The sequence below is a fragment of the Pseudodesulfovibrio piezophilus C1TLV30 genome (assembly GCF_000341895.1).
In the GTDB taxonomy this organism is placed as follows: Bacteria; Desulfobacterota; Desulfovibrionia; order Desulfovibrionales; family Desulfovibrionaceae; genus Pseudodesulfovibrio; species Pseudodesulfovibrio piezophilus.
This window is the reverse complement of sequence record NC_020409.1, coordinates 1,955,316-2,012,986: the sequence shown is the minus strand read 5'-3', so window position 1 is coordinate 2,012,986 and position 57,671 is coordinate 1,955,316. Positions and strand designations below refer to the sequence as shown.

Below are 57,671 nucleotides of genomic sequence, written 5' to 3'. Positions count from 1 at the left end.
CGATGGGATTGTGTCAAAGTAGCTCGGACGGACAAGGAGATTTTCATGTCAGAGAGATTGTCCTCATTTTGGGCTGGAAGCCGCGATACCTGCCCCTTAATGATCGGTATCCTACCTTTCGGGTTGATTTGCGGTGCGGTTTGTTCCTCGGTCGGTATCCCGGAGTGGGGTGGTGGAGTCATGTCGATCTTCATTTTCGCCGGGGCATCGCAACTGGTCGCGACCCAGCTCATGAGCGAACATGCGTCGAGCATTGTCATCATTTTTACAGGATTGGTGATTAATGCCCGCTTTGTCATGTATTCGGCTTCTATTGCCGAGCATTTCAGGGGCGTGCATCCACTTAAGAAAATGGGACTTGCCTATGTGCTTACGGATCAGGCGTACGCTATGTCGATCAATCGGTTTAAGGGACCGGAAGCTGATCACACTCACAAAGTTGCCTATTTTCTCGGCGCCGCCCTGCTCATGGGAATCGCGTTTATCTCCACATCTTTTCTCGGCTCGTATATCGGTGCACTCATTCCGCCTGAGTGGGAGCTTGATTTTGCTGTTCCGTTGACCTTTACGGCCCTGATTATCCCGGCCGTACAGGATCGGCCCACCCTGCTTGCGGCTGTGGTGGCCGGTGGATTGTCCGCCGTGACGGATTCCCTGCCCTATAATCTTGGACTGCTCACCGCTGCCTTGTGTGGCATCATAGCCGGAACCCTGGCAGAAAGGAGACAAACCCGTGGTTGATATGCATCAGTATTGGATTGTGGTCCTTGGCATCGGACTTGGGACATTTCTCATCCGGTTTTCCTTCATCCTGATTATCGACAAGATCACGCTGCCTGAAACCGTGCAGCGCATGCTTCGCTTCATTCCGGCCTCGGTCATGCCTGCCTTGGTTGTCCCTGCCGTGCTGCTGCATAAGAACGGCGTGGCGACCTTTGCCGGGTGGGACAGGATTCTCGCGGCTCTCATAGCTGTTCTGGTGGCGTGGAAAACCCGGAGTATCCTGGCGACAATTGGGAGTGGCATGGTCAGCCTGTGGATATTGAAGACGATGATATAACGTCTAAGCCGTTTATGCGCGGCCCTTTTCCTGCTGCTGATTCACCCTTCTTTAGCCATGAAGCCAGATGCAAGATGAGCAATTTTGTACAAGTTTTTTTTGAATCAAGGCTGTAGAGAGTGGATGAAACAGGGAAAAGTTCCGGGAAATGACCGTAATGCACGAAAACTCCTTCATATTCAGACACAGTAGCCACCTTGCAGGGGTGACCGCTTTGAATGCTGTGATGAGTGATTTTTCCTATGAAAAACACGCTCATCAGGAGTTGGCGATCGGGGTGACTTTATCTGGGAGGCAGGACTTTTTTTGCAGGGGGTGCTGGTTTCAAAGTCCGCCGGGAACGATTCTGCTGTTTAATCCCGAGGATGCTCATGATGGGAATCCCGGGAACCATGACGCGCTCAAGTATACGATGCTCTATCTTCATCAAGATGAAATAGTTCCGCTTTTCCACGCAATAGGCAAAGAGGAAAACGCTTCCCTTCGCCTCCCGGAGACCCTTTTCCGGGACCGAATACTCCGGTCTCATATTCTGTCCCTCTCTCATTTGATCTCCCTGCAATCCGGGGCTCGGATGGAGCAGGAGTCACTTTTGTATGAAATAGTAAAACGACTGACACAGAGGCTCGGGCATTATCAGCCGGACCAGTGGTCGGAGAGGAAGGATACGCTTCTCCTCAGGGTGAAGGAGTATATTCTGGAGAATCTGGAGCAGGATCTTTCCATTGATGAGCTGTGCGGTGTGGCCACTATGTCCAAGTATCATTTTATCCGCCTGTTTCGCCGTCAATTCGGGATTACACCTCATCAATACGTGCTTAGTGCCCGTATTAACCGGGCAAGACGCGCTCTCGAGGACGGTGGTGCGCCGAGTACCGTGGCGCATATGTCCGGGTTTACCGATGTCAGCCATCTTAATCGACGTTTCAAGCGGATTCATGGAATCACGCCGCGTCAATATCAAATCCAATTCCGGGGATAACGGGGAACTATGCTGAACATACTCATCTTTTCCATCGGTATCATGTATACGCCGGGGCCGGTCAATATTTTGAGTTTTAACAATGGGTTGCAAAAGAATATGGCGACCCAGTTCATGTTTTCCATGGGCGTCGGGTGCGCTTTGCTGTTTTATCTGTTGTTGGTGGGATATGCGGGGAGTAGTGTCATTGACGAGTCCATGCTGCCGTATATCGGCCTTCTCGGCGGGGCTTTCATTCTCTTCCTTGCGGGTAAAGTCATCTTGTCGGAAGTGAATATGCACGGGGCCGAAAAGTGCTCACTCAATCTGACTTTCAAAGATGGACTGCTGATGCAGTTATTGAACCCGAAGTCTTTTCTCGTGGTTCTGCCCGTTGCAACTGTCCAGTTTCCAGCTGCCGGAATCGAGGGCGTGGATATTGCCGTTTGGTCGTTGTTGCTTGCTCTGTTCGGCTTTGGTGCCCCGACGCTCTACGCGATGGTGGGGGCGATGGTCGGCCACCGCCTCAACCGAAGTGGGTATTTCAAATGTTTCAACATGCTGATGGGGCTTATGCTCATTTTTGTCGCATGTGACATCGTGTACCATCAAACCTATCTGCCTTTGATCAAATAATCGGCGGATTGGCTTGTTCCCGTTCTTTGCCGGAATGGCGGAAACCGCTCCCCCTCTTTTTATCAAGTACGACAGTACGGGCCTTTACAGGCTTTCCGCACAGGCACTGCCTGAAGAAAACGCCCATTGCAGATTGTAGCCTCCGAGGTGCCCGGTCACATCAAGAGCCTCACCAATGACATGCAGGCCGGGGATATCCTTTGCTTCAAAGGTTTTGGATGAAAAGCAATCCGTATCAATGCCGCCCACAGTCACTTCGGCTTTGCCGTATCCCTCGGTGGAAGCGGGAGTGATTCGAAATCGGTGAATCCGGTTTTCGGCCATTGCAATCTGCTGTTTGCTCAATTGGCTGACTGACGTTTCGGCGAGGTCACCTGATACGAGGTATGGAACAAGGCGTTTGGGGAGTTCCCGTGCCAGAAGATTGCGGAATCGACTGTTGTTGGTTCTGTGCGTTTCCACAAGGTCGGCCACTGATTTCTGGGGAAGAAAATCAATGAGAAGCGATTGTCCTTCACTCCAGTAGGAAGAAATTTGAAGGACGGCAGGGCCGGATATCCCTTTGTGGGTGAAAAGCAGTGGGTCTGAAAAAGACATGTCGCCGGTCGTCATGGTAACGGGCAGGGCATTGCCAGCCAGCTCTTCACACATGGTGCGTTGAGCTCGGGAGAAGACAAGGGGCACCAGTGCTGGTCTGGGACGAATGATCGGCAGGTTGAATTGGTGTGCTAGCCGGAAGCCGAGGTCCGAAGCTCCGACCTGCGGCCAGGATGGGCCTCCCAGAGCGATGACGATTTTTTTCGCTTCCAGTGTCTCTTCAGGGGTTTCCACGATGAAGGGGGAACATGCTGCCACGGATTCGATCGTGCGGCCAAGGAGCATCTGCACACCGAGCTTCTTGCATTGGTCAACAAGAATCCCGGCGAGTCGGCCTGCGCCTTCCAGGGTGAAAAGCTGACCATGCTCCCGTTCTTCGTAAGAAATGCCGTGCTCGGCGAAAAAAGAGATGACATCCCACTGGGAGTGTCTGGCCAGTGCCGATTTTACAAAATGGGGGTTGCTACAGATATAATTGTGCGGTTCCACGGTCATGTTCGTGAAGTTGCACTTGCCGCCTCCTGCCACCCGAACCTTGCGCGCGGGTTTGTCGCTGTGGTCGAGTATGGCCACAGAATGGCCGTGTCGCGCTGCATGCATGGCGCAATACAGGCCGGAAGCTCCTCCGCCGAGAATGAGTACATCAAATCGTGTCATGAGCCGGTCTTACGGCAGAGCAGGGCAGAAGGGCAACAGGGAATTCACCTGAATGGTGTTGACAATTTTGAGGGACAAGACCACATTCAACGCTCAAACTCACACATGGAGGATTGTATGGCAGTCAAGAAAATCTTAATGTTGGTCGGTGATTTCGTTGAAGATTATGAGGCAATGGTGCCGTTTCAGATGCTACTGATGGTCGGGCACAAGGTGCATACCGTCTGTCCGGGAAAAAAAGCGGGCGAGAGCGTCTCGACAGCGGTTCATGATTTTGAAGGGCATCAGACCTACTCCGAAAAACCGGGCCATAATTTTGGCATCACGACCACTTTTGAAGAGATCAAGGCCGAAGACTATGACGCTCTGGTCGTTCCTGGTGGGCGTTCCCCGGAATACCTGCGTCTGAATCCGGCTGTCATCGAGTGCGTCCGTCATTTTGCAAAGGAAAACAAGCCTATTGCAGCTGTCTGCCATGGTCAGCAACTCCTGGCTGCGGCCGATGTCATTAAAGGTAAAACCTGCACCGGGTATCCCGCTGTCCAGCCTGAAGTAGAGGCTGCCGGTGCCACGTGGTGCGAAGTCAATGAAACGGCATCCAATGCCTGCACTGACGGCAATATCGTGACTGCTCCGGCATGGCCCGCCCACCCTGCCTGGATACGCGAATTCCTGAAGGTTCTCGGGTCCACGATCGAGCCATAGCCCTGGCAGGCCGTGTTGCACTGAGGCAAAAGCGGCGCGGGCAGAGAGCGTAAAACATGAATGGGACGCCCCGTCCTGGGCTGCTTCCCAGTCGCGGACAGGGCGTCTTTGTCTGATGTCTTTTCTTCCGTGAAACTTTCTGCTACATCTCTCGGACCAATCGAGATTTAATGGAGGTTGCGATCATGATGGGGTATTTTTGGTTTTTTCTAGGTCTGTCGCTGACGATATCCGCTCTGGTGATGGTCAAAGTCAGCTCCCCGAACGAGGACTAGCTTTCCGCCGGTCACACGGCACGTTCAAGGGAACCGGAGATATGCCGGTTCCCTTTTTTCATGGAGATGCAGATGATTATTTATTCGTGGAATGTCAATGGCTACCGCGCCGTGATCAAAAAGGATTTTCGGGATTGGCTCGACTCCTGCGGCGGGGATGTGGTCATGCTGCAAGAGACCAAGGCACATCCTGACCAGATAGACGAGGAAGAGCGCGCCCCGGATTCCTATTCCAATAACTATTGGAACTGGTCCAAGAAGAAAAAAGGTTACTCCGGCGTGGCCTGCTTCACCAATCCGGAACCTCTTGAGGTGCTCACGGGATTGCCGGATGACCGATTCAATGGCGAAGGCCGGGTGTTGCATCTCGAATACCCGGATTTCCATCTCTTCAATATCTATTTCCCCAATGGACAGATGTCCGAAGAACGACTTGCATTCAAAATGGGCTTCTACGAGTGTTTTCTGGAACATGCCGAAACATTACGGAAGGACAAGCCCATTGTGGTCGGCGGCGATTTCAATACTGCACATACCGAGATTGATCTCAAGAATCCCAAGTCCAATGCTGAGCGCTCCGGTTTCCTGCCCGAGGAGCGTGCATGGGTCGATAAATTCATCGCCCATGGGTATGTGGACACCTTCCGTTTGTTCGAGGATGGCCCGCATCATTATTCCTGGTGGTCCTATCGATTCAATGCCAGGAAAAACAACGCGGGATGGCGCATTGATTATTTCTTTGTCTCGGAAGAGTTGAAGGACAAGGTTGTCAGAGCCTGGATCGAGCCGGAAGTCATGGGGTCGGATCACTGTCCCATCGGCGTGGAAATCGATTTTTGATTGCAGTTGCAGTGGAAAAAAATGAAAAGATCGGTGCGGTTTTCCGCTCCGATCTTTTTTTTGAGGGTATCAGATATTTGAGGTGGTGATCGCTTTTTCGCTAAATCCGGGAAATTGCGATTCATCCGGGGCGCGATTTTATCTCGTGCGGGGTACCTACAATCCGAAGAAACGGCGGGCATTATCTCCTGCGATTTGCCAGATATCATCCACGGAACGCCCTTTTATTTCAGCTATCCGCTTGGCCGTGAAACTGACCAGGGCGGGGTGGTTGCGTTTGCCACGCCAGGGTTCAGGAGCAAGGAATGGGCAATCCGTCTCGATCAGAAGTCTGTCAAAAGGAATTCTGGCAACCGCGGCCTGGAGGTCATCAGTCTTGCGGAAAGTTATCGGGCCTGGGATTGAAATATGCCATCCGTTGTCCACGAGTGGCTGAGCCAGTTCCAACCCTGCGCCAAAGCAGTGCCAGAGAACCGGGTAGCCTCTGAACCCATTTTCTTCCAGAATTGCCACGCAGTCGTCGTTGGCGTCGCGGGAATGGATGATTACGGGCAGGTCCAGTTCACGGGCCAGATCGAGTTGCTTGACGAACGCCTCTTTTTGGACTTCGGCCGAGACCCGGTCCCAGTAGTAGTCAAGCCCGATTTCTCCGACGCCCTTGAGACGGGAGGAGCCTTTGAAATGCGTTCTCATGCGCTCCAGGGCGTCATCTGTCAGAGTGTCGGCTTCATTGGGATGCACACCAAGAATGAAGGAGACCTCGGGGTGGGCGTCGAACAGCGCATGATTTTTTTCATAGGCGTCGGGGCCGAGAAAAACATTCAGTATTTCAGATATCCCGGTGGCCTTTGCTCTGGCGAGGATGGTTTCCCGGTCATCATCGAAATCAACCAGATCAAGATGGGCGTGGGAGTCCACTCCCACGGGTGCCAGTTCGAGGGACTCCGGTTCAGGACGTAATTTCTTTTTTCCCATAACTCACTTGACTCACAATGCATCCCAGAGGGCGAGGACCGATTCCTTTTGCGCTTCGGTGGAATATGCGTTGGCCGTGTCTTGCCCTGCCTTGAGCGTGGCGTCAAGGTACGGGCCTCCTTCGCGCAGCAGGGTTGTCGCTTCGGAAAGGCAGAGGGCGGCATCCAGGACATCTCCGTCCGCACACCAGAATCCGTTGCCGTTCCACTCCACGTCACGCAGGGGCCACCATGGGCTGAAGCGGGGAATCTCCTGTGCCTGACGCATGTAGTCCCATCCGCCGAAGCCGGTGAATCCCACCGGCAGGCAACCGCACGCCATGGCTTCCAAGGGTGGGAGAGGACATCCTTCAGGGAAACCGGACATGAAAAAAAGGTGAGATGATCGTAAGGCGTCGGCCACACCGTGGGCATTCATGCCAGTGATGGGTCGCCAATGAATCTGGCTCTCCATCTCGTTGCCACACATATGCTTGAAGATGGATTTGACCTGCTCCACGGTCCCTTTGTTCTTGCGCGGCATGTATGCCACGGTTAGAGGACCGCTCTCTCTGCTTTCCGGCGGAAAGAAGATGGACCGGTCGATACCGGGACGTACAATCGGGGCGTCCTTGCATGTGGCGGTTTTGATGAAATAGGAAACCGGATCTGATACGGCCAGAAATTCGACCGGGAGCGTGTGCCAGCTCGTTCCTTCGGGCAGGGAACTGAAAAGATACGCCCAGTTCTGAACGTAGCTGATGCAGGTGGACCGGGCTTCAAGGCCGGGCGCAAGAGCGTTGACCCATCCCTCGGGCACCAGCCAGATGTCATCTCGGGTCAGGTGCATGTCGGCCCATTCCAATACCGGAGCTGTATCAGCCAACCCTTCCGGCCGCCAGCCGGAAGACCCCCGTGTCACAAGAAATGCTTCATGCCCTGCCTGATGCAGGATGTCCGCCATTTGTCGTAAAACGGTCACGCCGCCTGTGGGCTTTTTGACCGGAGGAAGAAAGATGTATGTCTTCATATAGAATCAAGAGCATACTCGCCGAATTTTGGCAAGAAAAGGAGCCGTTGGGGTGCGGGGTGGGAGGGAGTTGGGGATTCCCACCCCGCAGGCTACGGAAAGGAGTTCGTATCCGTTTGGATGAATCTACGCGGTCTTGTGAGGATTTGGGTTGCATCCGGGTGACAATTCTGTTGCGATCGGAGGGCAATAAAAAACCACGCATTGAGTGCGTGGAGTGGGTCGACTGGTCTTCGGCCCCGGAGAACAACTCCGAGGCCGAAGCCCTATGAGAGAGAGAGTCCCGATTTGGGTAAGGCAGGCCTACATGCAAAAAAAAAGTGTGTAAAGCGGAAATTCGACGAAATATTTTATATTTTTGTGAAGATTATTTGGATCAAGTACGAAAAAACATTGTATCCAGCCAAATAAAGCCTTGTGAAGTCCTTTTTGGGGAAGGCAACAAAAACGTCGTTTTTTAGTGATTCCCCGTCAGCAGGGTGTGCAATGCGCCCCGTTTTTCGACCAATTCATCATAGGGACCCTGCTCGACAATCCGGCCATCTTTGAGCACGACGATCTTGTCGTAATAGGGGAGCATGTCGAGGCGGTGTATCACGGCCAGAACAGTGGACTTCCCTTTCATGTTGTTGGTGATGATGTTCTGGACGCGGGTTTGGGACTTGTTGTCCAGCGCGGCTGTGGCTTCATCAAGAATCAGGATGGGGGGATTCTTGAGGAATGTTCGGGCCAGGGCGATCTTTTGGCGTTGGCCGCCGGAAAGTCTGTCGCCCATGGAGCCGACTTCGAATTCAAGGCCGATTTCAAGCACGGTCTCCAGGGATTCCTGCATGATCAGGGCCTGATTGATGCGGTGATAGATTTCTTCTTCAATGTCGGGAACATCATCACCGGAACGTACACGACCAAAGAGAATATTATCCTTGATATTCAGGCTCTCAATGTATTTATCCGCTTCAAAGAAACGGAATATGCCGGGAGTGTCCTCTTCCACCCTGGCGATGAAATCCTTGCGTGAATTGACGACTCGGTTGGCGAATCCTCGGTCCAGGCTGACCTGGCGATGGATGCCGGGGGTAAAGCCGAGTGCCAGCTTCAGGATAAGTCCGTTTTCCTCTTCGCTGAGCGGTTCTCCTGAGTCGAGTCGGTTGGCCAGTTTCTGGTATTCGCCATATTCGGTGATCGGAATCGGGCAGTCGGTAAAGGCCTCCATTTCCGGTTCCGGCCCAAGTTCGTCGGTCACCAGGCGGGCCAAGGTTTCGCCAAGGACGATGAGGTGGGCCATAAGGCCATGGTACTCAAGAAATTCGATAAATTTGGGACGCAGGTGGAGATGCTCCTGGTCATAGTCTTCAGCTACGGCCGCACCGAAGGCGATATTCTCCGCCACGGAGAGATAGTGGCAGTAGCTATCCATATCAAAAAATTCAATGTAGTCGGCTATATCGGCAAACATGCCATCTTTGCCTTCCTGGAATTCTTTACGGGCCTGAAGGATCTTCTGACGCAGGCCGAGGTGTGTGCCGCTGTCCAATTTGGTCCGAAGGGCAAAAGCCAGAATATCCGTGAACAGGCCGACCTGCTGGATAAGCTTGACCAGCATGTCCAGACTCGGTTCTTCCCCGGATTCCGTGCAGGAGCCGCCTTGAAGGGCCAGGGCCTCGCAGGAATACAGGAGATTTGCCTTGACCGTGCCGTCGAAAATGAACGGGTGTTGTGCCACCATACCGAGGTTAAAGGACATGTCCGGCTTCGCCAGTTCGCTGACTTCCTTGCCGCCAATCAGGATGGAACCGCCGGTATATCGGTAGAGTTGGGCGATACAGAGTGCCAGTGTGGATTTCCCTGAACCGGAAAATCCTACCAGGGCGATGTGCTCGCCGCCTTTGACTTTGAGGGAGACCCGGTCAAGGAGTTTGATGTTGTTGCCCACAACAAAGGTCAATTCCCTGACTTCCACGTCGTTTGTCAGGGTGTAGGGGGCGCGCCCTTCCACGGTCTGGGCAAACTCCGGGGCATGGTCAAAGGAGCGCATGATCTGCTTGTAGCGGACAGAGCTGTCCTGATACACCTGCCAGAATTCCATCAGTTCTTTCCATGGATCGTAGAGTTTCTGGAAAGCAGACATGAAGGCCACGATAGAGCCGACATCCAGATGACCGTTGATGGCGTAGTAACCGCCGACGAGGAAGAGGACGAATGGTCCGAGGCTCATGAAAAAATTGTTGACGAACTTGATGGCGAACTTGATGCCGTTCTGCATCACCGTCGCTTTGTACATTTCGTTAAGAATCTTGGAAAAACGGGCCTTCTCAAGGGGGATCGAAGCATTGGCATGGACTTCATGCACGCCGGAGACGGCCTCGCCAACCAGCCCCGAGAGCCTTTGGGTATGTTTGATGCGGCGGCGGCTGGCTCGTCGGAAATATTTCTGGATACGGGGCAGGACCAGAATTTCGACCGGGTAGATAAGAATGGCGATAAGGCCGATGGTCAGATTGAGATGCAGCATATAGGCGGCCATGGCCAGGAAGGTCAGGATGTTGACTGTGGGCATGGCAACGGCCTGGCCAATGAAGGTCGCGACCGGGATGAACTCGGTGATGATATATGAAATGACATTGCCCGGCGAGGTGCGTCGATAGAATTGGACCGGCAGGGAAAGCAGATGTTCATAAAGGCGGTTGCGAATAACCAGCAGGGCCCGTTCGCCGATGGAAACCTGCATCAGGTTGATCACGAATTTGAGCACCCCAGCCAGAGTGACTGCGCCGATGTAAATGGCACAGTAGCGCCACAAGGCGGGCAGGTCTCTCAAGCCGATGGCTTCGTTGATGATTCTTTTTTCCATCTCGGGAGCGAGAACCCGGAGGGCCACGGTGATCAGGATGATGCCGACAACCGTCAGTTGTAGGTGAATATTCTTATAGAGAACCCATGAATAGAGGGATGTTTTGGTTATGCGTTTTGTTTCGTTGATATGCGGCATCAAGGCTTTCCTGGCTTTCAGTGGGGTTATGTCTCATAATACTTAGACGGAATGATTTATTTTTCCAAGTCCTATCTGACAAAGCGCTTCCGGCTTATGGACAGAGGTCGGAAGAATGTGCTCAAATCAACGGAAGGCATGACGATGAAAGTATCGATACGGATCAAATTCTTCATCATCCTCCTGGCTTTCAGCCTGGGGCCGTTGCTCCTGTCCCGTTCTATCCTGAGCAGGCAGGCAGGGAGACTGACGGCAACCATTTCCGGCAATGCAAGAGATGAATTGCTGGATATCGTCAGTGCCGAGTTGGAGCACAATGCCATGTCTCTGCTCAAGATTCTGGAACTGAGCGGTGAAACCATGAGCATCGGCGTCAGAATGCTGGCTCTGGAAGTCGAGCACCAGTTCAGTCATGGGCAAAAGGGCGGAACGACCAAGTCCTATCGTGTCGGTGATTTTGAAACAGCATCGGATGCGCCGCCAGATCTGAGCGTGGGAAAGTCCTATCAGACACGAACGGTGTCGGGCAAGACTCGCCCATTTCCTTTCAGTCTCGAATTTCCTGCTTTTAAACTGCCGCCCCCTGAAGAGCATCACGCTTTCGGACCTGATGAGGATGCTCTCAAAAGAGTCGTCCCTACCATGAAGCAGCTTTATGCTGAATTGACTGACAATTCGCAGTGGTTCAACATAGGCTTGGAGTCGGGAGTGTTCATGACATATCCTGGGCACGGGCACTTCCCCATGCAGTATGATCACCGGGAGCAGCAATGGTACAGGCGAACCCGCCATTCCATCGGAGAGGTCTCCTGGACGGCTCCGGGCGTGGATCCCTCAACCCGCCGGGCCATTGCCTCGGTCAGTTATCCTATACGAGATCGGCATGGCGCATTTCTTGGCGCGGCATCCATCGATGTGCCTGTCTCCCATCTCATTACCGACGCCACGCTCAAATCCCGGTGGAGTGACGAGATCATGTCTTTCATGGTCATCAGATATCCCGGAGATACCGTTGCCAATGATGGACTGCTCATTATCGCCCAGCAGTCGTATGACGACGGGGGGCGGAGACACTGGATGTCCGGCATCGAACCGGAATGGATGCAGTCTGACGATCCCGAGGCTTTTGGCCGGTTGCTGGTGGCCATGAATGAATCCGAAAGCGGCGTCATGCAGTTACCCTACAAGGGAAGGCCGTGCATGTGGGCGTTTGCCAGTAATCCGGATTTGAGTTTTCTGCTCATCGCTCCCAAATCGGTCATTGCCGAGTTGCCTGATCAGGTGGCCGGGTCCATGGAATTTCTTTTCGGGAGAATACGTAATATCTCCGCTTTCATCTCAGGCATCATGCTTATCATAACAGGGATTATGGCCTGGCTCGGTTCTCGGGCCGTCACCAAACCCCTGTTGCTGATGGCCGATGCGGTCAAACGTCTGGCCGGTGGGGATTTCTCGGCTCGTGTGACCATGAAGATGGGGGATGAACGGGATGAACTTGTGGATTCCCTCAATGAAATGGGACCCAAGCTTCAGGAGAGGCTGCATCTGCGCCGGGACATGCATCTCGCCAGGGGGGTCCAGAAACTCTTGCTCCCCCAGACAGAACCGGTCATTGCGGGGTATGACATTTCAGGAGGAATCTCCTACTGTGAACAGACTGGCGGGGACTACTATGATTTCATTGAAGTTGCCAGTCCTTCGGGCCGCGCCATGGGGGTCGTTCTGGGTGATGTCTCCGGCCACGGCGTGCCCTCGGCTCTGGTCATGGCGACCGCCAGGGGGCAGTTGCACTCACTCTCCCAGGTGCTGCTTACGCCACGCGAACGGGTGGAGGCCATCAATACTTTTTTGAGCCGGGATCTGGACGGGACAGGACGCTTCCTGACGCTTTTTTATCTCCGTCTCATCGAAGGGTCTCCCAATATCCGGTGGGTCCGGGCAGGGCATGAGCCTGCCATCCGTTATACTCCGTCCTCCGATCATTTCTCCACGCTGGCCGGGGATGGCCTGGCCCTGGGAGTTCTGGAGGGATTTGTGTTTCAGGACTATCAGGCAACCTTGAGCACCGGTGAAGTCCTGGTACTGGCCACGGACGGAGTCTGGGAGGCTCGGGATGCCAAGGGTGAGATGTTTGGCAAACAGAGAATGCTTGCCATCATCCGGCAGAATGCGCATAAGAGTTCCGAAGAGATACGGCTGGCTCTCATGACGGCCGTGGGGACTCATCATGGCAAGAGACAGGAAGATGACATAGCTGTCGTCGTTATCAAGAAGGACTGAACCGTGGCTGACACCGTCATATCGTTTCAGATGACCAACAGGATAAACTGCTTTGAGTGTTTTCAACCCAAAGTGGAGGCCTTTGGCGCGGCGCATGGTCTGTCGGCCAAGGTGGTTTTCCATCTGACTCTCTGCCTCGACGAACTGGTCACCAATATCATCAGTTACGGGTATACCGATTTTGATGATCATCCCATTGATGTCACCGTGTCGTTGGAGGGTGAAGAAATTATCATACGGATCGAAGACGATGCCGAGCCTTTCAATATCCTTGAGGCACCGGAGCCGGAATTGAGTTTGCCGCTGGAAAAGCGCGCCCGGCCTGTCGGTGGCATGGGGATTCATTTGGTCAAGAATCTCATGAATAAAATCAAATATACAAGAGAGAACGGCAAGAATGTGCTTGTTCTCAAGAAAACACTTTGTGAAGGGTGCTGCCCGCATGGGTAGCTGCTCATAGGGAGGGTATCGTGGCAATGATTGAATCAAGCGAAAACGGCATCACCATTCTGTCCATCGAGGGAAATCTCGATGCCGACGGGACACAGGCCATGGAAGAAAAAGTCATCGGCTTGCTGGAAAATGGCGAGACCCGCCTGCTTTTTGATTTTTCCGGATTGGATTACATTAACAGCTCCGGTCTGCGGGTGCTTGTTCTTGCCTACCAGCGGCTCAAAAAGGCCTCGGGCAAGGTGGCCATCTGTGGTATCAAGGACTATATTCAGGAAGTTTTTGAAGTCTCTGGGTACGACAAAATATTCCCCCTGTATCCGAACAAGGTGGATGCTCTCGCCAGCATGTAAGTTGGTGGTTCCGAACCGCTCTTGGCGGGAAAGTGTGCTGACTCTTTTTCGCCAGAGCGTGGCTGGGATGTGGGACCAACCGTCCAGCCTTTGGGGTACTGTTCAGGGAGTCAGTGTCCTTTCATTTTTCAAAAGAGCCTTTTTCCGCTCAATCCCCCAATAATAGCCGGTCAATGCCCCGTTTTTTCCCACGACGCGGTGGCATGGTATGACCACAGCCAGTCGATTCCGGGCGCAGGCTCCGGCAACGGCCCTGGCTGATTTCGGGCAGTCGAGGGCCTCGGCCACATCGCTGTATGTTCGTGTTTCCCCGGCCGGGATGGTCCGCAGCTCCAGCCAGACGCGCTGCTGAAATGCGGTTCCCTGAATATCCAGAGGCAAGGGGAATTCGCCAATTGGCTGTTTGATGAAGTCAGCGAGCGCACCGGCCTGTTCGATCATCGAAGCATCTCCGGCCCGGATTTCCGCTTTGGGAAACCGTGCAGCCAAGCTCAGATTCAGCGCGGACTCGGATTCTCCGAATTCAACGGCACACAATCCATGTTCAGTCGCAGCCATCATGACAAGACCGAGAAAGGATTCGGTTAGGACGGAGTGGATAAGCATCTCTTTTCTCCTTGCGTTATAGGTTGCTGATCGTTGTCCCTGCCGCAGGATGCGCGGATCAAGAGAGTCTTTTCATTTTGCATTAAATTTTCCTTCACAGGAAGGACTTCTCTTCCCCAAACTGGAATTGTCTGTTCCCTTGCTTCGTTTGAAGAGTTTATGGGTATTCTCTGTTTATATCAGGATGCGTGGACTTCAAGCAGCTCTTTCCAGACTGTCGTGTATCGTGGAGACCGGTGGTTTCGGCGCATGTGCCAGCTTCCGTTCAAGCCGGATGCCGCGAATTTGACGGTATCCTGTCCCCACCGGGCATTCATGGCGTCCACAGCCTGCATCAGCGGTTCATGTCGGGAGCCACTCTCGGGCGGCAGGTCCAGAAGATTGAGCCATCGACCGTTGACCGGCTCCAGTCCTGAGAGCATGACACCACATTTCTTGAAGGTATACCCTTTGCGGTAAATTCGTTTCAAACCGGAGTGGGCGGCCTTGATCAAGGTGGGTGTGTGGGAGGTGGCTATGAGCAATGGGACCTGTGCTGCATTGGAGTACTGTGGATGACCACGTTTGAATGTATTGGTTTGCAGAAAGAAGTGAACGTGGGAAGTTACTGCCTGCTGACGGCGAAGCCTTTCGGCAGCGCGGGTGGTGTATTGCGCCGCAGCTTCAAGCAGGTCTTCATACCGAGTGACCGGGTGGCCGAAGGAGCGGGAAGAGACAATGGTTTTCTTGGCCACTGGTCCGGTTGCAAAGTCAAGGCAGGGCATGCCTCGTAGTTCCAGCAGGGTATGCAGGCCGGTGACGGTCATTTTCTTTTTCACCCAGTCCCGTTTCTGGGAGCGGAAAACATGGGCATTGGAGACGCCAAGGGAGCGCAGTCGTTTGGCATGGCGAGGACCGATGCCCCAGACATCACCTATTTCCGTGGATTTGAGCACCAGATCAGGGGCAGGGCTGGCAGTGAGATCAAAGACCCCTTGGCATCGGGGATGTTTTTTGGCGAATCGATTGGCGAGTTTGGCCAGGGTTTTGGTAGCGCCTATACCGATGGAAATGGGGATACCGGTCCATGCCTCCACCGTGGCCTTGAGTCTGCGGGCAAAGGTCATGGTCCCTCCGGGAATTCCTGAGAAGTCGGCGAAAGCCTCATCGATGGAGTAGATTTCCACATTGGAACAGAATCTGGCGAGTATGCGCATGACGCGTGCGGACAGGTCTCCATACAGGGCGTAATTGGAGGAAAAAACAGCGACCCCGTGGTGCTCAAGCAAGGTCTTGCATTTGAAGTACGGCGTGCCCATAACAACGCCTAACGATTTTGCCTCGTTGGACCGGGCAATGACGCAGCCATCATTGTTGGAAAGGACCACAACGGGACGGTGGCGCAATTCCGGGCGGAAGGCACGCTCGCAGGAGGCGTAGAAATTGTTGCAGTCGATCAGGGCAAAGGCACTCATGGGGGAACCTGCTTTGGTGGGTTGAAGATCGGGAATGACGAGGACAGCGACTATAATTTGTGAATAACGTGGCGCACGACACCCCAGACCTCGAATTCCATATCTCGAGTCAGTGGAATGGAAGGGTAGTCGGGATTTTCCGGCATCAGTTCCATGCCCTTTTCTGATCGCATGAGTCGCTTGACCGTGAATTCCCCATCCAGATGGGCGATGATAACATTGCCGGGGTGCGGTCTCTGGGATCGGTCCACTACCAGGATATCGTCATGGTGAATGCCTGCGCCGATCATGGAATCTCCGGAGACACGGACAAAGAAGGTTGCTTCAGGGCGTGGGGCGACAAATTCATTGAGATCCAGGGATTTCTCCAGGTATTCTTCGGCAGGAGATGGAAATCCGGCAGGGACGGACTCCCCTAACAGGGGCAGCACATGCTCTGCCCTGGTAGGACGTTTGATTTCCGCGACCCAGTGGGGTTGCGATGAACGGGGCGGCTTTGGCCCAGTGTTTATGGTCATTGGTTCCTCATTGATGTCAATCTTGATAAAACATAAATGGGAGAATATGCGATTTTTGTCAACTGGAATAAAACAAAAAAGCTGTCTCACTCAACATGTCTTTGTGGTGTGCAACTGATCTCAGAAGAGACGAAAACCTACGGTTCGCTTGCTTTTCCAAACTAATTCATGCAGTTTTTCCAAATCGAGAAACCGGCCTTGAGACGGCCGATACACTGTCTATCCTTGGGAGGTAGAGATGAAACGTCGTGATTTTCTGAGCAAGGCCGCTCTTGCCGGACTTGCTGGTGGAACCGCGTTGCTGGCCGGTTGCCAGGACGAAGGGACCTCCACTAATCAGGCCGTCGCCCCCGCGCAGGTCAAAAAAAATATCACCTGGAAGATGGTCACTACGTGGCCGCCCAAGCTTCCCATTCTGCAGACCGGGGCAGAGCTTTATGCCCGGCGTGTTGAGGAAATGACCGACGGTCGTATGAAGATTCAGGTGTATGCTGCCAATGAACTGGTCCCCGGTCTCGGTGTTTTTGATGCCGTTTCTTCCGGTACTGCCGAATGCGGTTCCGGGTCTGCGTATTATTGGGCGGGCAAGGACCCTGCATGTCAGTGGTTCTCTGCTGTTCCCTTCGGCCTGAATGCGCAGGGGTTGAATGCCTGGTTCTATTCCGGCGGCGGGCTTGAATTATGGGATGAAGTCTATGGTCAGTTCAATCTGATTGGTCGTCCCATGGGGAATACCGGTGTGCAGATGGGAGGGTGGTTCAATAAGGAAATCAATACCATCGACGACTTCAAAGGGTTGAAAATGCGTATCCCCGGTTTGGGCGGCAAGGTCATTGCCAAAGCTGGCGGCACCGTGGTCCTGTTGGCCGGTGGCGAAATCTTTACTTCTTTGGAGCGTGGTGTCATCGATGCCACTGAATGGGTGGGACCGCTTCACGATTTGCGTATGGGGTTCTATCAGGCGGCCAAATACTACTATTACCCAGGATGGCACGAGGCCGGAAGTTGCCTGGACGTCATGTTCAACAAGGACAAGTTCATGGCCCTGCCCAAGGATATTCAGATGGTCATGAAGATGGCTGCGGCCGCCATGAATCAGGAAACCCTGTGTCAGTTCGAGGCGCTCAATGGTGCGGCATTGGAAGAACTGGTCACCAAGCACAAGGTCAAGCTCAAACGTTTCCCCCCCGAGGTTCTGGTCAAGCTGCGTGGTATGGCGCGAGAAGTGTTGGCCGAGGAAGCTGCCAAGTCTCCTCTGGCAACCAAGGTCGCCGCCGGTTTCGATGCGTTCCAGAAACAATGGGGAACCTGGGCTGATGTTTCCTCCCGTGCCTACTTTGATACCATTGCCGAGAGGTATGTGGATGCTGGCTAGGCTTTTCAAATAATTTCGAATGAATGATGAGGCGTGCAGAGGGGATTCCCTGTGCGCCTCATCATGTCTTGAAGCCCTCGATTACGATGTGGGCGTGGGAAAAGGGATCAGGTGGTCACGGACACGGAACGTGAGGCTCATGGTCCCTTTTCCCACGCCCAGGCTCCATGTTGCCGTGAAAATCAATAAAGCGGGAACTGCCTTTGTTGTGTGGGCATTCAAACCTCTTCTTTCACTTGAGGCTGTCGAGAGCCTCTTTTTTTTGCTCCTGTTTACGAAAAAGAGTGAACAGTGTATGGGCAAAAGAGCATCCCATTGTCGGCTGCATGAAATACGGGGAGGACATATGAAACGGATTTCAAGTGTTTTTCTGGCTTCGTTGTGCATGGTCCTGGTTGTCGGAAGCGCGGCTGTTGCTGCGGAGACTCCGGCTTCGACCGGGGGGTATGCGGAAGGCGTGATCAGGGTTCTGGGCAATCTTCTTGTTTTGTCAGTTGTTTTTGAGGTCGCCTATAATGTCCTGTTCGATTGGCGCTGGTTCCTTGCCCGCTATGACGGTAAGGGGGTCAAGCGTCCTTTGGTGCTGATCGGTGCCCTTTGTTTCACCTTCGGGGTGGATATTGATTTCATGCAGAAGCTCTTGGCAGTTATGGACTATTTGCCGGAAACATATGGCACGACCATTCCGGGTAAGGTGATCACGGCGATGCTGCTAACCGGGGGGAGTAGTGGTGTCCTGGAAATATTTTCCAAACTCGGTATCCGCAATCAGGAGGAGGCCAAGAAGAAGGCAGAGCGTGCCCGGCGAGAATTGACGGAAAGTCAACAGGCTCAAGTGTAAAACTCCGGGTATCGTGAAAAGGAATTCATACATATTGACCCCATGCCGTAAAATGATGATAAGACGGGAGAATAGTAGCTCTATAGAAGGGGACACAATGAAACGTATTTTTCTCGCGGTGACCATTGTCATGAATCTGGTTTTGGCTGGATCGACAGCCTTCGCACAAGTGCCTGAATTGCGGGGGACATGGCGTGGCTCCACCCGGATTCAGACTCTGGAAACAGTTGTGGAGAGCACCTGTGCCCTTGTCATCAATGTTCAGAATGGGAACACGTTTACCGGCTACAAACTGTATTTCAACAAGTGGAAAGTGTTAGTCAGGGAACCTTTGGTGGGGTTGTATGAGAACGGGAAGATTTATATCGCCGAACATGAAAATGAAAATGGGTTCGGGGCTCTGACCGGCAAACAAAGCATGACAATCACCTATCTGGATCACAGCGCTTCGCCGCGGGTCCAGGTTTGTACTCTGGAGCGACTCCATTTCACGACCGGCTTCGTGGAGATAGATAAGGATGGGGATCGGGAGATTGTCAGTGCCGAAATCATTAATCATTATCCGCTTAATGCTGAACGCATCATAGGTGAGGCCGATGCAGATCACGATGGCAAACTCACCATGAAAGAGTGGGAAAAATGGAAAAATGCCAATGATTGGGAGTAGAAGCCCCGTACCTTTTCTTCTCGGAAAGGAGGTATAATCTTATCATAGAGGTTGAACTTAACGACTTATCAGTGCTACGGTGTGTTTTAATGACATTTATTCAATAATAAAACGTGAGGTTTACTGTGAAACAATTGATTTTTGCCCTCTCCATTTGTCTGACTTTCGGCGTTACCGCAGCCTTTGCCGACGGTGGAGCCGATCTTTATGCCAAACGTTGTTCCAAGTGTCATGGTGCTGACGGGTCCAAGGCTTCCGGTGCTTCCGGAGGAACCATGCTCAAGGGATTGTCTGTCGATGCGGCCAAAGGCAAACTCATGGGATACAGGGATGGCACTTACGGTGGAGCCAAAAAGAAGATTATGATGCGTCTGACCAGTAAATTCAGTGACCAGGAAATCGCTGAATTGGCTGAAGTCATAGGTGGATTTTAAGCCATGCGTCGGCTCGGCATATTGCTCCTGGGGACGGCCTTCGCGGTCGTCCTCATGGTCGCGCCCGGAATGGCTGCACAGGACACGGAGTCAGGACATGACATAGCTGTCGAAGGCGGACATGCTGCCATGAAGGAGATGGCTACGACCGCAGATGCCGAGAAAAACATGGATCAGAGTACTCCGAATCATGATGCCATGACTCATGATGAGATGAATCATGAAGGCATGACCCACGATGAGATGACGCCTGAAACAACGGGGCAGGTTGATAAGGAAGAGCAGCATATGGATCATGAAAACATGGACGCTGCCGCCATGGAAGAACATGACCATGAAGCCATGATGGAAAAGGCGGATGCTTCTGTCGGGATCGAGGAAAAGCTTGGCAATATCATTGCTGATGTGAATTTCACCAATTCCAAAGGAGAGTCGGTCAATCTTCGTGAGCTGACCAAGTCCGTCCCGACCATTCTCATCCCCATCTATTATCGATGCCCGGATGTCTGCAATATTCTCCAAGGCTCCTTCGCCCAGATTCTGCCTGATGTGGCACTGAAGCCCGGAGAGGAAATTCAGGTCGTCTCCATAACCTTCGATCCTCGGGAAAACCACATGGATGCGGCTCGGGCCAAAAAGACCTATCTCGCTGCCGCTCAGGGGAAATTTCCTGCCAAGGATTGGACCTTTCTCGCTTCCGACGGGGATGCAGCCTCAATCGACAAGTGGCTTGACTCCATCGGCTATACGGTCAAGCGCGAGGGGGGACTGTATGCCCACCCCGTGGCTGTCGTGGCCATTGCCCCTGGCGGCAAGGTGGTCCGCTATCTCTATGGTTCGTCATTCCTGCCCTTCGATATCACCATGGCAGGAACCGAAGCCGCGACAGGCAAGGTCGGACTTTCCATCAAGCGCATGTTGTCGTTCTGCTACAATTATGATCCCCAGGGGCGGCGGTACGTCTTTTCCATATTGCGTGTTTCCGGTTTCGCCATTGTCGGGTTCGTGGGCTTCTTCATCCTGTACCTCGTCCTGTCCGGACGGAAGCACAGAAAACAAAAGGCAAAGTAAATGGCTGACGCTGCTGTAGAAAAAGGGTTCTTTGCATCCAAGGGCGGCTCCTTGATCATGGAGTGGCTCTTTACCATCGATCACAAACGCATCGGCATGCTCTATCTGTGGTGCATCCTTCTGTTCTTCATCATCGGGGTTTTTCTGGGGCTGGCCATCAGGCTGGAGTTATTCACGCCCGGACGAACGATCATGGGACCACAAGCATATAACGGGATTTTTACCCTCCATGGGGTGATCATGATTTTTCTTGTGGTCATCCCGTCAATCCCGGCGGCATTTGGCAACATTTTTCTCCCGCTTCAGCTTGGGGCGGAGGATGTGGCTTTCCCGCGTTTGAACATCTTCTCTTTCTGGCTGTACATCATTGGCGGAGCCGTGGCGCTGATCTCCCTGTTCACAGGAGGCGGCCCGCCAGATACCGGGTGGACGTTTTATGTTCCGTTCTCTGCGGTTTCCACCACGAATGTTTCAGTGGCCGTAGCAGGAGTTTTCATCCTCGGCTTTTCTTCCATTCTGACCGGTCTGAATTTCATCGTCACCATACACCGGATGCGCGCCCCGGGATTGACCTGGTTGCGGTTGCCCCTTTTCCCCTGGGCTTTGTACGCCACGGCATGGATTCAGGTGTTGGCAACGCCCATTCTCTCCATCACGGTGCTGCTCATCGCCGTGGAGCGCTTGCTGGGCATGGGGATATTCGATCCCGCGAGGGGAGGCGATCCCATCCTGTACCAGCACCTGTTTTGGATTTATTCCCACCCGGCCGTTTACATCATGATTCTGCCCGCCATGGGGGTTGTCTCGGACATCATTCCGGTCTTTTGCCGCAAACCGATCTTTGGTTACAAGACCATTCTCGGCTCTTCAATGGCCATTGCCTTTGCAGGGTCTCTGGTCTGGGCGCATCATATGTTTGTTTCGGGAATGTCTGATACGGCCGTGATGATCTTTTCCTTCCTGACGTTTGTCGTTGCAGTGCCGTCGGCGGTCAAGGTCTTCAATTGGCTTTCCACGATGTATAAAGGCTCCATCCGTCCCGAGCCGCCTCTTATCTACGCGCTGGGTTTTATCTTTCTTTTCGCCATGGGGGGGATCACCGGGCTGGTGCTCGGCAGTGCCGGAACAGACATGCATGTCCACGACACCTATTTCGTGGTCGGCCATTTCCACTATGTCATGTTCGGCGGCACAGGCATGGGCCTTTTCGCCAGCATGCACTACTGGTTTCCAAAGATTTATGGACGTATGTACAATAAGAAACAGGCCACATGGGCTGCGCTTATTCTGGTGGTTGGCATCAATGGGCTCTACTTCCCGATGTACCTTCTGGGATTGGCCGGTATGCCCCGTCGTTACTATGACTACCTGCCGCAGTATACGACGTTGCATCAGCTCTCAACGTATGGCTCATGGATCACGTTTGTCGGACTTGCCCTGATGATATGGAATCTGTGGCACAGCCGCAAACATGGGAGGCCTATCGGGAAAAATCCCTGGGGTGCGGCCACGCTCGAGTGGACACTGCCCTCGCCGCCGCCTACGCACAACTTTGATGAGGAACCGGTGGTCACCCATGGTCCCTATCATTACGAAGGTGTTATCATAGAAGAGGAGGTCTCCCATGAGTGAGCATCCCAGTGATTACACCGGGGCGAAAATGGGCATGTGGCTCTTCCTGTTTACGGAGGTGATTCTTTTCGGCGGTCTGTTTGTTCTCTATGCAGTGACGCTTCAGCGGTATCCGGCAGAGTTTCATGAGGCCAGTAAGCTTCTCAGTCTGACCATGGGCACTGTGAATACCATTGTCCTGATCACTTCGAGTCTATTTGCCGTGCTTGCTGTCACTGCGCTGCAAAAGGCTGATATCAGGAAGGCCAAGCTTTTCCTTCTTCTCACCATTCTGCTGGCCGCAGTGTTTCTCGTGGACAAATACTTTGAATGGGGGGCCAAAATCCATCACGGCATCTATCCGGGCGGTGAGGAAATGGCCAGTTTCAAACCGGGTATGCAGGCTTTTTTCAACCTCTATTATCTTATGACCGGGTTGCACGGTCTTCATATCGTCATTGGTATGTCCGTGCTTGGGTGGGTCTACTGGCTGATAGAGAAGGGAAAATGCACGCCTGAGCATTTTGTCGCCCTCGAAAATGGTGGGCTTTACTGGCATTTGGTTGATCTTATCTGGATTTATCTCTTTCCGTTGTACTACCTGATAGCCTGAGCCGGGGAGGCCGAACATGAGTAACGATAGTGCACATAGCGACCATCATGGTCCCGGTTACACGCTCTTTGTCATTGTCTGGGGAGCCTTGCTCGTCTGCACGGCATTGACGGTTTATGCTGCGGAAATCGATCTCGGTTTTCTTAACGTGGCCCTGGCCCTTTCCATTGCCACGACAAAGGCTGCGCTGGTGACGTTTTTTTTCATGCATCTCAAGTACGAAAATCTGACCTTCAAACTGATGGTTCTGGCGTGCTTTGTCATTCTCGCCATTTTCATAGGATTGACGTTTTTCGACACAGTCTACAGGCCGGTGGGGTAGCGCATGTATCCACAGATCTTTTCCGCTGCGAGTGAAGTCGACAGGGCTTTTCTGATCATCCTCGGCTTTGCCGTATTCATCCTGATTCTCGTAACCGTGGTCATGCTCTGGTTTCTTTATCGGTACCATTACAAGAAAAATCCGGACGCTGCCCAGATCAAAGGGAATGTCTGGGCAGAAATTATCTGGATGGGGTTGCCGACCGTGATTGTCCTCGGTCTGTTCTGGACTGGGTGGACTTCCTTCAAAGCCATGCGGACCATCCCGGAAGGGGCGATGGTCGTCAAAGCAGAAGGGCGGATGTGGTCGTGGAAGTTTACCTATGAGAACGGGAAAACCAGCCCTGAACTCTATATTCCGATTGATACTCCGATCAAACTGGAACTTTCGGCACGGGATGTGATCCATTCCTTTTATGTCCCTGCCATGCGTGTGAAGTGGGATATGGTTCCGGGTATGGATACTGATGCCTGGATTCAATCGGATTCGTTGGGAGAATATGATATTTTTTGCGCTGAATATTGTGGTTTGAAACACTCCGACATGATCACCCTGCTCCATGTTCAGACGGCCGAGGACTTTCAGGCGTGGCTTGATTCCTCTCCGGCTGATCCCGAGGGGAAGCCTCGGGGATTGTCACTCATGGAAGAGTACGGGTGTTTTGATTGTCACGCCATGGACGGGACCGATGATGTTGCTCCGCCTCTCAATGACATAGCTGGAAAGGACAGGGTTGTCGTCCTCGCGAACGGAACGAAGAAGACCGTCAAGGCAGATTATGATTATCTGCGCGCGGCCATCCTGACTCCCGGAGTTGAGATGGTGGACGGGTGGGGCGACGAAATGCCGCCCTATGAAGGCGACTTGAGTGAAGACGACGTCAAGGCGATCGTCAACTACATGTTGGGCAAGGACGAATCCGGTGCGCCTCTGACTGTCGCTCCTCATCCAGGACAGCAAATGGCCGAGGCCGAGGGGTGTTTGTCGTGCCACTCCACCGACGGCACGGAAACCGAACGCGCCCCGAGTTTCAAGGGATTGTTCGGTGCCACGATCAAGGTGTCCCGTTTCGGAAAGAGTACAACCGTGGTCGCTGATGACATGTATCTTCAGCAATCCATTGTCGCCCCCTCCAAGTGGGTGAGTGATGGCTATGAGGATTCCATGCCGCCGTATGATGATTTGGATGAGGAAACCGTGGCAGGCCTTGTTTCCTTTATCAAATCCTTGGGGAAAGAAGCTCAATGATATGAGAGAAATGCTTGATCTGTTTCGTCCCCGTGTCAGCTTGGCTGTGGCCGGGGGCGCGATGTTCGGGGCCTTCTATTATGGTCCTCCCCATGATGGTATGGGGCTTGTCTCAGCCTTTGGTGCCGGAGTGCTTTGTGCGGGGTGCTCGGCTCTTAATCAGGTTCAGGAGCGCCGTCGCGACAGGCTGATGCTCAGAACGCGGAATCGCCCTGTTGCATCAGGACATGTCTCTCCGAGGACCGGACTGCTGCTTTCTCTGCTTCTTTTTCAGGTCGGTCTGGTTCTGTTCTTCGTTGCCGGAGGGTGGACCTTGCTTGGCTTGGGGGTGAGTGTGCCGATTATTTACAATGGACTGTATACTCCGCTCAAGCCGAAGACTCCCATGGCTTTGTTGGTAGGGGCCGTGAGTGGAGCCTTGCCTCCATTAACGGGATGGGTCGGTGCCGGGGGCTCTCTCGTTGATCCGACCATTTTAGGGGTCACTATGATTTTCTATCTTTGGCAGGTACCCCATTTCTGGCTTTTGCACGAGAAACATCGCGAGGACTATGAGCGTGCCGGATTTGCTACTCTGCACAGCCGTCTTTCCGAAGGGATGTACCGCCCCATGCTCGCGCTCTGGGTTGCCGCGTATTTTCTCGGGCTTGGTTGTCTGGTCGCCATGGCCGGTATGGCGGCCTGGAATTGGCTTGTCCCCCCAGTGATTGTACTCGGTGGGGGCTGGGCTTTGATGTCCGTCCTCGGCAATCATCGGCAACGGGCGGCAACGGCCGTGTATGCTTCATTGCCATTCACTCTTGCTGCCTTGTTAATACAGTCTTATTGAGAGGAAGGTTTTCCTGATATGTTGATGTGGATTCATCCTGCGATTCAGTCTATTGCCATGATTCTTGCCGTTTATGTCCTTTTTATGGGGCTGCAACGATTTCGTTTTCAGCACCTCAAAGTCAAGTCCGCTTTCAATTGGAAACGACATGTTCTCCTTGGAAAGGTCGTGCACGGTATTTGGCTCATAGGGTGCGCCCTTGGGCTTTTCATGGCTTGGTATGCCTGGGGAAGTATCGATCTTACGGAAGGGCATTTCCTGGTCGGCGTGCTTATGGTGCCGATGATTCTCATTGCCTTGGTCTCAGGGCTTGTTTTGGAAAAACCCAAGGGTAAACGCGCCGGGTTGGCCTTGCTGCATGGAGTATGCAATCTGCTTCTTTTTTGCATGGCCTGCTATCAGGCGTGGACAGCGGTTGAAGTCATTCAGATTTTCCTTCTTCCATAAAAAAGATATGCCCCGGAGGAAGCAAGGGGCTTCCCATATCCGTTGACGAATGAACAGAATCCCCCGGAAACAGTTGTTTCTGGGGGATCTTTTCAGAGTAACTCTTGTTTTAACCGAAGGCGAGAATAGGATTCCCAAGGGGAGAGCCTCTGAGCCGTCGGAGATAAAATGGCCTGACAATTCCACCGCTGGCGGTTTCCCCTTCTGGATTTTCACCGTGGAGAGAAAACGTCCTGGAAAGCAGGAGGAAATTCTTGCAATCTGCCCTGAGGGGCGTTTTTATCGAGTCGTTGACCCATCCCTTGTGGAAGAAGGGTGATCCTCGAAGAAATCTGGGATTCTCCTTGAGCAAGGAGAATCCCTTTTTTGAGGATTGAATGGTGAAAACGCCTAAGCGTGGTCAGTTCTCCAAAGTGATGATTTTTGAAATCAAAGAGTCTCTGGGGTGCCGATTAGTTTCCGAAGACCACTTTTGGGAGCCATGTTGCCATGGCCGGAAACGCAACGACAAGCCCGAGACCGATGACCTGAAGCAGGACAAACGGAATGATCCCCTTGTAAATCTGTCCGGTTTTGACGTGGGGCGGAGAGACTCCCTTTAGGTAGAAGAGCGAGAATCCGAATGGGGGCGTCATGAACGAAGTTTGCAGGTTTACCGCGAACAGAATGGCAAACCAGAGAGGGTCAAACCCGAAGTCCGCCATGATCGGAGCGAGAACCGGGATGTGAATGAAGGTTATTTCTATGAAGTCGAGGAAGAAGCCAATGACAAATATGATGGACATGACAATGAACATAACCGTCCATTTGCCGAAAGCGAGGTGGGTAATGTAGTCGCGTATGACCGTGTCACCGCCAAGTCCTCGAAAGACGAGACCAAAGGCTCCGGCACCCACGAGTATGGTGAACACCATGCAGGTGAGTACCATGGTGGAGTTCATGGTTTCCCGGAGCCGTTTGAAGGTAAATCGTCCGTTGAGGATGGATAAGACTATGGCTCCGGCAGCGCCCACGGCAGCGGCCTCGGTTGGAGATGCGACCCCGGCAAAGATAGAGCCGAGGACGCAGGTCATGAGCAGAAGCGGCGGGACCAGGGCTTTGAGAACACGGCTCCAAAGCCCGGCGGCTTTGATGGCAGCCCATTCCTCATCGGGTATTGTCGGTGCGCAGGATTTGTTCAGGCGTGAGTAGATAATGATATAGATGATATACAGTCCTACCAGCACCATGCCGGGAATGACTGCGCCCATGAACAAGTTGCCCACGGAAACGCCAATGATATCACCGAGCAGGACGAGAACGATCGATGGCGGGATAATTTGCCCCAGCGTGCCAGAAGCCGCGATGACTCCGGTGGCCAGCTCTGTTTGGTAGCCTCGCCGCAGCATGGTGGGCAAAGAGATAAGCCCCATGGTCACGACAGTCGCGCCGACGATGCCGGTGGATGCTCCAAGCAGCATGCCTACAATGACGACGGAGACGGCCAATCCTCCGCACATGCGGCCAAAAAGCAGAGCCATGGTTTCCAGGAGATCCTCTGCCAACCCCGATCGTTCAAGCATGACCCCCATGAAGACGAACAGGGGGACAGCTATGAGCGTGAAGTTGTTCATGGTGCCCCAGATTCGTAAAGGCAGCAGGTTGAAAAAATCCCAGCCAAAGCCGATGACACCGAAGACGAGTGATGTGCCGAGCAGGGTGAAAGCCACTGGAAAACCGAGCATCAGGAGGACGGTCAGCACGGCAAACATGATTAATGGGAGGGCTTCCATCATTTAAATACCCTCCACCCTGGGAGTTTTCCCTTTGTAGGGTCTGCCCATGATTTCGAGGAAGGATTTGATCCCCATGGACACGCCTTGCAGCATGACCAGGACGAATCCGAAAGGAATGAAGAATTTCAGCACATACCGGGCAGGAAGACCACCGGGGTTGGGAGAGCCTTCATTGACGTGAAGGGACATTTCAAAGAATTGCCATGAGGTCTTGATGACAAGGTAGCAACCGGGCAGGAGAAAAAGAAGAACGCCCAGCAGGTTGATCCAGGCCCGGCCTTTTCGTGAAAGGCGTTGATAAAAGACATCCACCCTGACATGGCCATCCACCATGAGGGTATAACCTGCGCCGATGAGAAACAAGACGCCGAAGAGATGCCATTCGAGTTCCTGGACAGCGATAAAAGTGATGTTGAAGGCATACCGCATGATGACATCGGTGGTCACTACAAGAACCATGAGCAGGGATATGTATCCCGCTAAAGTGCCGACCCAGGTGTTGAGCCGGTCTATGTATCGGACGATACAGTTGAGAATTTTCATGGAAAACATCCTTGAAAGGAAAAGAGCCACGGGAAGTCGGCTTCCCAGAAATATGAAAACACCGGAGGCGGTGGTGTGCAGTGTGGAGTCTCGACGGCTTGTCGCGCACGTCCTCCACTCTCCCCGAAAGGGTTATGCAACCTAGCAAAAGTCGATTTGATTGTAAAAAACAAACAGCGATCGGGCGTATGGTTGAGGGTCGGTTTGGAGTCGTTGGGAAAATGTCCCTAGGGCGAGAAGGAGAAAGCTTGTCCGGGGGACAGGCATGGTTTGTGTTCCCCGTCTCATTTTGCACCCAGAGGATGTGTTGCGGAAGCTGTCGCAAAGTGTGGGAAATGGAAACGCCCGACCAAGTGGCCGGGCGTTCTTTTTACAAATGTGCAGTCTTTGCCTAGTAGTGGATATCCTCTTCCGTGACAGGGGTGCCGAAGGTCTTGTACGCCCAGACCTGGTAGCAGATGATGGTAGGGACAAAGACCAGGGCCACGCCGAGCATGATCTGCAGGGTCAGCGGGCTGGAAGCCGAGTTCATGATAGTCAGACTGTGCGCCGGATTGGGATTGGAGGGGATAATCGCCGGGAATATACCGGCGATACCGAAGAGCGCGGTTCCGCCGATGTACAGGCAGGATGCGCCCCATGCCATCCAGTATTTCTTGGCTCCGAGATATGTCCGCATTAGAACCAGGCCAGCCACGGGCAGAGCCAGGACAACAAAGAGTATCGGGTAGAGGAAGTAATTGTTGAAGAGCTGTGTTGCCACGGCCGTGAAGGCCAGGAAAAGCACAGTCAAAACAACTTCTATCGGCCAAATGCGGGCGGCAAGGGTTTCGGCGCGGGCCTGGAGTTCTCCTGTGGCCCGAACGCAGAGCCAAAGCGCTCCATGCATCACGAAGATGACGACGAACAGAAGTCCTCCCGCCAATCCATAGGGATTGAGCAGTCCAAAGAGCCCCGCTTGGCTGAAGCCGGTTTCATTCAGCGGGAGTCCCTGGAAAATGTTGCCAAAGGCGACACCGAGCAGGAGAGCAGGCAGGAATGATCCGGCAACATGACAGGTGTCCCAAACTTTTTTCCAGCTGTCACTCTCAACCTTGGAACGGAACTCAAAAGAGACACCGCGCAGGATGAGCGCGAAGAGCAGCAGCATAAGTGCCGTGTAAAGGCCGCTAAACATCTGGGCGTACGCATAGGGGAAGGCGGCAAAGGTGACGCCTCCGGCCGCGATGAGCCAGACTTCATTGCCGTCCCAGAAAGGACCAGTCGCGTTGTACATCACGCGTTTTTCCATTTCGTTTCTGGCCAGGAACGGGAGCAGTGTGCCCACTCCCAGATCAAAGCCGTCGAGTATGAAGTACACGGCCCACAGTACACCCCAGAGGATGAACCAGATCATGGCCAGATAATAGTGCCAGGAGCCAACTTCCATGAAAGTATCCATCAGATCTTCTCCTTGTGTTTTCCTAGCCTCAGGTTAGACCTGGATGGGGCTGTGGTCTTCGGGGCCTTTCTTGGCGAGACGAATCATGAGCCAGATACCTGCCGCGCCAAGCAGTGTGTAAATAGCGCACATCAGGACGAGGGAGAAGGTCACTTCTCCGGTGCCGACAGGAGAGACGGCATCTGCTGTTCGCATCAAGCCGTAGACAATCCATGGCTGGCGACCGACTTCGGCCAGAGTCCAGCCTGCCCATATCGCAATGTACGGAGCAGGAATGAAGTATGGCAGAATCTTCAGATACAGGGGGAACTTCTCAAGCCTGTTTCGCATGACCCAGCCGAACAGAGCCAGGATGGGCATGATGGTTCCGATGCCGACCATGATGCGGAAGGCAAGGAAGGTGATAGTCACAGGGGGCCGATCTTCCTTGGGAATATCATTAAGCCCTTTCACTTCGGCGTTGAAGTCGTTGTAGGCAAGGAAGCTCAGGACACCGGGAATGGGCAGCGCTTCAAGGACATTGCCATCTTCACCCGGTATGACGAGCAGGTTGATCGGTGCATTGGTCTGGGTTTCCCAGTGAGATTCCATGGCAGCAAGCTTGGCCGGTTGTTTCAAGGCCATGTTGTTGCCGTGAATATGGCCTTCAACCGCCACGAAGACGGAAAAGATCAGCGCGACCGTGCATCCCATGGTGAAGGACTTCTTGAAAAACGTTTCATTGCTCTTCCGTAGCAGGTGCCATGCCGCAATGCCCATGATGAAGAAACCGGCCAGACACAGGGAGGCCGGGACCACATGGAAGAACTCCAGCCATGCCCATTTGTTGGTAATGACTTCGATGAAATCGGTCAGTTCGGCGCGTCCGTTTCGCAGTACAAAGCCTTTGGGGTCCTGCATGAACCCATTGGCAATGAGAATCCAAACTGCAGAGAGGTTGGAAGCGATGGCTACCAGCCATGCGGTGATGGCGTGGGCTTTGGGAGAGAGCTTCTCCCAGCCAAAGTGCCAGACACCAATAAACGTTGACTCAAGAAAAAATGCGGCTGTGGCTTCAATAGCCAGGAGTGACCCGAAAATATCGCCCACATAGGCGGAGTAGCGGGACCAGTTGGTGCCGAATTGAAACTCCAGAGTAATGCCGGTGACGATACCGAGAGCAAAATTGACAAGGAAGATTTTTCCCCAGAATTTCGCCATTTTTCGGTACACTTCGTTTCCTGTGCGGACGTAAGCTGTTTCCATGCAGGCGATCAGCACGGACATGCCCAGCGTCAGCGGCACGAAAATGAAATGGAACATGGTGGCTGCGGCAAATTGCAGCCTGGAAAGCATTAGCACATCCATACAAACCCCCTTGCGGATAGAGCTGTTATAAAACCTCTGCTGAAATATTCAGAAAAGTTCAACAGTGGTCGCAAATTACCCAAGTTTTTCAATAAAATCAAGAACAATTATCATTCCTGTTAAAGAGCTTATGAGGCCTCCGGCTCATTTTTCATGTTGAGTGGTTGTCCTGTGGACTCCAGGACAGCTCGCCAGTAGTTGGAGCAGAGGTTGATCCTTTTTTTCCCTTGAGTCACGAGTTCCATGGGGATGTGAACATATTTTCCGTTCCAGCGTGAGATGACCAATCCGGTCCGTCCGGACATGCCCGCATGAACAGCATTGATACCGAGGAATGAACAGTAAATACGATCATTGGCATTGGCCGGGACTGACCTGATGATGTAGCTCGGATCAATATATTTCAGATTTGGCGTGATGTCCTTGTCCTGGAAGTGCCGGAGAATATGTCTCCGCAGCAGGGTGGCGACGTCACTGAGGCAGACATTGCCGGAAGGGTCTGTCTCTTCAGAAACTTCCAGTAGATCCTGCCCCGCGCCTTCAGCCATGACAATGACAGCGTTGCCTCGCTCGCGCATTCGTTTTTCCAAAGCGGCAAGAAACCCGTTTTTCCCTTCAATGTCGAAGGGATCTTCGGGGATCAAAACAAAATTAACCTCTTGGCAGGACAGGGCGGACTGGGCGGCGATGAATCCTGCATGGCGACCCATGACCTTGACCAGCCCTATGCCCCATGGTGCCCCCATGGCTTCTATATGCGCGCCTTTGATCGCGGTGGCGGCTGTCTCCACTGCGGTATCGAACCCAAAGGAGGGCGAAGCGAAATTAATGTCATTGTCAATGGTTTTGGGAAGCCCGACAACGGAGATGGCAAGGTGGCGGTCGGAGATTTCAGCAACCACTTTGCTGGCCGCGCGCATGGTTCCATCTCCACCGATCATGAAAAGGATGGACACGTTCAGGCGTTCCAGAGCATCCACGATTTCTTCGGTGCTTTGTGGCCCGCGAGAGCTCCCAAGGATCGTGCCACCGAATTCATGGATCCGGCTGACGTGATCCGGTGTCAATTCCACCACATCATATTCGTATTGGGGAATGAAGCCAGCCAGTCCGTATCGAATACCGAGTACGGAAGAAACATTGTACTGGTGGTGGGCGGTCATGACAATAGCCCTGATAACGTCATTGAGGCCAGGGCACAGCCCGCCGCAGGTTACGATGGCAACCTTGGTTTTGCTCGGGTCAAAGTAGACCCGACTTCGGGGACCGGCGGGTTCGAAGTAAGTATGTTCAGGAGCTTTTTTGCTCTGTCGATTCTTTTCCACATTGCGTTTGGAGATATTGACCAGGACTGCGTCGTCTTCGGAGACAAATCTGCCGAAGCTGATCGGGTTCTTGATTTTGGCTTTGCCGACGACCGGGATGTCGGTTTTGCTCGGGATCACGGTTTCGTCAGTGCAGGTCTTCATTCTTTGATTCCTCGGTCCTGTAGGTGAAATTGGTGTCCCCATTGTTATCCGTGTTTTCTCTTTGGTGCAATTTATAAATGCGTTTTTTCACTTCGTTACGTGATTTTTAGGTCAGATAGAAGCATCTATTCCCTTGCAGAGCGTGGGACGGGTGAGTACCGTGACTCCATGTTTTTCCCCATACAATTCCCCCTTGCCTGTCTGGTTGTTCTGCCTCTCCTCTTCTCAAGCGTTTTTGCCTCTGCCCAGGAAAACCTTCTTCCTATCGTCTATGAGGACTATCCTCCTTATGAATATAGGGAAAATGGAAAAGACAAGGGCATGAACCTTGATCTGATCAGTGAGGCTTTCAGACGAATGGGCAAAACCCCTCTTTTTGAGCCTCGCCCCTGGAAGCGGGCGTTGTTTGAGTTGAAAAATGGTGACATTTTGGCTCTTTCTTCGGGGTTCAGAACTCCCAGGCGGGAAAAAATCATCTTTTTCCCGGATGAACCGCTGGCGATGGAAACCAATGTCGTCGTTGTTCCGGCTGATTCAGAGTTGACCGTGACATGCCTTGCTGATCTTCAGGGATTACGTGTGGGAATTGTCCGTGATTATATCTACGGTCACGGGATAGACGAAATGAAAGGGTTTCACCGCATTGAAGCCAATTCCAGCCACCAGCTTGTGCGGATGCTCGCCAACAGGCGCATGGATGCGGCTGTGGGAAACAAGGCGGTGCTTCGGCATATTGCGAAAAAAAACGGGATGCTGGAACATATCCGGTTCACATATGAAATAGGCTGCGACCCCCTGTACCTTATGTTCTCGCGGTCTCGGGGTGAGGAAGCGAAAATATTGGCCCGCGATTTCGGTGTCGCCATTCGGGAAATGCACCAGGACGGGACATTCAAGGCGATCATTGATCGCTATTGATCGTGGGTCATCTTTTTTTCGTCTTGACGTGGCCGTTCAAATTCCTATCTTTGGTGGCAGATGATTACACGGAGGGAAGCCTGACATGACCAGTCAGATAAAAACTGTCTTGTTGTTGAGCCTGTTGACCGGATTGCTCATGTTCCTTGGAGGGGCAATGGGTGGCCGTGCGGGCCTGCTTCTGGCCTTTGGTTTTGCCATGCTCATGAATGTGGGCAGTTATTGGTATTCGGATAAGATCGTCCTCAAGATGTACAATGCCCGAGAGTTATCTCCGGGGGACGCACCCCACATTCACCGGGTCGTCGAGGAAATGTCCAGGGCCGCGGGAATACCTAAGCCTCGCCTTGTCCTCGTTCCTCAGGACGCCCCTAATGCTTTTGCGACTGGGCGTAATCCTGAAAATGCCGTGGTCGCCGTGACCAGAGGGATCGTCAATATTCTCAATCCCGATGAACTGCGCGGTGTCCTTGGTCATGAACTCGGGCATATCGCCAACCGTGATATTCTCATTCAGACAGTGGCGGCCGTGTTGGCTGGAACCATTGTCTTCCTTGCCAATATCATGCAGTGGACCACTCTTTTCGGCATTGGACGGGATGATGATGAAGGGGGAAACCCTTTTGCAGCCCTGGCCATGGCTTTTCTCGCTCCTGTGGCTGCCGGATTGATTCAGATGGCAATCTCACGATCCCGTGAATATCTTGCCGATGATACGGGAGCGCGCCTTTCCGGTAACCCCCTGGACCTTGCGAATGCTTTGGGTAAACTCGACTCCGCCAGCCAACAGATTCCCATGAAGGGAAATCCCGCTACGGAGAATCTGTTTATCGTCAACCCATTTCGGGGAAAAGGCGCGGCTTCGCTTTTTGCCACACATCCGCCCATTGAAGATCGTATTGCCCGTTTACGTGCTATGGCCGGGGAGAACCGTTAGGATGCAGCGCAGTCATTTTTTTGCAATTTTCCTCGCGGTTCTGCTCATGGCTTCTCCGGCTTTGGCCAATCATAGGCGAACACCTGTTGTTGTCGCTGTGCAAGCCGTCAGTCCGTCGGTTGTCAATATCACCGTGGTCAAGACGAGCCAGGGGCGAAGCCATTCTCCCTTTGGCGATCCCTTTTTCGATCAGTTTTTCAAGAACTTTTATGGACAGCAGCCCCGTCAGTCTCAGTCTTTGGGATCTGGGGTCATCATAGACGGAGCAAAAGCGCTGGTCTTGACCAATGCCCATGTTGTTGCCAACGGCAGCACGATTACAGTGCGTCTTAATGACGGCAGGGAGTACAAGGCCGCACTGGTCGGCGCGGACCCTGATTTCGATCTTGCGGTCCTCAAGCTTGAGGATGCGAAAAATCTGCCGCAGGTCGCCATGGGGGATTCGGATGATATCTACATCGGCGAGACGGTCATCGCCATAGGCAACCCGTTCGGGTATTCCCACACCGTGACCACGGGCGTGGTTTCGGCCTTGAACCGGCCCATGAAGATCAACAGCGGGGCATTCGGCTCCTTCATTCAGACAGACGCGGCTATTAATCCCGGCAATTCGGGTGGACCGCTGCTCAATATTGAAGGGCAACTTATCGGTATCAATACGGCAATTCAGGCTAGAGCCGAGGGAATCGGATTCGCCATTCCGGTGAACAAGGCAAAATTCGTGGTCGATGAGTTGCTTCACTCCGGCCATGTCTCACCCATCTGGCTCGGGCTTTTCGGTCAGGACATAGATCAGGCCACGGCGCGTTATTTCAATCTCAAGAGTGTGCACGGAATGCTGGTGGCAGAGGCGTATCCAGACACCCCTGCTGCGCGGGCCGGACTCAAACCAGGGGACATCGTCCTTGCTTTCAACAAGCGAAAAGTGACCGGTAAGGATGATTTCCTGACGCAGCTGTTCGGCACCACCAAGCGGGAGACTGTGACCTTGACGGTTCAGCATGATGGCAAGTCAAGACAGTTGACGCTCAAACCGCAAGTTCTGGACAAGGGGATGGCGCTCAATCTGGTACGGACCCGATGGGGATTTGAGTTGGCTGATGCCAAGAGCGGGTCCGGTGCTGAAGTCACAACAGTGGTTCCCGGCAGTCCGGCCGACAAGCTTGGATTGAAACCCGGCGACATCATTCATCAGATCGGAAACAAACGCTTGGGAGCGGGTATCGACCTGCTCAATGCTTTTTTGCGTAACAGGATGCAGAGGACCGTGATGATGCGTGTCCAGCGTGATAACGGGTTGTACCATGTGCGGCTGACATTGTGACCTGTCAATCCATCGGGGGCTACTCGTCAACTCAGGGAGGTGTCCCATAGAAGGTCAACGAAGATATTGGACGGAGCAGTGCGAGAACAAGACGTTCACCACCCCGTTCATGATGGATCGTTTTGCGGAATGCGTTCCCAGGGACGCACAGATACTCGACTTTGGATGCGGGTATGGAAGAACCATGAGAGAACTGGCCGTGGTCGGTTATACTCGTCTGACTGGCATCGATTTTTCCGAACCTCTCGTGGAACGCGCACGGCGCGAGAATCCTTCCTTCGACGTGACTGCATACCCTGGAGGCGAATTTCCCTATGAAGACGATTGCTTCGATGCCGCTGTGGTCATGGGGGTGTTCACATGCATCATCGAAACACAAGCGCAGGCACAGGCCCTTCTCGAATTGAAACGGGTGCTTCGGCCCGGCGGCATCCTTGCTGTGGGTGACTTTCTGATCAACCGGGATCGCAGAAATCTGGACCGCTACAAAGCGGGCAAGGAAAAATATGGCCTGTATGGCGTTTTTGATGTCGAAGATGGCGGAACTCTGCGCCATCATGACCGCAATCATATGGAAGCGCTTTTTTCCGATTTCGAGACGCTTTTTTTTGAAGAGGCGACTTATGAGACCATGCATGGAAACCAATCTCAGGGCTTTTTTTGCCTGTTGAGAATGCCTTGACACGAAACAGGCATGAATCTACCTTGAATCAATAGTCGGTTTCGTCCGTCCAGACAAAGTCGATAAGTCATGTCGTATCGAGGTGTTCAGTGGATTCTCAAGTGATTTATGATGCGTTGCGTTCCAAGATAATTCACTTGGAATTGGCTCCGGAATCCGTTCTCAATCTGTCCGAGCTGGCCGAGGAATTTGGTGTCAGTCGAACGCCCATCAAAGAAGTTCTGCTCACTCTTCAGGCTGAAGAATGGATTGTGCGGCAGGGGTCGCACTTCATGGTGACTCCGCTGAGTTTGGAACGAATCAGGGAAATTACGGAAATTCGCATGGTCCTTGAGGTCCAGGCCAACCTTTGGGCCACGCAACGAATTTCTCAGGAAGAGCGTGATGCACTGCTGGCGCTGAAGCAGGAAACCCTCGACTTTACCGGGCTGCACGACAACAGGGCCATCGTTGACCTTGATTCGAAAATCCACAGGCTCGTTTTTACCGCTGCTCATAACAGCCAGCTGACCACTGTCCTCGAACGTATCCTGAACCATTACCTACGATTCTGGCTTGCTGCACCGCGCCGGATCGAACCGAGAACCTTTTTTGCCGAATCACTGGAGCTTATCGACGCCATCGCAACCAGGGATGAAGACGTCGTGCGTGAGTGTACTGTCAGGCATATCCGAAATTCCGTAGCCGAAATCATGGGAACTCGCTAGCCCGTTTCGCCCCTCCTTTTTTTCCGGTTCCTTTTTCTTTGTGAGTCTTGCCAAGGGAACCCTTTTCCCCTTTGATGCCTGGCGCATGGAAGCTCCAGCGACATGATAAGATCCTGTCGCTGTCTCTTGTTGTGGGCAAGGCTCTTCAGCCCCAGTCAAAGCCTCTGGGTGATACAGGCCTTGCACAATATAAATGTATTGTGTATTTATAATAAATACAGAGAGCGGCATGCATTGAAAAAGTGGTTGAAGAACACGTGAGGTCTGTCATGGAAGAACTGATTTATTTGGATAACGGGGCCACATCATTTCCCAAACCCGAGTCCGTTTATACGTATATGGATAGTTTCCATCGCAGCCACGGGGTCAGTCCGGGGCGATCCGGGTGCGACCTTTCCATTGAAACGGGAAACATCATTGAGACTACGCGCAAAGAACTGACAGCTCTCTTTCATGGAACTGATTCGAATCGGTTGGTCTTTACCCTCAATTCAACAGACGCACTGAACCTGGCCATCAATGGTATCGTGTCCCCTGGGGACCATGTTGTCACGACTGCCCTGGAGCACAATGCCGTGCTTCGTCCCTTGCATCATCACTGGCGGTATAATGAGGTCGAAGTAGATCATGTGGACTTTGATGCTGATGGCTTTGTCCATCCTGAAGACTTTGTGGCGCTCTTCAAGCCTTCCACTCGTCTGGTGGTTGTGAACCATGTTTCGAATGTGATTGGAACCGTGCAACCCATAGAGGCCATTGGTCGCTTGTGTCGTGAGCGGGGTATTTTATTCATGGTCGATGCTTCCCAGTCCGCAGGAAAGATTTCGGTGGATATCAGGAAGTCATGTATTGATATACTGGCTTTTACCGGCCACAAATCTTTGCTTGGCCCCACGGGGATCGGTGGTCTTTATGTGGGGGAGGATGTCGTGATCCGCCATACCCGTGCAGGAGGAACCGGTGTTCGATCCGCTCAGTTGCATCATCTGGAAGAGTATCCTTATCGATTGGAATACGGCACTCCCAACCTCGTGGGTATTGCCGGGCTGCTGGCCGGTGTTCGCTGGATTGGTGAGCAGGGAATGAACGCCCTTCATGAACATGAAATGGCTTTGACCCGTCTGTTAGTGGATGGATTGGAGAAAATCGACAACATCACGCTGTATTGCCAAAGGGAGCGTGTCAATCATATCGCTGTGGTCAGCTTTAATGTGAATGGATTCGAAGCCGGAAATGTGGGAACACTTCTTGACGGAGACTATGGCATCGCGTGTCGAACCGGGTTGCAGTGCGCCCCGTTGGTCCATCGTAAGCTCGGGACTGAAGCACAAGGAGGAACTGTTCGCTTCGGAGTGGGACCATTCAATACCCGTCAGCATATTACGACTGCACTGGAAGCCGTTGCTGAAATCGCTGCTACCTTCGGTCGATGAGAGATTTTTTCTTATTTGTCTTGGGGCGGTCATTCTTTGAAATGGCCGCCTCTTCTTATTTTCCGCTTTTTTCGCAAAAAGACTCCCAACCGAGCAACCATGCGCTTGTCCTTTTTTTCACCAAGTCATTTTGACCCAAAGTCCGTCTTTTTTGTATCTTTTTGACTCATTGTCTATAAAATTGAATATATTGAGCGTGTTATCGAGTACTTATTTGTCAATTTCACCTTTCGAGAACCATCTTTGTGGGCCTTTTTGCCCCCAATAAGAGAGTCTCTTTCCTCAGTGCGATTTCAAGAGCCTGAAAATACATCTTTTTTTGATTGGCCTAGAGATTGCTACTGGGACTATGTCAAAATCGTCGTTCCCAACAGATAGGTGCGGTTTGACACAGCCAAAGGAAGTGGTCGATTCCTGCGCTGTATCGTCCGTACGAGTTTGTTGAAACAGATTGATATTTGTTCTTGCTAAAAAATAGTTGTGTCTATTATTATGCCCGTCCAGGCATGATTTTTTTGAGACGGACCGTCCACAAGCGGCGGCCGGAAAGGGGTTTCTGGTCGCTGTTATTATGCCCAAATGAGCATAATCGTTGTCGATGTGGAATGAAGTAAGGCGTGCTCGCTTGCCCGGTCCGATTGCACATGTGCTAATGGAGTCGAAAAGATGAAAACAGTTCCCGTTCAGGATGCCGTGGGCATGGTCTTGTGCCACGACATGACCAAAATAGTTCCCGGAGAATGCAAAGGCCCGGCCTTTAGAAAAGGGCATGTCATAGGCGAAGAGGATGTTTCCGCACTGCTCGAAATGGGCAAGGAGCATATCTATGTTTTGAATATGGAGCGGGGGACCATCCATGAGGATGAAGCCGCATTCCGTATTGCCAAAGCCGCATCCGGCCAGGGCATCACGCTGACCGAAGTCTGTGAAGGACGGGTCAACATGATCGCCGCACCCGGACTGCTCGACATCAATGTCGAAGCGCTCACCCGCATCAATTCCATTGAGGAAGTGGTGTTGTCCACCATGCATAGCGGACTTCAGATATCCGACCCAGGTCCGGTGGCTGGAACCCGTGTGGTCCCTCTGGTCATCGATGAAGCAAAGATAAAGCAGGTGGAAGCCATTTGTGCCGAATACCCTTATGTGGTCGGGGTTCGTCCGTTTCGCCATTTCCGTGTCGGTCTCGTGACTACGGGCAGCGAGGTGTACCACGGTCGTATCAAGGACAAATTCGGTCCGGTCATCCGGAGAAAATTTTCCAAGCTTGGCTCGACAGTCATGGATCAGAAATTGTCATCCGACGATCCATCCATGACGCGGGATGCCATCCTCGCAACCATTGCTGAGGGGGCTGAAATGGTCATGGTCACCGGAGGTATGTCCGTGGATCCGGATGATCAGACGCCCACGGCAATCCGGGCCACCGGAGCAGAGGTCATCACTTACGGCGCTCCCACTTTCCCCGGTGCCATGTTCATGGTCGCCAAGCTGGGGGATGTCCATATCCTGGGGCTTCCCGGATGTGTCATGTATTACCGAGCGAGTATTTTCGACCTGGTGGTTCCCAGGTTGCTGGCCGGTGAAGAAGTGACTCGTGAAGACATCGTTGCCCTGGGACACGGCGGTTTCTGTGCAACCTGCGATGTCTGCCGATATCCCATTTGTCCCTTTGGAAAATAGTTTTCATTGTATAGTCGTGTTTTCGCCCCGATCTTCCAATTGCAAAGTGAGACAGTCCAAATACCAAGGAGGAATACTGTCATGATCAAACTCACGCTCTTCGTGAACGGCGTGTCCAAACAGGTGGTGTGCGAACAAGATGAGTCGCTCGCCAATGTTTTGCGCCAGAATCTTGGCCTCACCAGTGTCAAGGTTGGCTGTGGTTCAGGCCAATGCGGTAGTTGTAGTGTTATCGTGGATGGCAAGCTGATTCGCTCGTGCACCATGAAAATGAAGCGCGTCAAGGAAGGCGCCTGCATTACAACCACTGAAGGCATCGGAACTCCGAGTCACATGCACCCGATTCAGGTTGCATGGATGGCTCATGGCGGTGCCCAGTGCGGTTTCTGCACTCCCGGTTTCATTGTTTCCGTCAAGGCTCTTATTGATTCCCACCCTGATCCCAGCCGTGAAGACATTCGCGATTGGTTCCAGAAGCATCGCAACGCCTGCCGTTGTACCGGGTATCAGCAGCTTGTGGACGCCACGCAGGATGCCGCCGCTGTCATGCGCGGTGATATGAAGATTGAGGAACTGGAATTCAAGATCCCCGATGACGGACGGATCTGGAATACCAAGTATCCCCGTCCTTCCGCAGTTGCCAAGGTCACAGGTACCTGGGACTTCGGTGCGGACATCGGTCTGAAACTGCCTGCTGAGACCCTCCAGTGCGCTCTGGTTCAGGCTGAAGTTTCTCATGCCAAGATCATTTCCATCGATACCACTGAAGCCGAGAAGATGCCCGGTGTCTTCAAGGTCGTCACTCACAAGGATGTCAAGGGAAAGAACCGGATTACCGGATTGATCACATTCCCGACCAACAAAGGTGATGGCTGGGATCGTCCCATTCTCTGCGATGAGAAGATCTTTCAGTACGGCGATGCCATTGCCATTGTCTGCGCTGATACTGAAAAGAATGCCAAGGCCGCGGTTTCCAAGGTCAAGGTTGAGTTGGAGCAGTTGCCCGAATACATGAGCGCCCCGGCTGCCATGGCTGATGACGCTATCGAGATTCATCCCGGAACTCCCAACGTTTACTATACTCAGAAAATCGCCAAAGGCGAAGATACCGCTCCCATATTTGATAAGGCAGACGTGGTTGTGGAAGGCGACTTTTATACTTCTCGCCAGCCGCATATGCCCATCGAGCCGGATGTCGGCTTTGCCTACACCGATGATGAAGGCAGACTCTGCATTCACTCCAAATCCATTGGTTTGCACCTGCATCTGTACATGATCGCCCCCGGTCTCGGCGTGGAGCCAGAGAATCTGGTTTTGGTTCAGAACCCCACTGGCGGTACCTTCGGCTACAAGTTCAGCCCGACCATGGAAGCCCTGGTTGGCGCGGCATCGTTGGCCACTGGCCGTCCCGTCTTCCTGAACTACACATGGCACCAGCAGCAGACCTACACCGGTAAGCGTTCTCCGTTCCTGACCTGGATGCGGTATGCAGCCACCAAGGACGGCAAACTGCTTGGCATGGAAACCGATTGGAGCGTTGACCACGGTCCCTACTCCGAATTCGGTGATCTGCTGACGCTGCGCGGAGCACAGTATATCGGCGCTGGATATGATATCCCGAATATCCGTGGAGAAGGACGCACCGTCTGCACCAACCACGCCTGGGGAGCCGCTTTCCGTGGCTACGGCGCACCTGAAAGTGAATTCCCGTCTGAAGTGCTCATGGATGAACTGGCTGAGAAGCTGGGGATGGACCCGTTCGAGCTGCGTTACAAGAACGTCTATCGCGAAGGTTCCACCACTCCCACCGGCCAGGACCCCGAAGTCTACTCACTGCCGGAGATGTTCGACATCCTGCGGCCTAAATATGAAGAAGCCAAGAAACGCGCTGCCGCGAATTCCACTGCCGAAGTCAAACGCGGCGTCGGAATCGGCCTTGGGGTGTATGGTTCCGGTCTTGACGGCCCGGATAGCTCCCAGGTTGATATCAGTATTAATGCCGATAATACCGTGACCGTATATTCCTGCTGGGAAGACCATGGCCAGGGCGCGGATATGGGAACACTGGGTACTGCTCATGAGGCCCTGCGCCCGCTCAATCTCACCCCTGATCAGATCAGATTGGTCATGAACGATACGAGCAAGGCTCCCAATGCCGGACCTGCTGGCGGCAGTCGCTCCCAGGTTGTGACCGGTCAGGCCACCCGTGTTGCCTGCGAAGCCCTCGTGGAAGCCATGCGCAAACCGGATGGCAGCTTCCGTACCTATGATGAAATGGTCGCCGAAGACCTGCCCCTGCGTTATGAGGGCAAGTGGACCGCTCCGGCCAATGATTGTGATGAAAACGGACAGGGTAACCCCTTCTGTTGCTACATGTACGGTTTGTTCCTGTCGGAAGTCGCAGTGGAACTGGCAACAGGAAAAACGACTGTCGAAAAGATGACCACAGTCGCCGATGTTGGTGTCGTCAATAACTTCCTGGTTGTTGACGGTCAGATTCATGGCGGTGTAGCACAGGGTATCGGCTTGGCGCTGAGCGAAGATTATGAGGACATCAAGAAGCACTCGACCATGGTCGGTGCCGGATTCCCGTACATCAAGCAGATCCCCGACAACATGGAGATCATCTATGTCGAGAGCCCACGTCCCGACGGTCCCTTCGGAGCCTCCGGAGTCGGTGAAATGCCGCTCACAGCTCCTCATGCCGCTGTTATCAACGCCATAGCCAATGCGTGTGGTGTTCGTATTAGAGACCTGCCTGCACTGCCTGAAAAGGTGTTGGCCGGACTCAAGGGCTAAGACTCTGTAAACTCATTGACAGCGGTCCGTCCTCCAAGATGGGCCGCTGTCTTGATTCTTTCTCGGAAGGAATATGGAACAGGCTGAACTGAGACAGTGGGAAAGTAAATGTATTCAGGAGGAACCTCCGCAGTGCGTCGCTGCATGCCCTTTGCATGTGGATGGACGCACTTTCTGCTCTTTGATGGCGCAGAAACGGTGGGACAAGGCATGGACAGTTCTCGCCAAGACCATGCCCCTGCCAGGAGTTCTGGCCCGAATTTGTGATGCGCCGTGCCGTGAGGCATGCGTGCGCAAGGATGCAGGTGGTCCCATAGAAATGGGGACGTTGGAGCGGTTCTGCGCTGAGACTGCCAAGCCTGTTTCCCCTCCCCGCCCATTGCCATCGCGGCACAAACATGTGGCCGTTGTTGGTGGCAATCTCACCGGACTGTGTGCTGCCTGGGAGATGGCTCGCAGAGGATTTGACGTGACCCTGTACTGTGACAGCGTCGCGGGAGAATTGGCTTTTCTCGACGAAGGGGTGCTTGTTCGGGAACTGGAAAATCTTGGCAAACTGGGCGTCACCATGGAAACCGGCATTGTGGTCGAGAAAGCGATGCTCCTCTCCCTGATTGAGCAGAGTGATGCGGTTTTTCTTGATTCGGATGCTTTTCCTGAGCTTGCTGCGGGGCTTGATAAGCCGGATGCGATGACACTGGGGACACAGCTTCGAGGATTGTTTGCCAGTCCGTTGGGGGAACCCTCTTTTATTTTGCAGGCCGCCACGGGGCGTCGCGCAGCCAATTCCCTGGAGCGCTTTACCCAAGGCGTCTCCATGGTGACAGGCAGGGAAAAGGAAGGGGCGTATGAGACGCGTCTGTTCACCAGTCTCGAAAAGGTTTCTTCGGCTTCTCCCGTGTCGGAAGATGAAGGATATGACGAAAAGGCCGCTTGTGCCGAGGCTCGGCGCTGCCTTCAGTGCGAGTGTCTTGAATGTGTGAAAAAGTGTGAATATCTGAAGCATTACAAGGCATATCCCAAAGTGTATGCTCGTCAAATTTCCAATAACGAATCTATTGTCATGGGCACACGTCAAGCCAATGGCATGATTAACTCCTGTACTTTGTGCGGGCTGTGCGAAGTCGTTTGCCCTGAAGATTTCGCCATGGCTGATTTGTGCCATGAGGCACGTCTCAGTATGGTGCAGCATGGGAAGATGCCACAATCGGCCCATGAATTTGCCCTGCGGGATATGCTCTTTGCCAATCGGGATTCTGTTTCCCTGGCCCGTCATGCGCCGGGAACGGATTCGAGTGAATATGTTTTTTTCCCCGGCTGTCAATTGACTGCTTCCAACCCCGGTGTCGTGCAGCGAGCCTATGCCGACCTGTGCCACCGGATAGGTCAGGTGGGATTGATACTGCATTGTTGTGGTATCCCGGCAGAATGGGCGGGGCGTGAAGATATGAAGGCCGAAGCCACACACCATCTTGCCGCCATGTGGGCATCCCTGGGACAGCCCAAGATTATCGCCTCCTGTCCTTCCTGTCTGGGCGCTTTGAAAAAAGTGTTGCCCGGTGCGGAAATCACTTCACACTACACGATTCTTCGAGCGCTCGGCGTGCCTAGGTCTGCGTCCAGGTGTGGGACTGTCGCTATCAATGATCCCTGTTCCGCACGGCATGATCTCATGATGCGGGAGGATGTCCGGATGCTGCTCGGTGAGGTGGCGCAGGCCGTGGTCGAACCCGAATTGACAGGGGAAACCACGGAATGTTGTGGCTATGGCGGGTTGGTGGCCGAGGCCAATTCCTCGCTTGCCGATGCGATAACAGAGCACAGGGCCGACTCGGTTCAGGAAGATTTCGTGACGTACTGCATCATGTGCCGCGATCGATTCGTCAAGGTAGGCAAGCGGGCTCTCCACTTGTACGATGTCTTGTATCCTGTAAGCGGAGATGCTGGTGCGCGTCCATCGCCGGGATATTCCGAACGCCGGGAAAATCGAGTGCATCTCAGGGAGCATTTGCTCCGGGAGATGTGGCGCGAGCAGGATAGCGGTGCAGAAGAACCGTTCGAATCCATCGAGGTGACGTTCACTGAAGAGGCTGCTCGGCTGATGGAAGAGCGGCGGATTCTTAAAAGTGATGTGCAAAAGACGTTGTTGCAGGTTCGGGACTCGGGGCGGAGCTTTGTCAATAGTGAAACTGGTCGGCTTTTGGCTTCATTCCGGCCGGTGACCGTCACCTATTGGGTGGAGTTCGAGCGTTCCGGCGATGTCTTTACCGTTCATAATGTCTGGTGCCACCGTATGCGCATCAAGGGGGGACAGGCATGAGTGTCATCAAGGTGCCGGAAGCGGATGCCGCTGCCTGGCAGTGTGCGACCTGCAATGAGAAGTTGGTGCCACGCGCCGTGGAGCTTGAATATCTCGACTCTTTATTCAACGTGGAATTGCCGACCTGCCCGAAGTGCGGGTTGGTGTTGATTCCAGAGGGGCTTGCCCTTGGTAAGATGCATTCCGTGGAGCAGTTGTTGGAGGATAAATGACCACGCCTGAAGCTGCTATTCCTCTGTGGGAGCGTGCGGAACTGCGTGCGGCGGCAGGGACGACGCTGCGGCCTGGTGGATTGAATTTGACGGACAGGGCGGCGGAATTGATTGGCGTGGTCCCTGGCTGGCGGGTTCTTGATGTCGGGAGCGGCCTGGGAGCGACCATGAAACGCCTTTGCTCCCGTTACGGAGCACAAGCCTTTGGGGTGGAAACATCGTTGCAGCAGATTCAGCGTGCTTCGACTGGAAGCAGGTGTGTCCAGGCTGACGGTGCTATACTTCCCTTTGGTGATGGGGTCTTTCATGCGCTTTTTTGTGAATGTGTTCTCTCTTTGTTTGACGACAAGAGCGCTGGTTTGCGTGAATTTTATCGTGTCCTCAGGCCCGGAGGTTTTTTGGTGCTGTCTGACCTTCACGGAGAAGGCGGAGAGGGCGTTGGAAGTGGTGCCTCTTGTGCGGATCGGGCCGGTCCGCTCTCGGTCACGCGGGAGATGCTTGTGGCACAGGGATTTTCGGTCTTTCTGGTGGAAGACCATTCCCGTCATCTCAAGGAGTTGGCGGCCAAACTGATATTCATTGACGGAAAGCCTCGTAACCAGTGTACTTGTGAAAGTCGCAGGGTCGGGTATCATCTTGTGATCGCGCAGAAAAAAGGGTTGGAAAATGGTGGGTGACGCCGGATTGCGAATGATGGAATTGGCAGGCAAAGGGTATTGTTGCAGCCAGATCATGGTTCTGCTGACTCTGGATGAAATGGACAGGGAAAATCCTGATCTGGTCAGGGCAGCGGCTGGATTGTGCAATGGGCTCGGAGACTGTTCCGGTCCGTGTGGTGTGCTGACTGGTGCGGCCATGGTCTTGGGGGTGTTCGGTGGCAAGGGTACGGATTTGGAAGAGGCCGAAGAAGTGCTTCCTGTCATGCTGGAGTCTTTGCGAGATTGGTTTGCGGAGCGTACTGCCGAACATGGCGGGACGACATGCGGTCATATCTTGGATGGCCGGTGTGGGCAGGCCGATCCTGTTTTGTGTGGCGGACTTCTTGCCGACGCACATGAGAAGGTCCGCGAAATTGTGGCTGAAAATAATTTTGATCCGGCCGAGGGCCGGGACATGCCATGAGTGCTCTTCCGCGCAGCGTCTGCCCTGTCTGCCTGGCTCCGGTCATTGCGACCCACGAAAGCGTGAATGGTGAGACTTTTTTGGTCAAGGAATGTCCGGAACACGGTGTTTTTAGGACTGTTGTCTGGCGAGGTACGCCTGATTTTCATGGCTGGTCACGAGCCAAGATTCCCTCTCTGCCCAAGGAGCCTTTGACCAAGGTTGAGAAGGGGTGCCCTAATGACTGCGGTCTTTGTGGTGCCCATCGGCAGCATACCTGTACAGCTTTGATTGAGGTGACCTGGCGGTGTGATCTCGGGTGTCCTGTCTGTTTTGCGTCCTCGGGCAAGCAGGCACAGACCGATCCGGCAGTGGAAGAAATCGGTTTTTTGTTGGATAGGGTCATTCGGATTTCCGGGCTGTGCAATATTCAACTCTCAGGTGGAGAGCCGACCGTGCGAGATGATCTGCCAGCCTTGATTCGTCTGGCGCGTGGCAAAGGGTTTCCCTTTGTCCAACTCAATACCAATGGCCTGCGCCTTGCCCGGGAGCCGGGATATGCCGCCACATTGGCTGAAGCAGGCTTGTCCTCGGTCTTTTTGCAATTTGACGGGACCAGCGATGATATTTACGGGTCACTTCGAGGAAAACCGCTTCTTGCGGACAAAATCGCGGCTATGGAAGCTTTGACTGAGGTCGGGGTGGGTGTTGTCCTGGTCCCTACTGTGGTGCCGGGAGTCAATGAGCATGACCTGGGTGCAATAGTACGGTTAGCTTCCCTGCATTCCCCCGGAGTACGGGGTGTCCATTTTCAGCCGGTGAGCTATTTTGGCCGGTATCCCGATGCACCGGATGATGCACAGCGAATCACGCTGCCTGAGTTGATGCGTTCCCTTGAAGAGCAGACCGGAGGAAGTATTCGAGCCATTGATTTTCAGCCGCCGGGGTGCGAGCATTCCCATTGTTCTTTTCATGCCAACTATGTGGTGACGGAATCCCGTGCCCTCAAACGACTTTCTGCCAAGGGGCAGTGCGGGTGTGCGCCGCGACCGGCGGAAGAGGGGGCTGACAAGGCCAAGGCTTTTGTCAAGCGACAGTGGGCAGCACCGGGAACGTCCCTGCCCATGGCCCATGCCATGACAACCGATGTCCCTGATGAACTGGATGTCTTCATCGAACGGGCCGCCACGCATACGCTGGCTATTTCAGCCATGGCTTTTCAGGATGCCTGGACACTTGATCTGGAACGTCTCAAGGGGTGTTGTATTCATGTGGTTTCGCCGGACGGGAGATTGATTCCCTTCTGCGCCTACAACCTGACATCCATGGACGGTGAAAGCCTGTATCGGGGGAAATGTCATGGGCCTGTCCAATCTTGATCAATGTCTCGCCCTGCGTCTGGGCTGGCTCGGGACGGACCACCCTCCGACTCGGGAGTTTCTGCGCAGTTGGCAGCTTGATCAGTTGCGCAGGATTGTCGAACATGCTTCGAAAAACAGTCCGTTTTATGCCCGACACTTTGAGACGGTGTTTCCTGAGAAGATTGCCTCATTGGATGACTTTTCTTCTCTGCCGACCATGACGGCGGATGACCTGCGTCGGGACCCGGAACAATTGCTGTGTCTGTCCCGTGATGCAGTGGCTCGTGTTGTCACCTTACACAGCTCCGGGACCACTGGCCCACCCAAGCGGGTTTTTCATACGCATGCCGATCTGGAGGCGACCGTCGACTATTTTCGATGGGGTATGGCAAACTTGGTAGGAATTGATGAAGGCGTGCTCGTGCTCATGCCTGGCGATCGGCCGGATGGAGTGGGACGGCTGCTTGTGGACGCTCTGACGCGGGCTGGTGCCAGGCCTGTTCCATATGGTATTTTTGATAGAACGGGTGACGTCATTGCCCGGTGTTTGCGTGAGCAGGTTCGGTGCATTGTCGGGCCATCCGCCCATCTCAACATGGTGGCCCGCGCCTGGGAGCGGGAGTGTTTGCCCAAGGATCAAATTCGTTCCGTGCTTTTGTGTTGGGACATGGCCCCCGGAATTGTGGTACAGAATGTGGAAAAGGCTTTTGGCTGCAAGGTTTTCCGGCATTGGGGCATGATTGAGACGGGTCTCGGTGGAGCCGTGGAGTGCAGCCCTGGCTCTGGCCTGCATGTGCGGGAGGCTGATGTGTATGTGGAAATAGTGTGCCCGGAAACAGGAGAATTGCTCCCGGACGGAGAATTCGGAGAGATAGTGGTCAGCACTCCCTTGCGGCGCGGGATGCCATTGATACGGTACCGGACAGGGGATTCTGGGCGGATTGTATCCGGGCAATGCGCCTGTGGCAGCCCTGCTCGACGACTGGACCCACGAGTTTTTCGGCGAGATGAAGGTGTGGATATCGGCACAGGCGTGATTGGTCTTCAGGAGTTGAATGAGGTTTTGTACGCTGTGGACGGGCTGGATGATTTCTGCGTGGCAGTTCTGCCGGGCGAGATCCGAGTGACGGTAAGTAGCTGGGGAGAAGGTGTGTCCCGGCGGGTCAGAGCAGCTCTTGAGACTGTGGAGCCTTTGCAGCGTGGAGTGACGCAGGGAATGTTCAAGATAGAGATACAGATCGAAAATGGTGGAGTTCCTGCGGTCCAGGGGCTTGGCAAACGCCGCATTGAATTGCATTTGGGGAGTTGACTCATGAAGAAATTTGTCCGTTCGGTATGTGATCTTGTGGAAGCGAAAGAGACCTTTGTTATGGTTTCCGTGGTGGAAAGCTCCGGTTCCACTCCCCGGTCTTCCGGGGCCAAAATGGTGGTTCGAGGCGATGGTTCCATCTTTGGCACTGTGGGAGGAGGATTGGCTGAAGCCCACGCTTGCCGGGACAGCCTGAAGCTGATGGAAAGCGGGGACGGAACTGCGCAGGTATCCTACGTGGACATGACACAGGAGCTGGCTGCCGAGTCGGACATGATCTGCGGGGGAGGTCTGACCGTGCTCATGGAGGTCGTGGAACCGGACGGGCCATGCGCTGCCGCTTATGTTGATCTCGATGGCTTGCTGCGTAAGGGCACCCGTGCCGCGTTGTGTACCCGATTTGAAAAGAGTGATCAGCTACGCGCCGTGAGTCATGAAATTCGAATTGAATTCATGCAGGGAGAGACCCCGACTTTTGAAAAAACCGAGACGGAATTGAAACTTGTTGAACCGTTTATTCCTGCTCCCTCGCTTTATATATTCGGGGCCGGGCATGTGTCTCAATTCACGGCTCGGGTCGCGGCCATGATTGGTTTTCGAACGGTGGTTCTGGATGATCGGGCTGATTTTGCCAATGCGGAACGGTTTCCCGAAGCTGATGAAGTCGTGGTGCTCTCCTCCTTCAAAGGGTGTTGCGAAGCGTTGGATGTGCGCAAGGATTCATTCGTGATCATTGTGACTCGTGGCCATCTGCATGACAAAACTGTTCTGGCGGAAGCGCTGGGAACTGTCGCCGGTTATATCGGAATGATCGGCAGTCGCAGAAAGCGCGACTCCATTTATGCCGTTCTTCTTGAGGAAGGTTTTTCACAGAAGGACATTGATCGATGCTCCTGTCCCATCGGACTGCCCATTGGCGCGCAGACTCCGGAAGAGATTGCTGTCAGTATTTGTGCCGAGCTGATTCAGGTTCGTTCCGGGGAGGGAACATGACCAGGTTGGCGGCTGTGATCCCATCAGCAGGGCTTTCCTCGCGCATGGGATCGTTCAAGCCGTTGCTCCCCCTTGGCTCGGGAACAGTGCTGTCCCGCTGTATTGAAGTTTTTCGGCAGAATGGGGTGGCTCGAATTATAGTTGTGACAGGAAAAAGAGCGGAAGAGGTGGCGTCCGCCGCCCGTCGGGCCGGAGCCGTGGCAGTTCACAATGCCGACTATGAACAGGGCATGTTTTCATCAGTTCTGACCGGAATCCGTGCCCTCGATCCAACCATATCCGGATTCTTCCTGCTTCCGGTGGATATCCCCCTTGTTCGGGTTGAAACCGTTACCCGGCTTATCCAGGCTTTCTCCGAAAGCGATGCCTCTGTTTTCTACCCACGGTTTCAGGGGCAACGGGGCCATCCCCCACTTATTTCCTCCAGCCTTATCCCTCACATTCTCACGCATGATGGGCAGGGCGGCTTGCGGGCCTTGCTGGATACCTTTGAGTCCGGGGCGCACGATCTCGTGGTGACTGACGCCGGATCACTCAGGGACCTCGATCATCCGGCTGACTATGAATTTGCCATGAAGCGCGTGGGGCAGGAATACCCCTTCGCTGAGGAGTGGGAACAACTGTGGGATGTCTATGGAGTTTCACAGGATATTCGAGAGCACTGTGCAGCCGTTGCCCGTGTGGCCAAAATTCTTTGTCTCAGATTTAATGAAACATGTACGCCCCATGCGCTTTTGAATCCGGCGTTGGCAACCGGGGCTGCCATGGTTCATGACATTGGCAAGGGTCGAAAGCATCATGACGCGGTGGGTGCATGGCGGTTACTCGAACACGGTTTTACCGATGCGGCCCAAATTGTCCGGGAACATTCGGATCTCTCTCTTGGGGAACGGGACAACATGACTGAAAAGGAGATCGTCTTTCTTGCCGATAAATTGGTGCAGGGAAGCTCTCCGGTTCGGCTTAATGCCAGGTATGAGGCCAAGCTGATGCTCTTTGGCGATCGTCCAGAAGCCAGGAAAGCCATTCGGGCCAGACAGGAACGGGCCAATGCCGTGCGGGCGCGCCTCGAGCGTGTGATAGGCGTGGACGTGGAAACCCTGGCTTTCGAGGGGGGCGGATGATCGTCCTTGTTCGGCATGCCCGGACTTCCGGCGGAACAGGGCGATGCATTGGACAAACGCCGCTCCCTCTGTCCCCGGCTGGCGTTGTTCAAGCACACGGTCTGATTTCCACTCTCGGCGCGGTGCGGTTTGGCAGGATTGTCTCAAGCCCGGCCGTCCGTGCCATGGAAACGGTCGCTCCCCTGGCCCTTCATCTTGGGCTCGATGTGGAAACCCTGCCAGGGCTTGATGAGATCGATATGGGGCTGTGGGAGGGACAATCCTTTGCGGTTCTCAAGCAGACGGATGCCGAGGCGTATGAGCAGCGTGGACGCCGGTTCGCTTCGTTTCGTCCACCCGGAGGAGAGTCTTTCGCAGATGTGGCTGCCCGTGCTCTTTCGGTCCTGGAATCTTTGCCGGAGTCAACTCTTCCGATTCTGGCTGCGACCCATGCTGGCGTGATTCGTTCTCTCCTGTGTCGTCTGACAGGGCATCCTTTGGACGATCTTTTTCACTTTACTCCACGGCATGGCTGGTGCTGTGTACTGGCTCGAGCAGATTCGGGCTTGCAGGTTTTGGCTGAGTCCATTGCCCCGGATCAGGTTGAAGAGGCATTGAACTGAGTTATTTTTGAGGGGATGCCTCTTCGACCAGTTTCCTGATGACATCCAATTTTTCACCAGTGATCACTTTATCCCCGATGACTGTGGTGGGGAAGGACATTTCCGGGTTTTTGGTACGGAGGGCACGCATGGTGATATTGCGTTCGTCGCCAGAGAGACGATCCACATAAATATGTGTAAACCCCTTTGGCCCGAGCAATTCTTCCAGGAGTGTGCCGACGTTGTGGCAGTGAGTGCATGTGCTGAGTGCGTAGAGCGTGATTTTCCGGTTCATGATTTCCTCCAGGACATCAATCATTTTGCAAGGCGTGGCAGCCGATACTTTGCTTGTTGCATTGGGCGGACATTGCCACAATATACGCTGCGTAGCACCCATGGTAAAGGTCGATGAGTGATTTCGAAAGTGGTGTTTTCTTGTAAAATTGTGTCAGGTCACGGATCAGGCCTCGCAGGTCTTCACATGCTCTGGCCAATCGTTGCTCTGTGCGGTTGATGCCCGCATAATTCCACATGGTCGAGCGGATGTTCATCCAGTCCTGGGCTATGAGGGCCGGGTCTTCGTTGTGCACCAGGCCGGGGTATTCCCAATCCGGAATGGATTCCAGAAGGCGTTTGTTGATTGAGGGATTTCTGGTGAGTTGTCGACCGATGAAGTTGCCTGCGTTGCGTCCCCACAAGACGCCTTCGAGCAGGGAGGTACTCGCAAGTCGATTGGCCCCGTGAACACCGGTGCAACTGCATTCGCCGATGGCGAACAGCCGTTCCAGACTGGTTCGTCCGTTGATGTCCGAATACACCCCGCCGCAATGGTAGTGTGCGGCCGGAACCACAGGAATGGGGTCGCGCTGGATATCGATGCCAATGTCCAGGCAGTGGGCATAGATGGTGGGGAAACGCTCAGCCAGATTATGTTGTACGGGAGTACAATCCAGAAAGACGCATTCCTCTCCACTGCGGTGGAGCGTGTCCACAATGGCTCGGGAGACAATGTCGCGCGGGGCAAGTTCCTTGCGGGTGTCATAGCGCTCCATGAATCGTTTGCCCTTGCTGTCCACCAGATGGGCACCTTCGCCGCGCATGGCTTCGGTGATGAGGAAGCGGCGCTTGGACCGATGGTAGAGTGTGGTGGGATGAAACTGCATGAACTCGGCGTTCATGATCTTGGCTCCGGCCCTGTGTGTCATGGACAGGGCACTCCCCACGGAAGATTCTGTATTGGTTGAGTGCAGGAAAATGCGCCCGAGACCGCCTGTCGCCAGGACTGTATGGTCGGCCAGTATGGTTTCAACATTTCTGGTGTCGTTATTGTAGACATAGGCACCGAGACATTTGTTGATTCTGCTGTACTGGAAAGAAAGCTTGCAGGTATGATGATGGCTGGTGATCAAATCCACGGCAGTTCTGCCTGTGGCGATCTTGATGTTCGGGTCGGCAATAACTGCGGCCCTGAGACTGTCCATGATCGCCTTGCCTGTGTAGTCGCCGCAGTAGAGGACTCGGCTGACGGAATGGCCGCCCTCACGAGTCATGTCAAAACCTGAACCGTCTTCTTTGGTGGCAAAAGGGACGCCCAATTTGTCAATGAGGACTTCACGTACTGCATCCGGCCCGTTTCTTGCCAGATGATTGACGGCAGGCGTGTGATTGTGATTCCAGCCCGCTTTTCTGATATCCTTGGAGAGTAAAGCCGGGGTATCTTCGTCGCCTCGGGTCACGATTCCCCCTTGCGCCGAGGCGGTATTGCCATCGCCGAGTTCTTCCCCGGCGCTGATCAGCGTGACTTCATGACCTTGGGCAGCGATGGAAAGGGCGCAGGTGGCACCGGCTATGCCGGAGCCGATGACGAGAGCCTGGGTGATGGTCCGATCAGTATGCATGGTATCCTTCTAAGCGCAGACGCCTGAACAAAATATGCCGCAGGCCGTATTTCGAATTTGCAGTGGATGGGTTGTGACCTGAACCCTGTCTCCATCCATATTCCAGCTCTCAACACGCCCGTTTTCCGCCAGCAGATCAAGTGCCTTTGTCAGGCGGTTTGCAAAGCAGTGTTTCTGTTTTGTCGGGGTGCCACACAGTGCTTGCAGACTCAGCATTTCAGCAGTGAATCCCCCCTCGAAGACCTTGGTCGCGCCCAGGAGCCATTTGCCCAGCCCGTTACGTCCGAGGAAACGTCGGTCCTCCAGTTTCATGGGAGTGCCTCCTGAGCGGAATGTCGTGACAACATCTCCATTGATTTCAACGAGACACATGTTCTGTTGGCGATCAACCAGGACGCGGTTGATCAGTCGTGTCATGTACCGATATTCACTGCCGGAAATATCAATGACGCCGGTATGCAGGCGTTGTAGGCTGGCAAAAACCTGGTCGCGATTGTGCTCATTGTTGCGCAGGTGCAGTGAATGGAGCAGGTCAGCCGGGGAAAATTGTATCTGACACGCTTGCCGGGTGTTGGCCGGAGCATTATTCACACAGTGGAGCAGAACATCAAGATCCCATTGGTCAAAGGTTTCGCCCGTGAAGAAAATTTCCTTGCCCCTGACCAGGGAAATCAGTCGTTTATTGTGAGTGAAAGTGGTGGGAGCCATATAATCGCCACGGAAGAGATCGGAAATGAGGTACGTGCCGAGCCGTTGTGTCCGAAAGGTCGTACCGCCGGGTGAAGTCGCGGGGAAGAGAGAGTGCTCTGTTTCATAGGCAGTATGCTGCATGGAAAACACGGCGTCGTCAGTTGTATGCATATGCTGAAACATGACCCCTCCGTTGGGTGTTTTCGCCGGGCGACATCGTCCGGTTTTCCCTCGAACGTGGAGGGGGCCCCCGAAAGAGAGCACCCCTCCTGGGTCGAGGATGGTTGTTGTCAATACTGGTGAACCAGATCCAGATCCTTGTCCGGAATATCAAAGGTCGTGTTGTGCGGCCCAAGGGGTTCACGGGAAAAATACATCGGCAGTCTGTCGTGGAATTTGGTGAAACCGGCCTTCTCGTTGAAGGCGCGCTCCATGCGCAGGACAAGCTTGCCCAGTTCGACGATATCCCGGCCGGTCAGCTTGAGGTCGAACATGCCATTGATGGTTGCCAGCATGGCGTCAAAGGTATCCGGTTGGTCAAGGATGGCAAAACTCACGAAAAGACAATATCCGGTTGCATCAAGGGCCGCAGTGGCGATCTGGAGGTTGCGGGAGATATCGATTTGTCCTTCGATACCCAACGGATCGATGTCTCTGCCGACCTTGAGAATATTGGGAGCCACGGCATAACCTGCGGTATGATCAGCACCTTGGGGAGAGGTGGCATAGGTAACGCCGATCCCCTTGACCGATCGGGGATCATAGGCAGGCATGGCTTGTCCTTTGACAACCGGAGCACGCTCCAGCCCGAAGCACCGTGCAACAGTGGCCGCGCCACTGCCAAGAATTCGGCCCATGGGTGTTCCCCGTCCTGCTTCCTTCAGCAATCGAATGGCTCCCTCGGCATCACCGAATTCAATGACCCCGGCGTCCATGGCCAATCCGATGGCGACACCCATTTCAATGCTGTCGAATCCGAAATCATCATCCATGAAGTCCAGTCGGGCGATGACATCAAGGTCGTCTATGCCGCAGTTGGCTCCATGTGCCCAGATGGTTTGATAGCTCGGTCTTTTACTCAGGAAATTACCGTCCTTGTCCAGATACTGGGCTGAACATTGGATGCTGCATCCCTTGAAACAGGAATCGGAACAGGTCGTGCTTTCCGAGCGTGCGTCAGCGAGCAATTCCATGGCGTATCCATCAATGGATGGGGTGCCGTCGAACCGGCCATGCCGAAAGTTGAGAGCAGGGTAGCTGCCTGCGCCATCGATCAGATTGGTGAGAACATTGGTTCCGTGTTGAGGCAGGTCGTGGCCGGTGATATGATGACGGTGCAAACCGTCGATGAATTTTCGATTGGCAGTTTCGAACCGCTCCGGGTCGGCCGGTTCCCGGATGGTCGTCCCGGCGGGGTCGATAACGATGCACTTGATGTGCTTGGCTCCCATGACTGCGCCGACACCGCCTCGCCGTGCCTGACGGGTCGGGCGGAAGTGGGCATCCGTTACGGCGACGGAGGAGTTGGACAGGCCCATCTCTCCGGCAGGCCCGATGGAGATGACAGCAACAGTGCTGCCGTGGATTTTCTTCAATCGCGCACAGAGTTCATAATTGGTGAGCATGCGCAGGTCGTCATCCGGTTCTATACTCACTCCTTCCCGTGTGATAATGACTTTGTAGAGTGTTTCCGAGGAAGGATTGCCTTCGAGCACGATGGCGGCGATACCGAGATGGCCGAGATATTGTCCGGCCATGCCTCCCACATTGGATTCCTTGATACCGCCTGTCAGGGGGCTTTTACAGCCTACGGAAAGACGACCGGAGGTGCTGGCCGCAGAGCCGGTCAGCAACCCCGGTGCAATGATCAATTTGTTTTCCGGTCCCAGGGGATGGCATTGGGGAGGGACCTCATCATGCACCATGGCTGCGGTCATGGCTCGACCGCCAAAGCCGACATACTTCCCAATAGGCTCCTTATCAGCCTTGGGACCGCCGGAGGCTCCGACATTGATGCGTATGATTGTGTCCATCCCGATCTCCTTGCCGCTTCCGCCTTTGAGGTACTCCAGCCCTCAATACTGCGAGGGAAAACGGCGAATGAGCGATGCCGGATTCAAGTTCGGTATCGCTCTTTTCACTCCTACAGGTCGTTGAGCATTTTTTGAAGACGGCCCAGGTGCTGCCGTTCCTCATCCTTGCAGGCTCGTACGGCGTCTCTCTCGGATTCGGGGACGAGATTCTCCATCTCAGAGAAAAAGAGCAGGGTATCCTTCTCGAATCCCATGGCCATTCTGATGGCATCCTTCTCATCCTGGAGAGCGGCCATGCCTTTTTCCATGCGTTCGTCGGAGAACAGGGCGTGGCCTTCTATGAGGGATTCCAGATAGACGGAATACTCTTCCTGCGATGCCCAGGCTGGCAGCTCTATGGTGCCAAGACGATCCATCAGGCCCTGGAAAATCTGTTCGTGCTTAGCCTCTTCATCTGCCAGGTATTTGAAAAGCTCAGCCGTTTTTTCGTTCTGGGCCGAACTGACCAGTCGCATATAGAAAGCGCGCCCTTTTCTCTCTATTTCCACTGCTGATTTGGCGATTTCGTTGGCGTGAAAAAAATATGCCATGACATCTCCTGATATGGTTTGAATCCATGTAATGGCGACAGGGACGAAGCGAGCTGTTCCGGCCCGGCTTCGTCCCTGAAGCACACAGTTTTCTAAAGCTCGTTGGGCAATTCCTTGAGCTGTGCGTAGCTGAAAACAGGTCCGTCCATGCAGACGTATTTAGACCCTATATTACAGCGACCACAGATGCCAACGCCGCATTTCATGCGTTTTTCGAGCGTGGTCAGGATCTGGTCATCCTTAAAGCCGAGTTTTTGCAGGGCTTGCAGGGTAAACTTGATCATGATCGGCGGACCGCAGGTGATGGCCACGCAGTTTTCGTTGGACGGGGCCATGTCGAGGAGAACATTGGGGATCAATCCCACAGAGTGTTCCCATCCCTCGTACTCTGCGTCAATGGTCAGAGTTGTGTCGAGGTCGTCACGTTCCAGCCAGTCCGGCAATTCATACTTGAAAGCCATGTCTACCGGGGATCGTGCTCCATACAGAAGCGATATTTTCCCGTAGTCGGCCCTGTTGTCGAGCATGTACAGCAGCAGGGTGCGCAGGGGAGCCATGCCGATGCCTCCACCGACAAAC

55 protein-coding genes (1 of these 55 only partly in view) are annotated in these 57,671 nt (G+C 53.6%); 37 read left to right on the top strand and 18 right to left on the bottom strand.

The genetic code is table 11. From position 1 onward, the window contains the following. The first annotated feature begins 45 nt into the window (after positions 1-45). From BN4_RS09625 to BN4_RS09610, 4 genes are all read left to right on the top strand, one after another. On the top strand, positions 46-741 hold the full coding sequence (locus tag BN4_RS09625) for an AzlC family ABC transporter permease (protein ID WP_015415198.1): 696 nt from the start codon (positions 46-48) through the stop codon (positions 739-741). Position 742: 1 nt separating this feature from the next. Then, positions 743-1,060 (top strand): AzlD domain-containing protein, encoded by a 318-nt coding sequence (locus BN4_RS09620; RefSeq protein WP_041720912.1) that lies wholly within the window; start codon positions 743-745, stop codon positions 1,058-1,060. 157 nt (positions 1,061-1,217) lie between these two features. Further along, entirely contained in the window at positions 1,218-2,042 is an 825-nt protein-coding gene (locus BN4_RS09615) for an AraC family transcriptional regulator (RefSeq protein ID WP_015415196.1), read from the top strand. A gap of 9 nt (positions 2,043-2,051) precedes the next feature. Continuing rightward, positions 2,052-2,657 carry a LysE family translocator gene (locus BN4_RS09610; RefSeq protein WP_015415195.1) on the top strand — a complete coding sequence of 202 codons (606 nt, stop codon included), beginning with the start codon at positions 2,052-2,054 and terminating at the stop codon, positions 2,655-2,657. An 84-nt stretch (positions 2,658-2,741) separates the two neighbouring features. On the opposite strand, the gene BN4_RS09605 is transcribed toward BN4_RS09610, so the two are convergent. Next, positions 2,742-3,911, bottom strand: coding sequence for a BaiN/RdsA family NAD(P)/FAD-dependent oxidoreductase (locus BN4_RS09605; protein ID WP_015415194.1), 1,170 nt, complete (start codon positions 3,909-3,911; stop codon positions 2,742-2,744). A 117-nt stretch (positions 3,912-4,028) separates the two neighbouring features. On the opposite strand from BN4_RS09605, the gene BN4_RS09600 reads away from it, so the two are divergent. Both BN4_RS09600 and BN4_RS09595 read left to right on the top strand, forming a co-directional pair. Next, complete coding sequence (locus BN4_RS09600) at positions 4,029-4,616, top strand: DJ-1/PfpI family protein (RefSeq protein WP_015415193.1); 588 nt, start codon at positions 4,029-4,031, stop codon at positions 4,614-4,616. A gap of 347 nt (positions 4,617-4,963) precedes the next feature. After that, positions 4,964-5,731, top strand: a complete 768-nt coding sequence (locus tag BN4_RS09595; protein WP_015415192.1) for an exodeoxyribonuclease III — start codon at positions 4,964-4,966, stop codon at positions 5,729-5,731. 156 nt (positions 5,732-5,887) lie between these two features. Here the strand turns inward: BN4_RS09595 and BN4_RS09590 are convergent, their stop codons facing one another. From BN4_RS09590 to BN4_RS09580, 3 genes are all read right to left on the bottom strand, one after another. Continuing rightward, on the bottom strand, positions 5,888-6,706 hold the full coding sequence (locus tag BN4_RS09590) for a TatD family hydrolase (protein ID WP_015415191.1): 819 nt from the start codon (positions 6,704-6,706) through the stop codon (positions 5,888-5,890). Between the two features lie 12 nt (positions 6,707-6,718). Beyond that, positions 6,719-7,714 carry a glycosyltransferase family protein gene (locus BN4_RS09585; RefSeq protein ID WP_015415190.1) on the bottom strand — a complete coding sequence of 332 codons (996 nt, stop codon included), beginning with the start codon at positions 7,712-7,714 and terminating at the stop codon, positions 6,719-6,721. Between the two features lie 457 nt (positions 7,715-8,171). Continuing rightward, entirely contained in the window at positions 8,172-10,703 is a 2,532-nt protein-coding gene (locus BN4_RS09580; protein ID WP_015415189.1) for an ABC transporter transmembrane domain-containing protein, read from the bottom strand. 138 nt (positions 10,704-10,841) lie between these two features. On the opposite strand from BN4_RS09580, the gene BN4_RS09575 reads away from it, so the two are divergent. The 3 genes from BN4_RS09575 to BN4_RS09565 are packed head-to-tail and all read left to right on the top strand — an operon-like array spanning position 10,842 to position 13,786. Continuing rightward, positions 10,842-12,983, top strand: a complete 2,142-nt coding sequence (locus BN4_RS09575) for a SpoIIE family protein phosphatase (RefSeq protein ID WP_231856526.1) — start codon at positions 10,842-10,844, stop codon at positions 12,981-12,983. A 3-nt stretch (positions 12,984-12,986) separates the two neighbouring features. Continuing rightward, positions 12,987-13,433, top strand: a complete 447-nt coding sequence (locus BN4_RS09570; protein WP_015415187.1) for an ATP-binding protein — start codon at positions 12,987-12,989, stop codon at positions 13,431-13,433. Positions 13,434-13,459: 26 nt separating this feature from the next. After that, the gene (locus tag BN4_RS09565) at positions 13,460-13,786 is read left to right on the top strand and encodes an STAS domain-containing protein (RefSeq protein ID WP_231856619.1); all 327 of its coding nucleotides are present in this window, start codon (positions 13,460-13,462) and stop codon (positions 13,784-13,786) included. Between the two features lie 102 nt (positions 13,787-13,888). Here the strand turns inward: BN4_RS09565 and BN4_RS09560 are convergent, their stop codons facing one another. The 3 genes from BN4_RS09560 to BN4_RS09550 all read right to left on the bottom strand — a co-directional run bounded on the left by BN4_RS09560 (position 13,889) and on the right by BN4_RS09550 (position 16,364). Further along, positions 13,889-14,392, bottom strand: coding sequence for a methylated-DNA--[protein]-cysteine S-methyltransferase (locus BN4_RS09560; protein WP_015415185.1), 504 nt, complete (start codon positions 14,390-14,392; stop codon positions 13,889-13,891). Positions 14,393-14,571: 179 nt separating this feature from the next. After that, positions 14,572-15,846, bottom strand: coding sequence for a Y-family DNA polymerase (locus BN4_RS09555; protein WP_015415184.1), 1,275 nt, complete (start codon positions 15,844-15,846; stop codon positions 14,572-14,574). Between the two features lie 50 nt (positions 15,847-15,896). Beyond that, the gene (locus BN4_RS09550) at positions 15,897-16,364 is read right to left on the bottom strand and encodes a LexA family protein (protein ID WP_015415183.1); all 468 of its coding nucleotides are present in this window, start codon (positions 16,362-16,364) and stop codon (positions 15,897-15,899) included. A gap of 238 nt (positions 16,365-16,602) precedes the next feature. Between BN4_RS09550 and BN4_RS09545 the strand changes: the two genes are divergently transcribed. The 11 genes from BN4_RS09545 to BN4_RS09495 all read left to right on the top strand — a co-directional run bounded on the left by BN4_RS09545 (position 16,603) and on the right by BN4_RS09495 (position 25,822). Further along, entirely contained in the window at positions 16,603-17,739 is a 1,137-nt protein-coding gene (locus BN4_RS09545) for a TRAP transporter substrate-binding protein (RefSeq protein WP_015415182.1), read from the top strand. Between the two features lie 346 nt (positions 17,740-18,085). Next, complete coding sequence (locus BN4_RS17735; RefSeq protein ID WP_157871337.1) at positions 18,086-18,580, top strand: hypothetical protein; 495 nt, start codon at positions 18,086-18,088, stop codon at positions 18,578-18,580. 97 nt (positions 18,581-18,677) lie between these two features. Next, entirely contained in the window at positions 18,678-19,247 is a 570-nt protein-coding gene (locus BN4_RS09535; protein WP_015415180.1) for an EF-hand domain-containing protein, read from the top strand. A gap of 125 nt (positions 19,248-19,372) precedes the next feature. Then, positions 19,373-19,681: a c-type cytochrome gene (locus BN4_RS09530; RefSeq protein WP_015415179.1), complete on the top strand. Its 309-nt coding sequence runs from the start codon at positions 19,373-19,375 to the stop codon at positions 19,679-19,681. A gap of 3 nt (positions 19,682-19,684) precedes the next feature. Further along, positions 19,685-20,752: an SCO family protein gene (locus BN4_RS09525; protein WP_015415178.1), complete on the top strand. Its 1,068-nt coding sequence runs from the start codon at positions 19,685-19,687 to the stop codon at positions 20,750-20,752. Continuing rightward, positions 20,753-22,384, top strand: a complete 1,632-nt coding sequence (ctaD, locus tag BN4_RS09520) for a cytochrome c oxidase subunit I (protein WP_015415177.1) — start codon at positions 20,753-20,755, stop codon at positions 22,382-22,384. Next, positions 22,377-22,976, top strand: coding sequence for a cytochrome c oxidase subunit 3 family protein (locus tag BN4_RS09515; RefSeq protein WP_015415176.1), 600 nt, complete (start codon positions 22,377-22,379; stop codon positions 22,974-22,976). The genes ctaD and BN4_RS09515 overlap by 8 nt, the downstream gene beginning before the upstream one ends. A 16-nt stretch (positions 22,977-22,992) precedes the next feature. Continuing rightward, entirely contained in the window at positions 22,993-23,298 is a 306-nt protein-coding gene (locus BN4_RS09510; RefSeq protein WP_015415175.1) for a cytochrome C oxidase subunit IV family protein, read from the top strand. A gap of 3 nt (positions 23,299-23,301) precedes the next feature. Beyond that, on the top strand, positions 23,302-24,546 hold the full coding sequence (coxB, locus tag BN4_RS09505) for a cytochrome c oxidase subunit II (protein ID WP_015415174.1): 1,245 nt from the start codon (positions 23,302-23,304) through the stop codon (positions 24,544-24,546). Positions 24,547-24,556: 10 nt separating this feature from the next. After that, the gene (locus BN4_RS09500) at positions 24,557-25,375 is read left to right on the top strand and encodes a protoheme IX farnesyltransferase (protein ID WP_231856525.1); all 819 of its coding nucleotides are present in this window, start codon (positions 24,557-24,559) and stop codon (positions 25,373-25,375) included. Positions 25,376-25,393: 18 nt separating this feature from the next. Beyond that, positions 25,394-25,822 carry a DUF4079 family protein gene (locus BN4_RS09495; protein ID WP_015415172.1) on the top strand — a complete coding sequence of 143 codons (429 nt, stop codon included), beginning with the start codon at positions 25,394-25,396 and terminating at the stop codon, positions 25,820-25,822. A 452-nt stretch (positions 25,823-26,274) separates the two neighbouring features. Here BN4_RS09495 and BN4_RS09485 read toward each other — a convergent pair whose 3' ends face one another. From BN4_RS09485 to BN4_RS09465, 5 genes are all read right to left on the bottom strand, one after another. Further along, positions 26,275-27,597: a TRAP transporter large permease gene (locus BN4_RS09485; RefSeq protein ID WP_015415170.1), complete on the bottom strand. Its 1,323-nt coding sequence runs from the start codon at positions 27,595-27,597 to the stop codon at positions 26,275-26,277. Further along, positions 27,598-28,140, bottom strand: coding sequence for a TRAP transporter small permease subunit (locus tag BN4_RS09480; protein WP_015415169.1), 543 nt, complete (start codon positions 28,138-28,140; stop codon positions 27,598-27,600). A gap of 391 nt (positions 28,141-28,531) precedes the next feature. Continuing rightward, a complete protein-coding gene (cydB, locus tag BN4_RS09475) occupies positions 28,532-29,581 on the bottom strand; it encodes a cytochrome d ubiquinol oxidase subunit II (RefSeq protein ID WP_015415168.1) in 1,050 nt (349 codons plus the stop codon). A gap of 33 nt (positions 29,582-29,614) precedes the next feature. Continuing rightward, positions 29,615-30,928 (bottom strand): cytochrome ubiquinol oxidase subunit I, encoded by a 1,314-nt coding sequence (locus tag BN4_RS09470; protein WP_015415167.1) that lies wholly within the window; start codon positions 30,926-30,928, stop codon positions 29,615-29,617. A 128-nt stretch (positions 30,929-31,056) separates the two neighbouring features. After that, a complete protein-coding gene (locus BN4_RS09465) occupies positions 31,057-32,397 on the bottom strand; it encodes an ATP-dependent 6-phosphofructokinase (protein WP_015415166.1) in 1,341 nt (446 codons plus the stop codon). 168 nt (positions 32,398-32,565) lie between these two features. Here BN4_RS09465 and BN4_RS09460 point away from each other — a divergent pair, with 168 nt between their 5' ends. From BN4_RS09460 to BN4_RS09380, 17 genes are all read left to right on the top strand, one after another. After that, a complete protein-coding gene (locus BN4_RS09460) occupies positions 32,566-33,315 on the top strand; it encodes a substrate-binding periplasmic protein (protein WP_157871335.1) in 750 nt (249 codons plus the stop codon). A gap of 85 nt (positions 33,316-33,400) precedes the next feature. Then, a complete protein-coding gene (locus BN4_RS09455) occupies positions 33,401-34,252 on the top strand; it encodes a zinc metalloprotease HtpX (RefSeq protein WP_015415164.1) in 852 nt (283 codons plus the stop codon). Position 34,253: 1 nt separating this feature from the next. Further along, complete coding sequence (locus BN4_RS09450; RefSeq protein ID WP_015415163.1) at positions 34,254-35,576, top strand: trypsin-like peptidase domain-containing protein; 1,323 nt, start codon at positions 34,254-34,256, stop codon at positions 35,574-35,576. Between the two features lie 109 nt (positions 35,577-35,685). Beyond that, positions 35,686-36,258 (top strand): class I SAM-dependent methyltransferase, encoded by a 573-nt coding sequence (locus tag BN4_RS09445; protein ID WP_015415162.1) that lies wholly within the window; start codon positions 35,686-35,688, stop codon positions 36,256-36,258. Positions 36,259-36,347: 89 nt separating this feature from the next. Continuing rightward, complete coding sequence (locus BN4_RS09440) at positions 36,348-36,965, top strand: GntR family transcriptional regulator (RefSeq protein ID WP_015415161.1); 618 nt, start codon at positions 36,348-36,350, stop codon at positions 36,963-36,965. Between the two features lie 269 nt (positions 36,966-37,234). Then, positions 37,235-38,398 carry an aminotransferase class V-fold PLP-dependent enzyme gene (locus tag BN4_RS09435; protein ID WP_015415160.1) on the top strand — a complete coding sequence of 388 codons (1,164 nt, stop codon included), beginning with the start codon at positions 37,235-37,237 and terminating at the stop codon, positions 38,396-38,398. 666 nt (positions 38,399-39,064) lie between these two features. Beyond that, on the top strand, positions 39,065-40,081 hold the full coding sequence (locus tag BN4_RS09430; protein ID WP_015415159.1) for a molybdopterin-binding protein: 1,017 nt from the start codon (positions 39,065-39,067) through the stop codon (positions 40,079-40,081). Between the two features lie 81 nt (positions 40,082-40,162). Next, positions 40,163-42,880, top strand: a complete 2,718-nt coding sequence (locus BN4_RS09425; protein WP_015415158.1) for a molybdopterin-dependent aldehyde oxidoreductase — start codon at positions 40,163-40,165, stop codon at positions 42,878-42,880. Positions 42,881-42,953: 73 nt separating this feature from the next. Continuing rightward, positions 42,954-45,200: a pyridine nucleotide-disulfide oxidoreductase/dicluster-binding protein gene (locus tag BN4_RS09420; protein ID WP_015415157.1), complete on the top strand. Its 2,247-nt coding sequence runs from the start codon at positions 42,954-42,956 to the stop codon at positions 45,198-45,200. Further along, entirely contained in the window at positions 45,197-45,412 is a 216-nt protein-coding gene (locus tag BN4_RS09415; protein ID WP_015415156.1) for a DVU_1557 family redox protein, read from the top strand. Before BN4_RS09420 ends, BN4_RS09415 begins: the two co-directional genes overlap by 4 nt. Then, positions 45,409-46,089, top strand: coding sequence for a DVU_1556 family methyltransferase (gene trsM / locus BN4_RS09410; protein WP_015415155.1), 681 nt, complete (start codon positions 45,409-45,411; stop codon positions 46,087-46,089). The genes BN4_RS09415 and trsM overlap by 4 nt, the downstream gene beginning before the upstream one ends. Continuing rightward, on the top strand, positions 46,079-46,534 hold the full coding sequence (locus BN4_RS09405; RefSeq protein WP_015415154.1) for a DVU_1555 family C-GCAxxG-C-C protein: 456 nt from the start codon (positions 46,079-46,081) through the stop codon (positions 46,532-46,534). Before trsM ends, BN4_RS09405 begins: the two co-directional genes overlap by 11 nt. Continuing rightward, entirely contained in the window at positions 46,531-47,892 is a 1,362-nt protein-coding gene (gene trsS / locus BN4_RS09400; protein ID WP_015415153.1) for a radical SAM (seleno)protein TrsS, read from the top strand. Before BN4_RS09405 ends, trsS begins: the two co-directional genes overlap by 4 nt. After that, complete coding sequence (locus BN4_RS09395; RefSeq protein ID WP_015415152.1) at positions 47,873-49,183, top strand: DVU_1553 family AMP-dependent CoA ligase; 1,311 nt, start codon at positions 47,873-47,875, stop codon at positions 49,181-49,183. The genes trsS and BN4_RS09395 overlap by 20 nt, the downstream gene beginning before the upstream one ends. 3 nt (positions 49,184-49,186) lie before the next feature. Beyond that, a complete protein-coding gene (locus tag BN4_RS09390; RefSeq protein WP_015415151.1) occupies positions 49,187-50,176 on the top strand; it encodes an XdhC family aldehyde oxidoreductase maturation factor in 990 nt (329 codons plus the stop codon). After that, positions 50,173-51,300: a DVU_1551 family NTP transferase gene (locus BN4_RS09385; RefSeq protein ID WP_015415150.1), complete on the top strand. Its 1,128-nt coding sequence runs from the start codon at positions 50,173-50,175 to the stop codon at positions 51,298-51,300. Before BN4_RS09390 ends, BN4_RS09385 begins: the two co-directional genes overlap by 4 nt. Continuing rightward, positions 51,297-51,902 (top strand): histidine phosphatase family protein, encoded by a 606-nt coding sequence (locus BN4_RS09380; protein WP_015415149.1) that lies wholly within the window; start codon positions 51,297-51,299, stop codon positions 51,900-51,902. Before BN4_RS09385 ends, BN4_RS09380 begins: the two co-directional genes overlap by 4 nt. 1 nt (position 51,903) lies before the next feature. On the opposite strand, the gene BN4_RS09375 is transcribed toward BN4_RS09380, so the two are convergent. The 6 genes from BN4_RS09375 to BN4_RS09350 all read right to left on the bottom strand — a co-directional run. Further along, entirely contained in the window at positions 51,904-52,176 is a 273-nt protein-coding gene (locus BN4_RS09375) for a glutaredoxin family protein (protein WP_041720259.1), read from the bottom strand. 16 nt (positions 52,177-52,192) lie between these two features. Continuing rightward, complete coding sequence (locus tag BN4_RS09370) at positions 52,193-53,779, bottom strand: L-aspartate oxidase (protein ID WP_015415147.1); 1,587 nt, start codon at positions 53,777-53,779, stop codon at positions 52,193-52,195. 9 nt (positions 53,780-53,788) lie between these two features. Then, on the bottom strand, positions 53,789-54,652 hold the full coding sequence (locus BN4_RS09365; RefSeq protein WP_041720257.1) for a hypothetical protein: 864 nt from the start codon (positions 54,650-54,652) through the stop codon (positions 53,789-53,791). Between the two features lie 107 nt (positions 54,653-54,759). After that, positions 54,760-56,502, bottom strand: a complete 1,743-nt coding sequence (locus BN4_RS09360; protein WP_015415145.1) for an aldehyde ferredoxin oxidoreductase C-terminal domain-containing protein — start codon at positions 56,500-56,502, stop codon at positions 54,760-54,762. A gap of 110 nt (positions 56,503-56,612) precedes the next feature. After that, the gene (locus BN4_RS09355; protein ID WP_015415144.1) at positions 56,613-57,092 is read right to left on the bottom strand and encodes a ferritin-like domain-containing protein; all 480 of its coding nucleotides are present in this window, start codon (positions 57,090-57,092) and stop codon (positions 56,613-56,615) included. A 92-nt stretch (positions 57,093-57,184) separates the two neighbouring features. Further along, positions 57,185-57,671 carry the 3' portion of an FAD/NAD(P)-binding protein gene (locus BN4_RS09350; protein ID WP_015415143.1) on the bottom strand. It continues 368 nt past the right edge of the window, so only the last 487 of its 855 coding nucleotides appear in the window; its start codon lies off the right edge, out of view; the stop codon is at positions 57,185-57,187.

Coding starts and splice junctions, on each gene's coding strand:
- BN4_RS09625 (WP_015415198.1), top strand. CDS start 46: ATGTCAGAGAGATTGTCCTCATTTTGGGCTGGAAGCCGCGATACCTGC.
- BN4_RS09620 (WP_041720912.1), top strand. CDS start 743: ATGCATCAGTATTGGATTGTGGTCCTTGGCATCGGACTTGGGACATTT.
- BN4_RS09615 (WP_015415196.1), top strand. CDS start 1,218: ATGCACGAAAACTCCTTCATATTCAGACACAGTAGCCACCTTGCAGGG.
- BN4_RS09610 (WP_015415195.1), top strand. CDS start 2,052: ATGCTGAACATACTCATCTTTTCCATCGGTATCATGTATACGCCGGGG.
- BN4_RS09605 (WP_015415194.1), bottom strand. CDS start 3,911: ATGACACGATTTGATGTACTCATTCTCGGCGGAGGAGCTTCCGGCCTG.
- BN4_RS09600 (WP_015415193.1), top strand. CDS start 4,029: ATGGCAGTCAAGAAAATCTTAATGTTGGTCGGTGATTTCGTTGAAGAT.
- BN4_RS09595 (WP_015415192.1), top strand. CDS start 4,964: ATGATTATTTATTCGTGGAATGTCAATGGCTACCGCGCCGTGATCAAA.
- BN4_RS09590 (WP_015415191.1), bottom strand. CDS start 6,706: ATGGGAAAAAAGAAATTACGTCCTGAACCGGAGTCCCTCGAACTGGCA.
- BN4_RS09585 (WP_015415190.1), bottom strand. CDS start 7,714: ATGAAGACATACATCTTTCTTCCTCCGGTCAAAAAGCCCACAGGCGGC.
- BN4_RS09580 (WP_015415189.1), bottom strand. CDS start 10,703: ATGCCGCATATCAACGAAACAAAACGCATAACCAAAACATCCCTCTAT.
- BN4_RS09575 (WP_231856526.1), top strand. CDS start 10,842: ATGACGATGAAAGTATCGATACGGATCAAATTCTTCATCATCCTCCTG.
- BN4_RS09565 (WP_231856619.1), top strand. CDS start 13,460: ATGATTGAATCAAGCGAAAACGGCATCACCATTCTGTCCATCGAGGGA.
- BN4_RS09560 (WP_015415185.1), bottom strand. CDS start 14,392: ATGCTTATCCACTCCGTCCTAACCGAATCCTTTCTCGGTCTTGTCATG.
- BN4_RS09555 (WP_015415184.1), bottom strand. CDS start 15,846: ATGAGTGCCTTTGCCCTGATCGACTGCAACAATTTCTACGCCTCCTGC.
- BN4_RS09550 (WP_015415183.1), bottom strand. CDS start 16,364: ATGACCATAAACACTGGGCCAAAGCCGCCCCGTTCATCGCAACCCCAC.
- BN4_RS09545 (WP_015415182.1), top strand. CDS start 16,603: ATGAAACGTCGTGATTTTCTGAGCAAGGCCGCTCTTGCCGGACTTGCT.
- BN4_RS17735 (WP_157871337.1), top strand. CDS start 18,086: ATGAAACGGATTTCAAGTGTTTTTCTGGCTTCGTTGTGCATGGTCCTG.
- BN4_RS09535 (WP_015415180.1), top strand. CDS start 18,678: ATGAAACGTATTTTTCTCGCGGTGACCATTGTCATGAATCTGGTTTTG.
- BN4_RS09525 (WP_015415178.1), top strand. CDS start 19,685: ATGCGTCGGCTCGGCATATTGCTCCTGGGGACGGCCTTCGCGGTCGTC.
- ctaD (WP_015415177.1), top strand. CDS start 20,753: ATGGCTGACGCTGCTGTAGAAAAAGGGTTCTTTGCATCCAAGGGCGGC.
- BN4_RS09515 (WP_015415176.1), top strand. CDS start 22,377: ATGAGTGAGCATCCCAGTGATTACACCGGGGCGAAAATGGGCATGTGG.
- BN4_RS09510 (WP_015415175.1), top strand. CDS start 22,993: ATGAGTAACGATAGTGCACATAGCGACCATCATGGTCCCGGTTACACG.
- coxB (WP_015415174.1), top strand. CDS start 23,302: ATGTATCCACAGATCTTTTCCGCTGCGAGTGAAGTCGACAGGGCTTTT.
- BN4_RS09500 (WP_231856525.1), top strand. CDS start 24,557: ATGCTTGATCTGTTTCGTCCCCGTGTCAGCTTGGCTGTGGCCGGGGGC.
- BN4_RS09495 (WP_015415172.1), top strand. CDS start 25,394: ATGTTGATGTGGATTCATCCTGCGATTCAGTCTATTGCCATGATTCTT.
- BN4_RS09485 (WP_015415170.1), bottom strand. CDS start 27,597: ATGATGGAAGCCCTCCCATTAATCATGTTTGCCGTGCTGACCGTCCTC.
- BN4_RS09480 (WP_015415169.1), bottom strand. CDS start 28,140: ATGAAAATTCTCAACTGTATCGTCCGATACATAGACCGGCTCAACACC.
- cydB (WP_015415168.1), bottom strand. CDS start 29,581: ATGGATACTTTCATGGAAGTTGGCTCCTGGCACTATTATCTGGCCATG.
- BN4_RS09470 (WP_015415167.1), bottom strand. CDS start 30,928: ATGGATGTGCTAATGCTTTCCAGGCTGCAATTTGCCGCAGCCACCATG.
- BN4_RS09465 (WP_015415166.1), bottom strand. CDS start 32,397: ATGAAGACCTGCACTGACGAAACCGTGATCCCGAGCAAAACCGACATC.
- BN4_RS09460 (WP_157871335.1), top strand. CDS start 32,566: ATGTTTTTCCCCATACAATTCCCCCTTGCCTGTCTGGTTGTTCTGCCT.
- BN4_RS09455 (WP_015415164.1), top strand. CDS start 33,401: ATGACCAGTCAGATAAAAACTGTCTTGTTGTTGAGCCTGTTGACCGGA.
- BN4_RS09450 (WP_015415163.1), top strand. CDS start 34,254: ATGCAGCGCAGTCATTTTTTTGCAATTTTCCTCGCGGTTCTGCTCATG.
- BN4_RS09445 (WP_015415162.1), top strand. CDS start 35,686: ATGATGGATCGTTTTGCGGAATGCGTTCCCAGGGACGCACAGATACTC.
- BN4_RS09435 (WP_015415160.1), top strand. CDS start 37,235: ATGGAAGAACTGATTTATTTGGATAACGGGGCCACATCATTTCCCAAA.
- BN4_RS09430 (WP_015415159.1), top strand. CDS start 39,065: ATGAAAACAGTTCCCGTTCAGGATGCCGTGGGCATGGTCTTGTGCCAC.
- BN4_RS09425 (WP_015415158.1), top strand. CDS start 40,163: ATGATCAAACTCACGCTCTTCGTGAACGGCGTGTCCAAACAGGTGGTG.
- BN4_RS09420 (WP_015415157.1), top strand. CDS start 42,954: ATGGAACAGGCTGAACTGAGACAGTGGGAAAGTAAATGTATTCAGGAG.
- BN4_RS09415 (WP_015415156.1), top strand. CDS start 45,197: ATGAGTGTCATCAAGGTGCCGGAAGCGGATGCCGCTGCCTGGCAGTGT.
- trsM (WP_015415155.1), top strand. CDS start 45,409: ATGACCACGCCTGAAGCTGCTATTCCTCTGTGGGAGCGTGCGGAACTG.
- BN4_RS09405 (WP_015415154.1), top strand. CDS start 46,079: ATGGTGGGTGACGCCGGATTGCGAATGATGGAATTGGCAGGCAAAGGG.
- trsS (WP_015415153.1), top strand. CDS start 46,531: ATGAGTGCTCTTCCGCGCAGCGTCTGCCCTGTCTGCCTGGCTCCGGTC.
- BN4_RS09395 (WP_015415152.1), top strand. CDS start 47,873: ATGGGCCTGTCCAATCTTGATCAATGTCTCGCCCTGCGTCTGGGCTGG.
- BN4_RS09390 (WP_015415151.1), top strand. CDS start 49,187: ATGAAGAAATTTGTCCGTTCGGTATGTGATCTTGTGGAAGCGAAAGAG.
- BN4_RS09385 (WP_015415150.1), top strand. CDS start 50,173: ATGACCAGGTTGGCGGCTGTGATCCCATCAGCAGGGCTTTCCTCGCGC.
- BN4_RS09380 (WP_015415149.1), top strand. CDS start 51,297: ATGATCGTCCTTGTTCGGCATGCCCGGACTTCCGGCGGAACAGGGCGA.
- BN4_RS09375 (WP_041720259.1), bottom strand. CDS start 52,176: ATGAACCGGAAAATCACGCTCTACGCACTCAGCACATGCACTCACTGC.
- BN4_RS09370 (WP_015415147.1), bottom strand. CDS start 53,779: ATGCATACTGATCGGACCATCACCCAGGCTCTCGTCATCGGCTCCGGC.
- BN4_RS09365 (WP_041720257.1), bottom strand. CDS start 54,652: ATGTTTCAGCATATGCATACAACTGACGACGCCGTGTTTTCCATGCAG.
- BN4_RS09360 (WP_015415145.1), bottom strand. CDS start 56,502: ATGGACACAATCATACGCATCAATGTCGGAGCCTCCGGCGGTCCCAAG.
- BN4_RS09355 (WP_015415144.1), bottom strand. CDS start 57,092: ATGGCATATTTTTTTCACGCCAACGAAATCGCCAAATCAGCAGTGGAA.